The organism is Candidatus Pacearchaeota archaeon (assembly GCA_035404185.1).
GTDB lineage: Bacteria > Patescibacteriota > Minisyncoccia > Minisyncoccales > Minisyncoccaceae > UBA2211.
In genome coordinates this window covers 555,748-612,601 of record DAONGN010000001.1, presented here as the reverse complement: position 1 = coordinate 612,601, position 56,854 = coordinate 555,748, and the positions used below count along the sequence as shown (strand labels likewise).

At 34.3% G+C, this 56,854-nt stretch carries 57 protein-coding genes and 2 rRNA genes (1 of these 59 cut by a window edge); 52 read left to right on the top strand and 7 right to left on the bottom strand.

Features of this window, described 5'->3' with window-relative positions:
• A 23S ribosomal RNA gene (locus tag PLD14_03420) occupies window positions 1–342 on the top strand; the annotation flags it as partial.
• A gap of 61 nt (window positions 343–403) precedes the next feature.
• Window positions 404–511: ribosomal RNA gene (gene rrf / locus PLD14_03415) — 5S ribosomal RNA — on the top strand.
• 46 nt (window positions 512–557) lie between these two features.
• Here rrf and PLD14_03410 read toward each other — a convergent pair.
• Window positions 558–1,232: a hypothetical protein gene (locus PLD14_03410; GenBank protein ID HPR80246.1), complete on the bottom strand. Its 675-nt coding sequence runs from the start codon at window positions 1,230–1,232 to the stop codon at window positions 558–560.
• A 104-nt stretch (window positions 1,233–1,336) separates the two neighbouring features.
• Here PLD14_03410 and mreC point away from each other — a divergent pair, with 104 nt between their 5' ends.
• The 22 genes from mreC (at window position 1,337) to PLD14_03300 (ending at window position 26,092) form a co-directional block, all read left to right on the top strand.
• Window positions 1,337–2,122: a rod shape-determining protein MreC gene (mreC, locus tag PLD14_03405; GenBank protein HPR80245.1), complete on the top strand. Its 786-nt coding sequence runs from the start codon at window positions 1,337–1,339 to the stop codon at window positions 2,120–2,122.
• A complete protein-coding gene (locus PLD14_03400; GenBank protein ID HPR80244.1) occupies window positions 2,115–2,432 on the top strand; it encodes a hypothetical protein in 318 nt (105 codons plus the stop codon). The genes mreC and PLD14_03400 overlap by 8 nt, the downstream gene beginning before the upstream one ends.
• Complete coding sequence (mrdA, locus tag PLD14_03395; GenBank protein ID HPR80243.1) at window positions 2,392–4,317, top strand: penicillin-binding protein 2; 1,926 nt, start codon at window positions 2,392–2,394, stop codon at window positions 4,315–4,317. The genes PLD14_03400 and mrdA overlap by 41 nt, the downstream gene beginning before the upstream one ends.
• A gap of 20 nt (window positions 4,318–4,337) precedes the next feature.
• Window positions 4,338–5,438, top strand: coding sequence for an ankyrin repeat domain-containing protein (locus PLD14_03390; GenBank protein HPR80242.1), 1,101 nt, complete (start codon window positions 4,338–4,340; stop codon window positions 5,436–5,438).
• A 492-nt stretch (window positions 5,439–5,930) separates the two neighbouring features.
• Complete coding sequence (locus tag PLD14_03385) at window positions 5,931–6,209, top strand: hypothetical protein (GenBank protein HPR80241.1); 279 nt, start codon at window positions 5,931–5,933, stop codon at window positions 6,207–6,209.
• A 768-nt stretch (window positions 6,210–6,977) separates the two neighbouring features.
• Window positions 6,978–7,433 (top strand): hypothetical protein, encoded by a 456-nt coding sequence (locus PLD14_03380; protein ID HPR80240.1) that lies wholly within the window; start codon window positions 6,978–6,980, stop codon window positions 7,431–7,433.
• A gap of 1,937 nt (window positions 7,434–9,370) precedes the next feature.
• Window positions 9,371–10,054, top strand: a complete 684-nt coding sequence (locus tag PLD14_03375; GenBank protein HPR80239.1) for a hypothetical protein — start codon at window positions 9,371–9,373, stop codon at window positions 10,052–10,054.
• A 183-nt stretch (window positions 10,055–10,237) separates the two neighbouring features.
• The gene (gene greA / locus PLD14_03370; protein ID HPR80238.1) at window positions 10,238–10,720 is read left to right on the top strand and encodes a transcription elongation factor GreA; all 483 of its coding nucleotides are present in this window, start codon (window positions 10,238–10,240) and stop codon (window positions 10,718–10,720) included.
• Window positions 10,721–10,724: 4 nt separating this feature from the next.
• Window positions 10,725–12,185, top strand: coding sequence for a lysine--tRNA ligase (gene lysS, locus PLD14_03365; protein ID HPR80237.1), 1,461 nt, complete (start codon window positions 10,725–10,727; stop codon window positions 12,183–12,185).
• 91 nt (window positions 12,186–12,276) lie between these two features.
• Complete coding sequence (locus PLD14_03360) at window positions 12,277–12,951, top strand: hypothetical protein (protein HPR80236.1); 675 nt, start codon at window positions 12,277–12,279, stop codon at window positions 12,949–12,951.
• Window positions 12,952–13,023: 72 nt separating this feature from the next.
• Window positions 13,024–13,146 carry a hypothetical protein gene (locus PLD14_03355; GenBank protein ID HPR80235.1) on the top strand — a complete coding sequence of 41 codons (123 nt, stop codon included), beginning with the start codon at window positions 13,024–13,026 and terminating at the stop codon, window positions 13,144–13,146.
• A gap of 71 nt (window positions 13,147–13,217) precedes the next feature.
• The gene (gene serS / locus PLD14_03350; protein ID HPR80234.1) at window positions 13,218–14,486 is read left to right on the top strand and encodes a serine--tRNA ligase; all 1,269 of its coding nucleotides are present in this window, start codon (window positions 13,218–13,220) and stop codon (window positions 14,484–14,486) included.
• Window positions 14,487–14,489: 3 nt separating this feature from the next.
• Window positions 14,490–15,275, top strand: a complete 786-nt coding sequence (locus PLD14_03345) for an alpha/beta hydrolase (GenBank protein HPR80233.1) — start codon at window positions 14,490–14,492, stop codon at window positions 15,273–15,275.
• Between the two features lies 1 nt (window position 15,276).
• On the top strand, window positions 15,277–16,977 hold the full coding sequence (murF, locus tag PLD14_03340) for a UDP-N-acetylmuramoyl-tripeptide--D-alanyl-D-alanine ligase (GenBank protein ID HPR80232.1): 1,701 nt from the start codon (window positions 15,277–15,279) through the stop codon (window positions 16,975–16,977).
• The gene (locus tag PLD14_03335; GenBank protein HPR80231.1) at window positions 16,977–18,209 is read left to right on the top strand and encodes a DegT/DnrJ/EryC1/StrS family aminotransferase; all 1,233 of its coding nucleotides are present in this window, start codon (window positions 16,977–16,979) and stop codon (window positions 18,207–18,209) included. The genes murF and PLD14_03335 overlap by 1 nt, the downstream gene beginning before the upstream one ends.
• A 41-nt stretch (window positions 18,210–18,250) precedes the next feature.
• A complete protein-coding gene (locus PLD14_03330; GenBank protein ID HPR80230.1) occupies window positions 18,251–18,508 on the top strand; it encodes a YbaB/EbfC family nucleoid-associated protein in 258 nt (85 codons plus the stop codon).
• 2 nt (window positions 18,509–18,510) lie between these two features.
• Window positions 18,511–19,236: a hypothetical protein gene (locus PLD14_03325; protein HPR80229.1), complete on the top strand. Its 726-nt coding sequence runs from the start codon at window positions 18,511–18,513 to the stop codon at window positions 19,234–19,236.
• Between the two features lies 1 nt (window position 19,237).
• On the top strand, window positions 19,238–20,317 hold the full coding sequence (locus PLD14_03320; protein HPR80228.1) for a putative glycoside hydrolase: 1,080 nt from the start codon (window positions 19,238–19,240) through the stop codon (window positions 20,315–20,317).
• Window positions 20,318–20,347: 30 nt separating this feature from the next.
• On the top strand, window positions 20,348–21,367 hold the full coding sequence (locus tag PLD14_03315) for a peptidoglycan bridge formation glycyltransferase FemA/FemB family protein (protein HPR80227.1): 1,020 nt from the start codon (window positions 20,348–20,350) through the stop codon (window positions 21,365–21,367).
• On the top strand, window positions 21,367–22,167 hold the full coding sequence (locus PLD14_03310) for an FtsQ-type POTRA domain-containing protein (GenBank protein ID HPR80226.1): 801 nt from the start codon (window positions 21,367–21,369) through the stop codon (window positions 22,165–22,167). Before PLD14_03315 ends, PLD14_03310 begins: the two co-directional genes overlap by 1 nt.
• A gap of 147 nt (window positions 22,168–22,314) precedes the next feature.
• On the top strand, window positions 22,315–23,091 hold the full coding sequence (locus PLD14_03305; protein ID HPR80225.1) for a hypothetical protein: 777 nt from the start codon (window positions 22,315–22,317) through the stop codon (window positions 23,089–23,091).
• 73 nt (window positions 23,092–23,164) lie between these two features.
• Window positions 23,165–26,092, top strand: a complete 2,928-nt coding sequence (locus PLD14_03300) for a PKD domain-containing protein (protein ID HPR80224.1) — start codon at window positions 23,165–23,167, stop codon at window positions 26,090–26,092.
• Window positions 26,093–26,156: 64 nt separating this feature from the next.
• Here PLD14_03300 and PLD14_03295 read toward each other — a convergent pair whose 3' ends face one another.
• A complete protein-coding gene (locus PLD14_03295; GenBank protein HPR80223.1) occupies window positions 26,157–28,499 on the bottom strand; it encodes a valine--tRNA ligase in 2,343 nt (780 codons plus the stop codon).
• A 73-nt stretch (window positions 28,500–28,572) separates the two neighbouring features.
• Between PLD14_03295 and PLD14_03290 the strand changes: the two genes are divergently transcribed.
• The 27 genes from PLD14_03290 (at window position 28,573) to PLD14_03160 (ending at window position 54,688) form a co-directional block, all read left to right on the top strand.
• Window positions 28,573–29,397: a Bro-N domain-containing protein gene (locus PLD14_03290; GenBank protein HPR80222.1), complete on the top strand. Its 825-nt coding sequence runs from the start codon at window positions 28,573–28,575 to the stop codon at window positions 29,395–29,397.
• A complete protein-coding gene (locus PLD14_03285; protein HPR80221.1) occupies window positions 29,384–30,595 on the top strand; it encodes a replication-associated recombination protein A in 1,212 nt (403 codons plus the stop codon). Before PLD14_03290 ends, PLD14_03285 begins: the two co-directional genes overlap by 14 nt.
• A gap of 367 nt (window positions 30,596–30,962) precedes the next feature.
• On the top strand, window positions 30,963–32,753 hold the full coding sequence (locus PLD14_03280) for a SipW-dependent-type signal peptide-containing protein (GenBank protein ID HPR80220.1): 1,791 nt from the start codon (window positions 30,963–30,965) through the stop codon (window positions 32,751–32,753).
• Between the two features lie 81 nt (window positions 32,754–32,834).
• Window positions 32,835–34,040: a SipW-dependent-type signal peptide-containing protein gene (locus tag PLD14_03275; protein ID HPR80219.1), complete on the top strand. Its 1,206-nt coding sequence runs from the start codon at window positions 32,835–32,837 to the stop codon at window positions 34,038–34,040.
• A gap of 97 nt (window positions 34,041–34,137) precedes the next feature.
• Window positions 34,138–34,653: a signal peptidase I gene (locus PLD14_03270; protein ID HPR80218.1), complete on the top strand. Its 516-nt coding sequence runs from the start codon at window positions 34,138–34,140 to the stop codon at window positions 34,651–34,653.
• The gene (locus PLD14_03265) at window positions 34,650–36,143 is read left to right on the top strand and encodes a lamin tail domain-containing protein (protein HPR80217.1); all 1,494 of its coding nucleotides are present in this window, start codon (window positions 34,650–34,652) and stop codon (window positions 36,141–36,143) included. The genes PLD14_03270 and PLD14_03265 overlap by 4 nt, the downstream gene beginning before the upstream one ends.
• Window positions 36,121–37,401, top strand: a complete 1,281-nt coding sequence (locus PLD14_03260; protein ID HPR80216.1) for a fibronectin type III domain-containing protein — start codon at window positions 36,121–36,123, stop codon at window positions 37,399–37,401. Before PLD14_03265 ends, PLD14_03260 begins: the two co-directional genes overlap by 23 nt.
• Window positions 37,402–37,473: 72 nt before the next feature.
• The gene (obgE, locus tag PLD14_03255; protein ID HPR80215.1) at window positions 37,474–38,427 is read left to right on the top strand and encodes a GTPase ObgE; all 954 of its coding nucleotides are present in this window, start codon (window positions 37,474–37,476) and stop codon (window positions 38,425–38,427) included.
• Between the two features lie 80 nt (window positions 38,428–38,507).
• Window positions 38,508–39,215, top strand: coding sequence for a hypothetical protein (locus PLD14_03250; protein HPR80214.1), 708 nt, complete (start codon window positions 38,508–38,510; stop codon window positions 39,213–39,215).
• Window positions 39,216–39,321: 106 nt separating this feature from the next.
• Complete coding sequence (locus tag PLD14_03245) at window positions 39,322–40,308, top strand: phosphoribosylaminoimidazolesuccinocarboxamide synthase (protein HPR80213.1); 987 nt, start codon at window positions 39,322–39,324, stop codon at window positions 40,306–40,308.
• Between the two features lie 46 nt (window positions 40,309–40,354).
• A complete protein-coding gene (locus tag PLD14_03240; protein HPR80212.1) occupies window positions 40,355–41,554 on the top strand; it encodes a U32 family peptidase in 1,200 nt (399 codons plus the stop codon).
• A 13-nt stretch (window positions 41,555–41,567) separates the two neighbouring features.
• Window positions 41,568–42,317 (top strand): DUF3800 domain-containing protein, encoded by a 750-nt coding sequence (locus tag PLD14_03235; protein ID HPR80211.1) that lies wholly within the window; start codon window positions 41,568–41,570, stop codon window positions 42,315–42,317.
• A 213-nt stretch (window positions 42,318–42,530) separates the two neighbouring features.
• Entirely contained in the window at window positions 42,531–43,622 is a 1,092-nt protein-coding gene (locus tag PLD14_03230; GenBank protein HPR80210.1) for a DNA recombination protein RmuC, read from the top strand.
• Window positions 43,619–44,593, top strand: a complete 975-nt coding sequence (gene rlmN / locus PLD14_03225; GenBank protein ID HPR80209.1) for a 23S rRNA (adenine(2503)-C(2))-methyltransferase RlmN — start codon at window positions 43,619–43,621, stop codon at window positions 44,591–44,593. The genes PLD14_03230 and rlmN overlap by 4 nt, the downstream gene beginning before the upstream one ends.
• Window positions 44,594–44,712: 119 nt before the next feature.
• Complete coding sequence (purB, locus tag PLD14_03220; GenBank protein ID HPR80208.1) at window positions 44,713–46,008, top strand: adenylosuccinate lyase; 1,296 nt, start codon at window positions 44,713–44,715, stop codon at window positions 46,006–46,008.
• Between the two features lie 105 nt (window positions 46,009–46,113).
• A complete protein-coding gene (gene pyrH / locus PLD14_03215) occupies window positions 46,114–46,824 on the top strand; it encodes a UMP kinase (protein ID HPR80207.1) in 711 nt (236 codons plus the stop codon).
• An 89-nt stretch (window positions 46,825–46,913) separates the two neighbouring features.
• Window positions 46,914–49,139 (top strand): FISUMP domain-containing protein, encoded by a 2,226-nt coding sequence (locus tag PLD14_03210; protein HPR80206.1) that lies wholly within the window; start codon window positions 46,914–46,916, stop codon window positions 49,137–49,139.
• Window positions 49,140–49,218: 79 nt separating this feature from the next.
• Window positions 49,219–49,362 (top strand): hypothetical protein, encoded by a 144-nt coding sequence (locus PLD14_03205; protein HPR80205.1) that lies wholly within the window; start codon window positions 49,219–49,221, stop codon window positions 49,360–49,362.
• On the top strand, window positions 49,359–49,703 hold the full coding sequence (locus tag PLD14_03200; GenBank protein HPR80204.1) for a hypothetical protein: 345 nt from the start codon (window positions 49,359–49,361) through the stop codon (window positions 49,701–49,703). The genes PLD14_03205 and PLD14_03200 overlap by 4 nt, the downstream gene beginning before the upstream one ends.
• Window positions 49,690–50,247, top strand: coding sequence for an HD domain-containing protein (locus PLD14_03195; protein ID HPR80203.1), 558 nt, complete (start codon window positions 49,690–49,692; stop codon window positions 50,245–50,247). The genes PLD14_03200 and PLD14_03195 overlap by 14 nt, the downstream gene beginning before the upstream one ends.
• Window positions 50,248–50,263: 16 nt before the next feature.
• Window positions 50,264–50,770 carry an NYN domain-containing protein gene (locus tag PLD14_03190; GenBank protein ID HPR80202.1) on the top strand — a complete coding sequence of 169 codons (507 nt, stop codon included), beginning with the start codon at window positions 50,264–50,266 and terminating at the stop codon, window positions 50,768–50,770.
• An 82-nt stretch (window positions 50,771–50,852) separates the two neighbouring features.
• Window positions 50,853–51,614 carry a PD-(D/E)XK nuclease family protein gene (locus PLD14_03185; GenBank protein ID HPR80201.1) on the top strand — a complete coding sequence of 254 codons (762 nt, stop codon included), beginning with the start codon at window positions 50,853–50,855 and terminating at the stop codon, window positions 51,612–51,614.
• 455 nt (window positions 51,615–52,069) lie between these two features.
• On the top strand, window positions 52,070–53,305 hold the full coding sequence (xseA, locus tag PLD14_03180; protein ID HPR80200.1) for an exodeoxyribonuclease VII large subunit: 1,236 nt from the start codon (window positions 52,070–52,072) through the stop codon (window positions 53,303–53,305).
• Window positions 53,286–53,486 carry a hypothetical protein gene (locus tag PLD14_03175; GenBank protein HPR80199.1) on the top strand — a complete coding sequence of 67 codons (201 nt, stop codon included), beginning with the start codon at window positions 53,286–53,288 and terminating at the stop codon, window positions 53,484–53,486. The genes xseA and PLD14_03175 overlap by 20 nt, the downstream gene beginning before the upstream one ends.
• 94 nt (window positions 53,487–53,580) lie before the next feature.
• Entirely contained in the window at window positions 53,581–54,048 is a 468-nt protein-coding gene (locus PLD14_03170; protein ID HPR80198.1) for a hypothetical protein, read from the top strand.
• Window positions 54,049–54,105: 57 nt separating this feature from the next.
• Window positions 54,106–54,417 (top strand): thioredoxin, encoded by a 312-nt coding sequence (trxA, locus tag PLD14_03165; protein HPR80197.1) that lies wholly within the window; start codon window positions 54,106–54,108, stop codon window positions 54,415–54,417.
• Window position 54,418: 1 nt separating this feature from the next.
• Entirely contained in the window at window positions 54,419–54,688 is a 270-nt protein-coding gene (locus PLD14_03160; GenBank protein HPR80196.1) for a ferredoxin-thioredoxin reductase catalytic domain-containing protein, read from the top strand.
• A gap of 31 nt (window positions 54,689–54,719) precedes the next feature.
• Here PLD14_03160 and PLD14_03155 read toward each other — a convergent pair whose 3' ends face one another.
• Genes PLD14_03155 through PLD14_03135 form a run of 5 tightly spaced genes read right to left on the bottom strand, consistent with a single transcriptional unit; the run spans window position 54,720 to window position 56,682 of the window.
• Window positions 54,720–55,280: an elongation factor P gene (locus PLD14_03155; GenBank protein HPR80195.1), complete on the bottom strand. Its 561-nt coding sequence runs from the start codon at window positions 55,278–55,280 to the stop codon at window positions 54,720–54,722.
• Window positions 55,281–55,302: 22 nt separating this feature from the next.
• Complete coding sequence (locus PLD14_03150; GenBank protein HPR80194.1) at window positions 55,303–55,746, bottom strand: hypothetical protein; 444 nt, start codon at window positions 55,744–55,746, stop codon at window positions 55,303–55,305.
• Between the two features lie 3 nt (window positions 55,747–55,749).
• A complete protein-coding gene (locus tag PLD14_03145) occupies window positions 55,750–56,052 on the bottom strand; it encodes a PadR family transcriptional regulator (protein HPR80193.1) in 303 nt (100 codons plus the stop codon).
• Between the two features lie 7 nt (window positions 56,053–56,059).
• Window positions 56,060–56,482 carry a type II toxin-antitoxin system death-on-curing family toxin gene (locus tag PLD14_03140; protein ID HPR80192.1) on the bottom strand — a complete coding sequence of 141 codons (423 nt, stop codon included), beginning with the start codon at window positions 56,480–56,482 and terminating at the stop codon, window positions 56,060–56,062.
• A 26-nt stretch (window positions 56,483–56,508) separates the two neighbouring features.
• On the bottom strand, window positions 56,509–56,682 hold the full coding sequence (locus tag PLD14_03135; GenBank protein ID HPR80191.1) for a hypothetical protein: 174 nt from the start codon (window positions 56,680–56,682) through the stop codon (window positions 56,509–56,511).
• 166 nt (window positions 56,683–56,848) lie between these two features.
• Between PLD14_03135 and PLD14_03130 the strand changes: the two genes are divergently transcribed.
• Window positions 56,849–56,854, top strand: the start of a protein-coding gene (locus PLD14_03130; protein ID HPR80190.1) for an inositol-3-phosphate synthase. It continues 1,140 nt past the right edge of the window; only the first 6 of its 1,146 coding nucleotides appear in the window; the start codon lies at window positions 56,849–56,851; its stop codon lies off the right edge, out of view.

The following is a 56,854-nucleotide window of genomic DNA, read 5'->3' as shown; positions in this document are numbered from 1 at the left end:
CAAGGGTTTGGCTGTTCGCCAATTAAAGTGGTTCGTGAGCTGGGTTCAGACCGTCGTAAGACAGGTTGGTCCATATCTACCACAGGCGTCGAGTTTTGAGGAGAGTTGCCCTTTGTACGAGAGGATCAGGGTGAACTAACCTCTGGTGTATCAGTTGTCCCGCCAGGGGCATAGCTGAGTAGCTAAGTTAGGAAGGGATAAGAGCTGAAAGCATCTAAGCTCGAAGCCCACTCCAAGATTAGAACTCTTATTCAGGTTAAAGACTATGACCTTGATAGGTCGCAGGTGTAAGCCCCGTGAGGGGTTCAGCCGAGCGATACTAATTGAATATTAAAATAACTCTTTGATTAGCAATTATTAGCTTTATTCTATTTTCCTATTATTTACTCCTTTTTGTTTTTAATATGGGGGCTATACTGGAAGTGCTCCACCCGATCCCTTTCCGAACTCGGAAGTGAAATCTTCTAAGGCCGATGATAGTGGTATCCGCGAAAGTAGGTCGCCCCCGTATTAAAGATCGAAAGGAGTTTTTTGTTAAACAAAAAATAACCAAGCAATTAAAAATTATGCTTGGTTTGATATTTGCTGGTTGATCCAGCCCTTTTTATTTCTTTAATTTTCTGTAGTGCAATTGTTTTGAATTTTTTTGGGACAGAAGAGTCAGTAATGTCTTTCCATTTTTCAATTGGCCAGTCAATTTGTTGAAGGCTCATCTTGACTGCGGTTTCCCAGCGAGCTGCTGTGCTGGAATTTAGAAAAGCCTCCAATGAATTGCTCGTGAGTATAGCCTTTTTCATCGTCATTACCTTTAATGGCGGATAGATCATTGCATCTTCTTTCAGATGGTTTTGATAATAATATAGAACTCCGATATAGGCTTCGTGAGCAATTCTATTTTGCTGATTCATTGCTTTGATGATTATGTTGCTGTATTCACCGTGGCCTCGATCAGACCAAATTTTTTCTATTAAAAATATTCTTCTGATCTCTTTTGAGGTTCTGGCGCAACTTACCATTTTTTCGGCGATTATGATGAATGGTTTCTTCCCAACCCACGGAAGGCTGGCCAAGGAAAACCAATCTTTGATGTTGGTATTTGTTTGTTCAAGATTCGATACGATTGCGTGGTCAGTAAGGTCTGATAAACTGTATATCAAGACTAGCTCATCTCCCTTTAATTGTCGCAATAATTCAGCTTTATTTACTGTTAAAGCATAATCCCAATTTCCCATTTTGCACCTCTATGTGAATGTACAAAGATTACAAATCTTTTTTCGCATTTTTAAGGCAGGTTGTCAATTTTGTCTTTTTAAGGGGGATAGTATATAATCAGGGTATGAAGATTTTAACTAAGAAAAGAATAACGGTTTTAATTCTGCTCTTTTTTTGTTTTCTAGTTATTAACTCTTTTTTCAAGGACGCATTAAAGAATTTTGTTTATTCAAAATCGGAGAATTTGATGGCTTCATTGTGGAATAAAGGAAGCGAACAAGCTTTTTCTAATAAGAATCAGGAAGAGTTAAATAAGAAATTAATTGAAGAAAATCAAAAGCTTCTTTCCGATTTAGCTGATTTTCAAAAAATAAAGGAAGAGAATGAGTTTTTAAGAAATAGTTTAGATTTAGGATTAGAAAAAGAGTTTAATTTGATGTTAGGACGAGTGATATCAAAAGATATTTTAGCAGATTCTCTTTTGGTAAATATTGGATCTAATGATGGAGTTAAGAAAGGATTTCCAGTGATTGTTTCTGGTAAGGTTCTTTTAGGAAAAGTAGTCGATGTTTATCCATCTTATTCTCGAGTGATGCTTATTACTCAAAAGAACAATCTTATTGATGTTGAGATACCCGATAGTGGAGTTTTTGCTTTAAGTAAAGGAGAGGGAAATCTAAATTTAACCTTAGATATGGTGGCTCGTGATAAAGAATTAAAAGAGGGAAGTCTGGTGGTGACTTCAGCTATGGGAGGGAATTATCCAGCCGGGCTTTTAATGGGAAAAGTAAAGAATATCAAAAAGATTGATAATGAAACGTATCAGACCGCTGACATTGAAAAAGTTTTTGATTTAAGTACGATTAATAATGTTTTTATAATTAAAATAGCAGAGATATATAATGATTAAGGAGATTTTTAAAACTGTATTTTTGATTGTGGCGATGTATTATTTATTTATTTTTGAAACAAGCTATTTGCTTTTTTTTACTTTTTTTAGCTTTCTTATTTTTCTCGTTTTATTAATTAATTTTTTAGAAGAGCCACAAGGAAGGATAGGATTATTTTCAGCTTTCTTTTTAGGATTAATGCTCGATATATATTCTGCTCATTTTATTGGTTTATTGGCTTTGTCTTTCTTGTTGGGTTCTTTGTTATTAAAATTTATACTATCCAAATATGTTAGGATTCCATCGCTCTCGTGGATGCCAAAAATTTAAAATAAAGAGAAAGAATACGGACATCGAAACTGATGATCTTTTTTTGGATGCCTTAACACACAAAAGAGACAAGAATTCATATATAATAGAAACTGCTTTATCGCAAAGAATATTTCAGATAGTTTTTACTTCTTTTATTTTAATAATTGGAGTGTTATTTTTCCGCTGTTTTTCTTTTCAGGTTCTTCAATATAATACTTATAATGAAAAAGCAGAGAAAAATAAATTTCTTTCTAGTGAAATTGAGGCTCAGAGAGGTATTATCTATGACCGTAACTTTAAGCAATTAGTTATTAATACGCAAGGATTTGACTTGGTTTGTGATTTTTCAAAATTACCAAAAGATGAATTATTGAGGGAAAAACAGATAAGAGAAGTAGCTCGTATTCTAGATACACCTTTTGAAGATTTAAATAAAAATATTGAGGAGATGGAAAAAGCAGGAGAAAGTGAATTTTCTTTAGCGAGAGATGTTGATAAAGACAAGATCATTATTTTGAAAACCAAAGAAGAAGAATTGACCGGATTCGAAATTGTTAAGAAAAAAAATAGGGAATATTTAAGTGGATATGATTTAGCTTCTGTTATAGGGTATGTTTCGGGGGATAGTTCTATGGGAGAATCAGGCATAGAAAAACAATACAACGATGTATTAAAAGAAATACCAGGAGAAATTAATCGAGAGAAAGACGTTCATGGAAATTTAGTTAAAGAAGAGATTATTAAGCCATCTGAATCTGGGAGCAACTTAGTCTTAAATATTGATTATGATTTACAAGAAAAAGCAGCGCAGTTTTTAAAGGAGGCAGTCGATGGATATAATGCCAAAGGGGGGTCAGTCGTAGCAGTAAATCCCAAAACAGGAGAAGTTTTGTCTTTAATTTCCTATCCTTCTTTTGATAATAATATGTTTTCTAAAGATTTAACTAGTAAGGAATTTAACGATTTATTAAAAGATCCTAAAGTTTCTTTTTATAATCGAGCTACTTCGGGAGAATATCCAACTGGTTCAACTTTAAAGCCAATGATTGCTGTCGCAGCCTTAGAGCAGGGCATTGTCACAGCAGACAAAGAAATATATTGTGAAGGAGGAATAGAATTAAAAGATGGAACATTTAAAAAAGACTGGGCGGTTCATGGATGGACTAATTTAAAAAAGGCCATTGCTGAATCTTGCGATACATTCTTTTATATGGTTGGAGGAGGGTATAAGAATTTTAATGGTTTAGGAATAGCCAAAATTTCAAAGTATTTAGAGAAATTTGGATTTGGTTCTAAAACAAATATTGACTTGCCCGAAGAGAGTGTCGGGCTTGTTCCTAATTCAGATTGGAAGGAAAGTACAATAGGAACTCCCTGGTATCCAGGAGATACTTATAATATTTCAATTGGACAGGGTTATTTTAAGGCAACTCCATTACAATTAACCATGGCTATTTCTTCAATTGCCAATCGAGGAAAATTAATGAAACCGCAAGTTGTTAATAGTATTTTAGATAATAATAATCAAACAATTAAAAAGTTTGAACCAGAAGTAGTTAGTGAGAATTTTGTTTCTTTAGCTTCTATTGATTCAGTAAGAGAGGGAATGAGAGAAACCGTTTTGTCTTCTGCTGGAACTGCCCGTTCATTGCAATATTTGCCAGTTTCTTCAGCCGCTAAAACTGGAACTGCCCAAACAGGAAAGAGTGAGGTTTATCATAACTTAATCACTGTTTTTGCTCCCTATGATGACCCAGAGATAGTTTTGACTGTTATTGTGGAAAGTGTTCCTAAAAACACCGGTTTAGCCAACTTAGTGGCAAGGGAAACTTTAGGGTACTACTTTGGAGAGAAACAACTTGAACAGAATGCACAAGATATAGTTAATGAGGGTGGAAATTAAAGTAATATAATAATTAAAATATGAATTATAATTATAAAGGATTTGTTAATAATATTTTAATAATCGTAATCATCATCTTATTTTTAGTTAGTGGAGGAATATATTATTTTTTTAAAGAAAAAAATCAAATGCCATCTACTAATTATAACGTTCTTAATCAAAAAGAGAGAGTTAATTTATTGATGGAATCTGTCGAATCAGGAGACTTGTATAAAGTTCAAGAATTATTAAAGGTTGGCGTCGATATTAACGCAAGAGATACTTTTGGGAATTCGTCATTGTCGATTGCTTCCGAGAAAGGATATCTTGAAATAGTCCAAGAACTTATCAAATCTGGAGCAGATATAAATATCAAGACTGGCGAAGAAATGACTCCGCTAATGCTTGCTTCCGAGAAAGGATATCTTGAAATAGTCCAAGAACTTATCAAATCTGGAGCAGAAATAGATGAAGTGCGGGAATCAGGAGGAACAGCATTAATAGATGCTATTTGTGAGAATCATTTTGAAATAGTCCAAGAACTCATCAAGTCTGGAGCAGACGTGAATAAAAATACGAAAGGAGGTTTTACTCCAATAGCGTCTGTTAAATCGGTTGAAATGGCTAGAGAATTGATAAAAAGTGGTGCCGATGTTAATGCAATGTCTCATACAGATTTTGTTAAAATTGAAAATAATATTGAAACACGGCGATGGTATACAGAAGAAACAGTATTAATGTGCATTGCTACTACCGGAGGGATTGATGATAAAATGCAAAGAGTCAAAATATTACAAGAACTTGTTAATGCGGGTGCGGATGTGAACGCAAAAAACAGTCTAGGGGATACTGCGCTTATGTATGCTCATGACTATCCAGAATCAGTTAATGAACTAATTAAGCTCGGTGCGGATGTGAACGCAAAAAATAACGATGGAAAAACCGCATTGATGTATGCTTCTAGTTGGTTAAATTTAGATTCGGTTAAGATGTTAATTAATGCTGGTGCTGATGTTAATGTGAAAGATAATAATGGATGGACTGCATTAACTTGGGTGGGGAGAATATTTAAGAATGTGACGAGGGAAGATAAATCGGATATTATAAAAGAACTAAAAAATGCTGGAGCTGAGGGAGATTGATGATGTAGGTTTGGTGGTATTGACAAAAATTTGATAATAGTGTACAGTCATAATGTAAGTTGAGATCATTGATTTTTAAGTGTTAGTTTCGTATGTCCGCGAGGTTAAATAATGGACCCGTTATTTCTATTCCGAAAGGAATAAGGAATCAGGTTGAGGTCTGCCTGTGTTCCGTAAGAAATAGCAGATACTAGTTGTTTATTTGAACGGCTGGGAGATCTCTTTTAAGGAAAAGTTCTATCTAGAGCTATAACTTTCAAGAGATATCCTAGCCGTTTTTTTGCGGGAAGATATGCTGAAGATTATAAAATCTTTAGAAATCTTCTTGGAAAATTAAACAATTTCAAGAAGGATAGTTCTTTAATAAAAAAGCTTAATTCATACGTTTTAATTTCCCTATTATTCTCGGTCTCCAATGGAGAGATTGGGGGCCGATAATAGTAGGGAAGTTGAGAATTATGAAATTAAAAGCAATTACGATCGAGGTTTGAAATGAAAATTGAAAGCAAAGAAAGGATTGAAAAGGAAGGAATCAACTTCTTTCCTCTTGTAGAAGTAGAAAAGGAATTAATTAAGGATGGAGAGTTTTTAAGGACACTCTCCTTGAATCTTCACAAGAGGGGATTTGCTGATTTTTTCCTGAAAGAAGGAACTGAAAATAGACCAAACAGTATCGTTATATGGGTGCCTGTAGATTCTGCAAAGCAGATTATAGGGATTTGTTGCTCCAAGGTGTTGCAAGACATTTATTGGAACAATGATATTTTTTAAAACAGGCACTCCTTATTTTAAACAGGGTGTGGATAACTAGGCCTTGACAGAAAATGAATAGTGTTGTATAGTATAGTTGTTAGGATGAAGTTATTAAAAATTAAATAAGTCACGTCAATGCAAGGAGAGAGGCATTGCCAATAAATACTTTTAATTCCGTTGAGGGGTAATAAGTGTTGCGGTACTCTTTTCATGCAGTATCACAACATTTGTTACCCCTTTTTCTTTTGAAAGAAAGTTGTGAAGATGAGCAAAAATAATACAAAGCTCATCTTTCCCACTTTCTTCCAAATTAGGAAGATCGGAGTTGAGGAGATCTCCGTAATAGCGTCTTAACATGGTTCGTTAAGACTCTAAATCTCCTCTCCTATTTTAAAAGAGATTACGAAGGAAAGTTATGGAAATGAGCTAAAATAATACAAGACTCGTCTCCATTACCTTCTTTCGCAAGAAAGGAGAATAGCACATTATATTAAAATCAAAGGAGCGACGTCTGTTATGGTGATAGGCCGAGGTCCTAAAGCAACAGCAACCAACTGTTTGCCTGTCCGATATATTAATTTTAGGCGACAAGAAAGCTCGGAGAGAGTTATGGCCTAAGGTTAAAAAATCGTTTATCGTTCTTCTAGTAAGGAGATCGACTGGAAAAGAGGCCTAACCCACTTCGTTTCTAGGAATGTCCTTACTATACTATTAAGAGTAGGGAAAGTAGTTCATTTTAAAATATTCTAGGCAACAATCTGTAGACTTATATCTCTAGATTGTTGCTTGGAACCAATCAAGTGTTTCATAGCAATAGGCGACTCTTGCCTTTTAAAAGAGAGAGGTTGTGTATTTATGGGAGGCATTGTCATTAATGCAACCCAGCACGTTGCAACTGCCGAACAAAAGGCAGTTGGTGTCTGGGATCTTTCGGATGATATCCGGAAGAAAGTACAGAGGATGATCACCTTCGACGAGATACCCTCGCCGAAGGAGTTGGAGGATGCAGCCCAAGGGGTTGTAGACCTCCTCATTCTTGCTCAGGGGAGTATAATTCCTGGGCAAGAGGTAATGATCGGGGGTGCGCCATTTTTTATGGCGTCCCTTGAGAATGCTATCCGGCGGGCGGGTGCTCGTCCGGTCTATGCTTTCTCCAAAAGGGAGAGCATGGATGAGCCACAAAAAGACGGCTCAATTAAAAAAGTGACGGTCTTCCGCCACGCAGGGTTCGTAAGGGTTTGAACCCTACAGGTATCGGTTCGGAGTTATCAAGGAGAGCTTCGTTAGAATGTGATAGATAAAACATTCAAAATCTCCTTTCTCTTATTGAGTTCATCTTATTAAGGTGAATTCAAACAAGGGAGTAGTTAATTTAAAAGAGGGAGGAAAGTAAATGAGCGAAGAGAATGAGGATTATCGGGGACTAATCCCCGATAAATGTCTCAAGTGTGGAGGGTTTGCCGAAATAATCGGCGACTCTTCCACTTGGGGTCCGCAGATAGGTAATGGAATTATCTGTCTGAGGGAAAGTGGGGACAAGTGTCCCTACTAAGGTTGGTTTGGAGCTTAGGAGTGCTTCGAAAGGATGTAAGATAAGCATCTAAAATCTCCTTCTTTTTTCCGAGTTCATTTTTAATAAAGTGAATTCAGAATTGAGAAATAATCAGTAGCGATCCGTAAAGCAGGAGAGGTATTGGATATATTCTAATCTCTCTCCAGAATATAATACATTCAAACCCCTCGCTAATTGCTTTACGGTTCTCTGCTGGTTAATAGAATTTTTTTTAAAATATTCCAAGTAACAATCTGTAGATTTATATCTCTAGATTGTTGCTTGGAAACAAGCAAGGATATTTCCATGTATCGTAGATCATCGTCGGGTCCGAGTTATCGGACCATTAAACTGGGCTGGGAGCTTCGTCCTTTTCCAGTGTACCGGAAGGATGAAGTAGTTCTCACTCCTCGAGAAGCACTTGAGGAGATAAAAAAAGGAACCCCATTAACGGAGGAATCATTTCCTTCGTATTATATTCCACCCTGTCCAGAAGGGTGGGATGATGTTGAGCCACCGGGACAGAATGAGTGGGTAATGCTTCATGTGCGGGAAATGTTCCCGCCGGACTGTGAGATTACTTTTTCGCAGTCTCCCTATTCCCAAGAGCAGGGGTTTGTGGACGGTCTCCCTCTGGTGCGAGTCTATAGACTCAGCCGGACGGAAAAGACGGAGAATTATCACAAGCCTCCTTCGTCTCGGCACGTCCCATCGGAAGACGAACGTCTTCCATGGAAATATCAAGAGGGATCGGTCCTCTCTTGATAAGGAGTTCGGAGTTATTAGGAGAGCTTCGTTAAAATGTATTATTAAACATTAAAAATCTCCTTTCTATTCTTCAGATGTGTGTCTGAACCGATGAGTCCAAAAGGACGAAAGTAGGTGTGAATAATTAAGGGGTTGACAAAAATAAGATAGTAGTATATAGTTATTTTGTAAGTGAGTTCATTAAATCAGATGTTAGTTTTTCGCTCGTCCGCGAAGTTAAATAAAGGACCCGTTGCTTCTATTCCGAAAGGAAGAAAGAATCAGGTTGAGGTCTGCCTGTAATTCTGTATGAAGCAATAGATACTAGTTGTTTATTCGAACGGCTGGGAGATCTCTTTTAAGGAAGGATTCTATCTTGAGTCTATCCTTTGAAGAGATTTCTCAGCCGTTTTTTTTGCGGGAAGATATGCTGAAGACTAAAGGTCTTTAGAAATCTTCTCGGAAGAGTTTCGAGAAGAATAGTTCTTTGTTAAAGAATATGGGAACGACGTCTGTTATGGTGACAGGCCGAGGTCCTAAAGCAGTAAAACACCAATTACTGCCTGTCCGATATTAACTTTTGGTGAAAACGTTATCATCGTCATTTATACAGGAGAGTGTATAAATGTGAGAGAGATTATTACCTGAGTTTAATATCGTTTGCCGTCTTCTAGTAAGGAGATCGGCTGGAAAGGAAGTTTAACCCGCTTCGTTTCCAGAAACCTCCTTGCTATCCTCTCGGTATCCAAGGGAGAGATTGGAGCCGAGAGAGGCAGGAGGATGTTGTTTGAAAATTTAGTTTAAAGTTTCAGACAACAATCTGGAGATTTGTGTCTCTAGTTTGTTGCCTGAAACAGGGCAATAGTATGGAGAAGTTATCATGAAAGAATACGAATTGGAAAACGGGAAAAGGTTATTTGCCCTTAAAAAGGGTATCTCATTTCTTTTCCCTTCAGAAATCAGTCGAGGATTCGCTTACGGGGGGATTCGGAAAATTGAATGTGGTGGATTCAAAAAAGAGTCCACTAAAAATGGGAGGATCTTATACAGGATTCTTTCAGGTAAAGGCTGGATCGCCTCTCTTTATGAAGGGGGTGGAAGCAGGAATTGGAAAGGGTTTGGTTCAAACCGGATGAACCAGCAAGAATATCTCTGCCAAGAAGCAGGGGGGATCTCTCTTGCTGAGGCAACCTCTAATGGCGGAGGATGCTGGGTAGAGTTTTGGATTTTTCCGGCTGTCTGTCCTTTTGAAAAGGACACGGGGAGGCCTCAATTTCCAATTCCAGAAGAGGTTGCGCTGTCTCCTCTTGCTTATTGCCGGAGTTGTCACCAGTGGATATTAAATCCGGTATGGAGTAAGGAATTCCACTGCTGGACTTGTCCATCTTGCCACAAGTCGCTCTGTGGAGATCCTCTTGAGCCAGCAATTGCCTGCTGGTCTTGTCAGCGGAAAGATGATGGTAAAGGATGCTTTTATGTTTCTGAGGCAAGAAATAAAAGGCAACCGTGCGAACAGTTTTTAGAAAAAGAAGAAGAGCACACATGGAAGGAGTGGATGAGATAGGGTTTCGGAGTTAAAGGAGAAACTTCGTCAACAAAAATCTCCTCTTTTTATTTCTAAAATAACTATTGCTTTCTCAAATATATATGCTATACTAGTTCCAAAAGGATTGATCTAGGCGATTAGGCCTTTTTTCTAAATTAAATAAATAATATCCGCTGTTCGGTTTTTGTCTTTTGACTATAAATGGAATCGTGGAACAATACATATATGGATGGTAAATATTTAACACAAGAAGGTTTAGATAAATTAAAGAAAGAACTTGAATACCTTAAAAAAGAAGGTAGAATTGAGGTAGCTGAACAATTGAAAGAAGCTATTTCTTTTGGTGATTTATCTGAGAATGCAGCCTATGATGAAGCTAAAGATAATCAAGCGGCTATTGAAGGAAAGATTCTTGATTTAGAAAGATTGATTAGCTCGGCTAAAGTAATTCAAGATAATGAGAATACGGGCTGGGTTCAAATCGGTTCATATGTTACAATTAAACAAGGCGAAGACGAAGAAAGATATCATGTTGTTGGAGAGGAAGAAGCTAATCCAATGGAAAACAGAATTTCTTTCAAGTCACCTTTAGGGCAAGCTTTATTAAACAAACCTAAAGGAGCCGAAGTGGAGATTAAAACTCCTAAAGGATCTCTTAAATACAAAATACTAAAAATAGAATAAAAATATGTCTACTTCAGACGAAATAAGACAAAATAGGATTGAAAAATTAAACAAGCTTCAAAAGAGCGGAATCAATGCTTATCCTATTGAAGTCAAAAGAACTCATGAAATCAAGAAGGTTTTAGATGATTTTGCATCTTTATCACAAAAAGAAGAAGAGGTTATTTTAGTTGGAAGAGTAAGGACGATTAGGACTCATGGTGCTTTGACTTTTATTGATTTTGAAGATGGGACAGGAAAAATTCAAGGGCTGTTAGCTAAAGACAAAATGGGTGAAGATAATTATCAATCATTTTTAGATAGTTTTGATATGGGTGATTTTATCGAAGCTCATGGAGTTTTGTTCGAGACCAAGAGGGGAGAGAAAACAATTCAGATAACTGATTACAAGATGATTTGTAAGTCTTTAAGACCATTACCAGAAAAATGGCATGGTTTAAAAGACATTGAAGAAAGGTATAGAAAAAGATATCTTGATTTGATGTTTTCTCCGGAGGTAAAACAGAAGTTTATCATTCGTTCCAATTTTATTAAAGAATTAAGGAATTTCTTAAATGATGATGGATTTTTTGAAGTAGAAACACCAATTCTTCAATCGTTATACGGCGGAGCCAGAGCTAAGCCTTTTAAAACTCATTTGAATGCGATGGATGTAGATGTATTTTTAAGAATATCTCCAGAATTATACTTGAAGAGATTGTTAGTTGGAGGATTTGAAAAGATATATGAAATAGGAAAATGTTTTAGAAATGAAGGAGTAGATAAATTCCACAATCCTGATTTTACCATGATTGAATTCTACTGGGCTTATGCTGATTATAAACAATTAATGAAGATGACCGAAAGAATGCTTGATGTTATCTTAACTAAAGTTTTGGGAACAACAGAGGTTAAATATGGTGATAATGTTTTGAATTTTAAAGGACCGTTTGAAAGAATAGAATTTTTTGCTTTATTAGAAAAGCATACTGGAATTAAATATGAGGAATTAAATGAAAAAGCTTTATTAAAGAAAGCTATAGAAATGGGAATTGATGTTCCTGAAGGAGCTGATAAGCCAAATATTGCTGATGAGATTTACAAGAAATACTGTCGACCAAATATAATTCAACCAACTTTTGTTATTCATCATCCAAAAGGATTCCAGCCCTTAGCTAAGGAATTAGATAAAGAAAAATTAGCTAATTTTCAATTAGTGGTCGCTGGAGCAGAAGTTATCAATGCTTTTTCTGAACAAAATGATTCATTAGATCAAGGAGATGTATTGCGAGGACAAGAGAAATTATTTAAAGGTGGATTCGAAGAAGCTCAAAGATCAGACGAAGAGTTTATTGAGGCCTTAGAGTATGGAATGCCTCCCGCAGCAGGATTTGGAATGGGAATAGATAGGATTGTCTCGATGCTGACCGATTCAGGATCATTGCGAGAGGTAATACTCTTTCCATTAATGAAAGACAAAGAATAAAATAAGCCCGGGGAAACCCGGGTTTTGACATCTTATTGTTTCTTTGTTAATACATTATTAGTCCTTCACATGATTGAGGGGAGTGATTACGATGTTTAGACATGAGACCAAATTGTCGAAAGATCAGATAAATAATATTGTCAAAAGACTAAATGCTGGATGGATTCATGATGGTAATCCTGAAAATCCACATGCAGTTCTAACAAGCGGGTTATGCAGCAATGCATATTTCAACGTTTCCCGGATTGCTTCAAATCCTATCGCAATGGAGGGATTGGCTTACAATCTCATGAGGAAAATCTTACCTAGGATTGGAGGAGAAGATATTGTGGTTGTGGGTTCGGCCTACGCCGGAATCATTCCTTCTTATATGGTGGCTTTGCATCTTGGAGCTAGTCATGTATACACTGAGAAGGGACCAAAGGGAGAAATGGTCTGGACAGGAAGATTTTCTATCCCTGAGGACGCATATGTCCTACAGATTGAAGATCTTATCACAACCTTCAAAACGACCGAAGCAGTAAGGAGAACTATCATTGCTGGAAATAAAAATCCAGTTAAGTTCTGTCCTTTTGTCGGAACAATTGTTCATCGTCCGGCAAAACTGCCTGTTGAATATTTCTTCGATGGAGAGAAAATTGAAATTATTTCTCTTATTGAGAAAGAAGTCTGGGCTGTTCCGCAAGAAGAATGCCCACTATGTAAACAGGGCTCTAAAAGGGTGAAACCAAAAGAGCACTGGTCAGAGTTAACTAATAAAAGTTAACTTTTTTGTTTTTTGACATTATATTATTTTTTAAATATAATATAGCTAGTACAGGAGGTGATTATTATGTGTATGGTTGAAGGTGCGACAGGAGATATGTTTCAACAGTTGTTGAGAGCTCTTAATGAGACTTCACCAGAAGACAAAAAAGAAGCCATTTCTCTTGTAGAGGTTCTATTACTTGAACAAAGTTAGTCCCTCTTTTTTTATTGCTTTTTTTCTCCTAAATTGATATTATGTATATAAAATAATAGAGATTTGAATATATGTTAGATATTAAATTTATTAGAGAAAATCCAGACAAAGTTAAAGAAGCTTGTCGAAAAAAGAAGGTTAATTTTGACGTTGATAATCTTTTATCAGTTGATGCCAAAAGAAGAGAATTAATTATTGCGATTGAGAATAAGAGCGCCATGAAGAATCAAGCGAATAAAAGAATACAAGAAGCTAAAACTAAAGAAGATAGAGAAGCAGTGATTGCTCAAATGAGAGAATTAGATAGGAATTCTGATAACGAAGAAGATGAATTTAAAAAAGTTAATGAAGAATTTGAAAGATTGATGTTGCTTGTTCCTAATATTCCTGACGAATCAGTTTCTGATGGTGATTCTGATGCTGATAACGTTGAAATTAGAAAATGGGGCAAGATTCCAGAATTTAAATTTCCTATTAAGGATCATGTTCAGATAGCTAAAGATTTAGATTTGGTTGATTTTGACAGGGGAGCTAAAGTAGTTGGTTTTAGAGGTTATTTCTTGAAAAGAGAAGCTTTTCTTATCTGTATGGCTATTTGGCAGTATGCGACAGAAATTTTAATTAAGAAAGGATTTATTCCAGTGGGAGCTCCTTCTTTAGTTAGCGAAGCGGCCATGACTGGAACTGGATATTTGCCGCAATCAAAGGATGAAGTTTACAAAACTCACGATGGAAATTATTTAGCTGGGACTTCGGAGGTAGCAATGATGAGTTATCATTCTAATGAAACATTAAAAGAAGAAGATTTGCCGATTAAGTATATGGGTTTTTCTCCCTGTTTTAGAACAGAAGTTGGTAGTTATGGAAAAGATACTCAAGGAATATTTAGGGTTCATGAGTTTATGAAGATAGAACAGGTTGTTTTGTGTAAGAATGATAAAGAAGAATCAGTAAAATTACATGAAGAGATTACTAAGAATGCCGAAGAAATTTTACAGGGATTAAATATTCCTTATCACGTAGTTAGAAATTGTGCTGCTGATTTAGGATTAGGACAAGTTAAAAAATATGATATTGAGGCTTGGGTTCCTTCGCAGAAAAAATACAGAGAAACTCATTCTTCTTCATACTTTTTTGATTTTCAAACAAGAAGATTAGGAATTAAATACAAAACTAAGGACGGAGAGACTAAATACGCTTACTCATTAAATAATACAGGGATTGCTACTCCTAGAATTTTAATGTCTTTATTAGAAAACAATCAACAGAAAGATGGTAGCATTAAGATTCCTAAGGTTTTACATAAGTATTTAGGGTTTAAAGAAATTAAAAGAAAATAGTCAATGGAACTATTTGAATTAAAGGAAAATAAAATCAATATTAATGGTATTGACTTGTATTACAAAACTGCTGGTGAGGGTAAGCCGTTTTTGATTCTTCATGGCTGGGGAGCATCTTCTGTCTCTTGGATGAGGATAATTGATGAAATGGCGGGAAAAGGATTTAGATTGATTATTCCTGACTTGCCAGGTTTTGGAAAAACAGAAATGCCTAAAACTGTTTGGGGAGTAGGAGAGTACGCTGATATTATTATTGCTTTTATTAAAAAACTAGATCTTTCTTATTTTTATCTCCTTGGGCATTCTTTTGGTGGTGGTATTGCCCTGAAGATAGCTACAGAAAAAAATATTAAACCCTTAAAGTTAATATTTTGTGATGCGGCAATAGTTAGAGAAGAAAGATTAAATTTAAGACAAAGGATTTCAAAGTTTTTAGCAAGAATAGGGGCGAAGATTATTTCTGAAGATTCTCGTGTCTATGGTTTTTTTGAGAAGATGGCGTATAAGATATCTGGAACTTACGACTATTATCGTGCCAATCCTTTAATGAAGGAGATTTTTAAAAAAGTTGTGAGCGAAGATTTGACTCATTTATTGCCTAAGGTTGATATGCCGTGCTTGATTATTTGGGGAGAAGAAGATCAAGTGACGCCAATAGAAGATGGAGTTCTTTTTCAACAAGAAATTGATGATTCTGAATTAAAAATAATAAAGGACGCAAGACATAATCCCTACAAAACAAATCCTATTGAAGTTAGTGAAAGTATTGTTAAATTTTTAAATAAATAATATGGACATACAGCCCTGGATGCCAGTTTTAATAGGTTTGATTGTTCTTTTCTTTTGGTTTTTCAAAGAAGTTAAGAGTTTTTTGTTTTGGTCTTATCTCTGGCAATTAAAAAATTATCATATTGGTAGGTTTTTGGCACATTTTGATACATATGCTGGAAAGAAGATAATTAGAAACTGGGGATTATTTTTTAAGTGCTTCGTTTTTTTAGCAATACTATTTGTAATGAGTTCGGCTACTTACTTGTACCCAGATTTTATTAATGAATCTTTAAGTAAAATCACTTTATTTGTAATGGCTTACATTCCAGTGGTTTTTCTTCTTTATATTATTGAAGGATTTTTATCTATTATTGGATTATTGAGGAGAAGGATAAAGGTACCAGAAATGACTTCAAAAATGTCTCTTCTTTTGCCCATTATTTTTATTCCATTAGGAATAATTACGGTTGTCTTGGGAGTAATTTTTTATCAAAACTATATGAATCCGACAGAATGGATGGTGTTTGATCTAATTTATTTCGCTCTCACTATATTAGCTTTTGACATTTTAACTCCTTTAATAGTTTCCCTAACTGTTCTTTTTCTCCAGCCAGCTACTGTTTTTATGAGGAATAGAATAATCAAGAAAGCAACAAAGAAGAGAGAAGCCTTGGAAAATCTTTTAGTTATTGGAATTACAGGAAGTTACGGCAAGAGTTCGACTAAGGAATTTTTAAAAGAAATCCTTTCTGTTGATTTTAAGATTGTCTCAACCGAGAAAAATGAAAATTCAGAAATAGGAATATCTCAATGTATTTTAAATCATGTTAATGATGAGCATGAAATATTTATTTGTGAAATGGGAGCATATAATAGAGGGGGGATAAAATTATTATGTAATATTGCTAAACCGAAGATTGGAATATTAACAGGAATTAATAATCAACACTTAGCTACTTTCGGGTCACAAAAGAACATTGTTAAGGGTAAATTTGAATTGATTGATTCTTTGCCAAGTGAAGGATTGGCAGTATTAAATTGGGACAATGATTTAATTAAAGATAATTTTAATTCAACAGTTAGTAGTGTTAAATATTCAATTTCTGAAAAACAGGATGTTTGGGCAGAAGAAATCAAAGAGGATAAAGAGGGAATATCATTTAGGGTTGTTTTTAAAACTAAAGAAAGTCACTTTTTCAAAACTAATATTCACGGAATTCACAATGTTTATAATCTTTTAGCAGCAATTGCTGTAGCTAAGAAATTAGGTATGGATTTAGAGGTAATTGCAGATAAGGTTAAAGAAATTAAAGGAGGAATTAGCATTAAAAGAGTTGATAATTTTGATGTAATTGATGCAACTTATTCTTCTAATTTTGATGGCATTATTTCTCATCTTGAATATTTGAAGAATTGGAATGGAAGAAAGATATTAGTTATGCCGTGTTTAATTGAATTAGGAAATGAAGGTAAAGAAGCTCATCACAAGATAGGAAGAAAGATTGGAGAGGTTTGTGATTTGGCAATAATTACCTCAAGGGACTACTTTAAAGATTTAAAAAAAGGAGCGATTGAGTCAGGAATGAAAGCTGAAGATATTTTATTTATTCAAAATGGAGATAAAATATTAAAGAAAGTAATTTCAATAGCTAATGAGGGTAGTGTTGTTTTATTAGAAAGTAGAGTTCCGCGTCTTTTAATTGATAAATTAATAAAATAATGAAAACTATTTCTATTTCTTTATCGCCTAATACAGAAAAAGATGATATATCTTTAGCTTTAAGCTTGATTTTTAAACCATGGAAATGGAAGAGAGGAAAAGAAATTAAAGACTTAGAAAGAATGTTCAGGAATTATTTTGGATTTAAGAATGCTTTTAGTTTTAATTCTGGAAGAAGTTCCTTAATTTCCATATTAAAAGCAATGGAAATTGGAAACGGAGATGAAGTAATTATTCAAGCCTTTACTTGTAATGCAGCGGTTAATCCGATTATTTACGTTGGAGCAACTCCTATTTTTGCTGATATTAATGAAAGTTTAAATATTTCAGCTGAAGATGTTATTAAAAAAATTACTAGCAAAACTAAGGCGGTAATGATTCAACATACGTTTGGCTATCCGGCCGATATTGATGAGATTAGAAAAATTTGTGTTGTTAATAATCTTTATTTAATTGAAGATTGTGCTCATGCTTTAGGAGCTAAATATAAAGATTCTTTCTGTGGATCTTTTGGAGACGCCAGTTTCTTTAGTTTTGGCAGAGACAAGATTATATCTTCAGTCTATGGCGGAATGGTTACGGTAAATAATGAAGCTTTACTTGAAAAAGTTTCTCATTTTCAGAAAGAAATTAGTTACCCATCTTTATTCTGGATAAAACAGCAATTATTACATCCAGTATTGATGAATAAAATAGTTTTACCTTTATACAATTCAAAAATAGGAAGAGGGTTTTTGGCAGCACTTCTTAATTTGAATATTTTAAGTAAAGCGGTTACTTCTAAAGAAAATCAAGGAAAACTTCCTTCATATTTTCCAGAAAGAATGCCTAATGCTTTAGCAATTTTAGCAATAAATCAGTTTAAGAAATTAGATAGGTTCAATGAGCATAGGCGTGAAATAGCTCAAGTATATAATTCGTTATTGGTAAATAAAAAAGAATTTAAAGTTGTTTTCAAGAAGGATAAAGATAAAGAAGCAATATTTTTAAAATATCCGATACTAAATGTTAATCCATTGAAGGTGGCAAGGGAAGCTAGAAAAAAGGGAATATATTTAAACGATGGATGGTTTGGCTCCGTAGTGGTGCCTCCTTTAACCTCACTTAATGATGTTTGTTATATTGTTGGTAGTTGTCCTCAAGCAGAAGAAATAGCAAAGAGGATTGTCTGCCTTCCTACTCATATTAATATTTCAAGAGATGATGCTAGGAGGGTGTTTGACTGTTTGTAGTATTTAAGACAGAATAAGAGGGTAATAATAAAAATAAAGGTATGTTTGATAAATTAAAAGATTTAAAAAAGTTAAAAGATTTGGAAAGTTCTTTGGGGGACGAAAGAGTAGAAAAAGAAAAGAATGGAATTATAGTTGTTGTTAATGGAAGAGCAGAAATAGTGAGTATTTCTTTAAATCCTGAATTAGGCAAAGAAAATCAAGAAAAGTATTTAAAAGATTGCATTAATGAAGCTTCTCGTGATGCCAAGATGATTATGGCAAAGAAAGCAGTTGAAATAACAGGTTTTGGATTTTAATTATGAAATTTATTCCTGCGCTAACAACTACAAATGGATCAAATTGGAAAGAAAAGTTCAGAGAAATTCAAGAGTTAAAAATTGAAGAAATAGCTCTTTTTTTGACTGGTCTAACTAAAGAACACAGAAAAACTCTTTATGAAATGATAAAGAAATCTTGCATTAAAACGATACCCTTTGTTCATTTAAGAAGTGATATGGACGTTGAAGAGTTGGAGTTTTTGGCTAAAGAATATGATACGCAAATATTCAACACTCATTCAGAAAGAGAATTTCCAATTGATAATGAGTGGCTTGTAAAATACAAAGAATTAATTTGCATAGAGAATACGGATAAATCTCCCTTAGATGCAAAAGAGATTAAAAAATATGGAGGGATTTGTTTAGACTTTGCCCATTTAGAAAATTTAAGATTATTAGAAAAAGATAAATACAAGGAAGAAGTCGAAGTTTTATCTCAGTTTCCCATCAAATGTAATCATATAAGCGCTATAAAGAAAGAATTTTCTTTCGTGGATGCTAGAAAGAGAAAATTACAATATGACAGTCATCATATGGATGATTTATCAGAACTAGATTATTTAAAAAATTATCCAGTTGGTTATTTTTCTGATTTTTGTGCCTTAGAATTAGATAATAAGATAAAAGAACAGCTGGAGGCAATAAACCATATTAATGAATTCATGGGAGTAAGAAGTAAGTTTATAAATAAGATGCTCGAACACTAAAATGAATAAGTGGTTTTTGTTAATTATTTTTATAATTTTAATATCCCTCGGGGTATTTATTTTTATACCCAAAGAAAAGATAGGAGGTATTAATAGTGTTAAAGAAAATAAGGTTTTACCTGATAAAATTATGGCCGTTTATTTAACTAGTTGGTCAGCTAGTAATTCTGCAAAGATTGACTATATTATTGATTTATCAAAGAAGACAGAGATTAATGCCGTTGTGATTGATGTTAAAGATTGGTCAGGAAAGATTCCTTATAGTACTAATGTTTCTCTTGCTAAAAAGTATGGAGCAGAAAGAGTAATTATCAAAGATATGAAAGGTTTAATTGATAAATTACATAACGAAGGATTATATGTTATTGCTAGAATTACGGTTTTTCAAGATCCTGTCTTGGCTTATAACAGAAGTGATTTGGCGATTAAAAATTTAAGCGGTGGCACTTGGTATGATTATAATGGATTGGCTTGGATAGATCCAACTAAAAAAGAAGGTTGGGATTACAATATTTCCATTGCAAAAGATGCTTTAAGTAATGGGTTTGATGAAGTTAATTTTGATTATATTCGTTTTCCGTCTGATGGAAATTTGAATAATATGAATGTAGATTTTTCAACAGAAAGAGAAGTATTAAAAAGTTTTTATCAATATTTAAGAAGCGAATTAAAAGGAGAAACAATATCGGCTGATTTGTTTGGATTAACTACTGTTAATTTAGATGGATTAGGGATTGGACAGGTAATCGAAGATGCTTATGAATATTTTGATTTTGTTTGTCCAATGGTCTATCCTTCTCATTATGCTAGTGGCTTTATCGGATTTGAAAATCCAGCTGATCATCCTTTTGAGGTAGTAGCATATTCAATGGCTAAAGCGAAGATAAGGATTAGCAATTATAATTCTAAGCTTAGGCCATGGCTTCAAGATTTTAATTTGGGAGCTACATATGATACAGAAAAAGTATATCTTCAGATTAAAGCAGTTAAGGAAATTTTAACTGATAAATATTATGGATATATGATTTGGAGTCCTACTAATTTATATAATGAAGAAGCGATAATAAAAGGTGAAAATTGATTTTTTTGTTATTTAGAATATAATACAATAATGACAATTAAAGAAATTGACGAAAAGAAAATATGGGAAGATTTCCTTTTGAAATGTGTTGAAAAAACTTTTTGCCAGTCTTTTAATTGGGGAGATTTCAATCAATCAATGGGTGATAAGGTATATAGATTTGGAATATTTGATAATGAGAGATTGATTGCTGTTGCACAAACTATTAAGATTAAAGCAAAAAGGGGGACCTTTCTTTTTGTTCCTCATGGGCCAGTTATTTTAGAAGGTAATGATAAAGAAATTATAAAAATATTACTTAACTATCTGAAAGAATTAGGAAAAAAAGAAAAAGCCAGTTTTATTCGTTTTAGTCCCATCTTTGCATTAAACGAAGAAAATGTTAAAATATTTAAAGAGTTGGGATTTATAAACGCTCCTATTCACATGCACCCTGAATTAACTTGGGAATTAAACGTTATTCCTAATGAAGAAGAACTATTGAAGGGAATGAGAAAGACAACGAGATATCTAGTTAAACAAGCTGAAAAGAATTCTGACGTAGAAATAGTTAAAAGTATAGACGAGAAAGACTTGGTTGAATTTGAAAAAATCTATTTAGAGACTGCGGGGAGACATTCTTTTACTCCTTTTCCTCCTAAGTATTTGAAGCGGGAATTAGATGCTTTTAAAAATGATAATGAAATTGTTATTTTTTTAGGAAAATACAAAGGGGAAACGGTTTCGTCAGCAATGATAGTTTATTGGAGTAATAGGGCTTTTTATCACCAAGGAGCTTCGTCTTCAAAATATGCTAAAATTCCTGTTTCGTATTTATTACAGTGGGAAGCTATTAAAGAAGCGAAAAGAAGAGGTTGTGAGATATATAATTTTTGGGGGGTAATTCCTGAATCGGAGAATAATCATCCCTGGGCAGGATTGAGTTTATTCAAAAAAGGATTTGGAGGAAAGGAAAAGCAGTATGTTAAAACTCAAGATTATGTTTTATCTCCAATGTATTGGTTAACCTATATCTTTGAAGAGTTAAGAAAAAGAAAACGTCACCTATAATGAAGAGAAGAATAAAGATTAAAAAAAGAAAAATAGCAAAAAGAAGAAAGAAAAGCATCTTCACTAATTTTTATTTCTCTTTTTTCGTTTTCGCTTCTATTATTGTTCTCTCAGCAGCGGGATTTTTGTTGTTTTCTCCGAGATTCCAAGTTTCACAACTTAATATTAGTGGAAATAACAATATTTCAACTGAAGATTTAGAAAAAGTTGCTGAACAAGAATTAAAAACTTCATTTTCTTTATTAGGAATGGATATCAGTACAGAAAGCATTTTTCTTTCTATGGGTGGCGGAGTTAACAGTTTAATGGAATCATTTCCTGAAATAGAGAAAATCACGATTAAAAAGAATTTTCCTAACGGAATTTCTCTTCAGATAGTCGAAAAAACTCCTTATGCAGTTTGGACTGATGATTTTGATAATTCAAAATGCTATTTAGTTGATAAAAATGGAAGCTATATTAAGGATTTTGAGAATAAGGAAGAGTATTCTTCTTTGATTAAAGTTAATGAAAAAGAGGAATTTAGTAATTTAACCAAGGAAGATATTCTAGAAAGACTTTCTAAGATTGAATTAAAATTAAAAAGTAATTCAATTAATGTTAGTGAATTTGATATTTATCAAGAGAAAATAGTCACTAAAAGTAATTTATCTTGCAAGATTTTCTTTAATATTAATGATGATTTAGATTGGCAGATAGAAAAATTGGGTATTGTTTTGGAAAATAACAAGTATTCTAGCAATTTAGGTAATTTTGAGTATATAGATTTAAGATTTGGCAATCAAGCGATTATAAAGTAGGGGGTCTTGACAAATTTAATAATGGTGTTATTATACAGGAGCTTAGTAAGCTCTTTTAAAATACTCATGGTTTTTGTTTGTCCTTGTATTTATGAGGATAATCACCAGCCATGAGTTATATCATGGGTGGAGAAAGAGGTTATTTGTATGGAAAAAAAAGCACTATTAACTGCAATCGCAGTTGTGACAATCGCAGTGATTGTGGCTATATCTGTGGTCTTTATGCCACATGCTAGTGGAGCCAATGTGTCCACAGGAGAGCAAGAGAACACTACTATTACGCCTTTGGTGGCGACAACAGTAGTAACTACCGCAGTAGATAATATCGTTTGTGTTCCAGAAGAGCCAAAATATACGACTCTTTACTGGAGTACATTGTGGAACCTGGACAAAAACCAGGTAACACAGTTGGACTTTTTTGATGGTTGCGAATATCGCGGTAAGCTTCCAGCTTGGAGGTTTGCTGATTACGAGAAAATAGTGGATGCCAGAATAATGGCATACACGAAGGACCAAAAACAGGAAGCAATCATAAAAAACTGGTCCTTTAGGAAGGTTATTTATCTTGACTCTTCGGTTAAGATAATAAATAATACGGAAATTAATCCCACACGCGACGTTACCCCCTATCTTTTTAAGGTGGACAATCCGATGGAAGAAGGAAATAAGAAGATTTTTCTTTATTATTTCCATGACAATACCAATGGCGGAATTATAGCCGTTGGGTGGGGAGACGAAACCACAGGTGTCCTAAAAAAATTTGACACCAGCGGGGGCGGTGACGGCTTTTCTGGAGGTAGCAGCAGCACAGGAGGAGACTCTGGGAGTGCCATGGATGATGACTCTGGTGAACATACGGGTGGAGATTCTGTAAATGATGACTCTGGTGATTTTCCCAGCGGTCCCACAGATACATCCAGTTAAAAATTTTTCTCCACTATCTATTTTAATCATTCTTTTGGAATAAATAATAAAAAAATAATAAAATAATAAAAATATGAATACATTATATAAAAAGAAAATGTTTTCGAGTTCGATAGTTTTGAGTCTTGTATCTTTAGTCTCGGTGTTGTTTATTGGAGTTGGTAGCGTTGTTGCTACTGGTACTGCTATATTTAATAATGATACTAAGGATTTAGATACTCTAAGAATCATGAACTATGAGGTTAGTGCTGGAACGTATAATTGGTCAAAATCAGTTACTGCTAACGCTGGAGATAGAATTGCTATTGATGTTTACTATCACAATACTGTTACTGGCACAACGGCTACTAACACAAAAATGAGAGTAAGCTTTCCAACAGCAGCTAGTACACAAATGTCTTTTTCTGGATCTTTATGGGCCGATAACGCTGCCCAGGTTTCTGATACGGTAAACCTTAATATTGCTTCTTCTCAAACCATTGTTTTTGAGAATACTGCAAGATGGCGTCCCAATCAGCAAGCAACAGGAGGTGAATTAATTTCAGCTGTTAATAATGGCAATAGTATTGAGGTTAACATCGGAGACGTTACTGGCGGATGGCCATCACAAGGTCACGTAACTTTCTATGCAACTATTTCAAATAATACTACAAACCAAAACCCAGTAGTTGATGCTGGTTCAGATGTTTCTGTTAACGAAGGATCTTCTGTTACCTTATCAGGTTCTGCCAATGATTCTGATGGTGATGCTATGACTTATTCATGGTCATGTACTAATGGAAGCTTGTCTAGTTCTACTTCTTTAAGTACTACTTACAATGCTCCTTCAGTTAGTTCAAATACTACATATGTTTGTACTTTAACTGCAAGAGACAGTAAAGGAGGTACTGGTACTGATACAGTAAATGTTACTGTAATCAATCAAGAGGCTACTAATCACAGTCCAGTAGTTGATGCTGGATCAAATGTCAGCGTTAATGAAAATGATTCTATCACCTTGTCAGGTTCTGCAAATGATTCTGATGGTGATGCCATGACTTATTCATGGTCATGTACTGGTGGTAGTTTATCTAACTCTGCATCTTTATCTACAACCTATTACGCTCCTTCAGTTAGCTACACAACAACATATAACTGTACTCTAACTGCTAGAGACAGCAAGGGATATACTGGTAGCGATACTATTAGTGTTACCGTAATGAATACTAATTATGACAATGAAAACCCAGTAGTTGATGCTGGTTCAAGCTTGAGCGTTAATGAAGGATCTTCTGTTTCCTTATCAGGTTCTGCATATGATCCTCAAGGAGACTCATTGACTTATTCATGGGCATGTTCTGGTGGTAGTTTATCTAATTACTCTTCTTTATACACAACCTATTACGCTCCTTCAGTTAGCTACACAACAACATATAACTGTACTCTAACTGTTAGAGACAGCAAGGGATATACTGGTAGCGATACTGTAAGTGTTACTGTAATAGATAATAGCTATAATTATGATACTTTAACAGTTGATGCTGGTTCAAATAAGGATATTCAAGAAAATCAGTCAACAACATTAAATGGATACGCATATAGTCAAGGGGGATATGTTTCAAGTCAATATTGGTCTTGTAATGGTGGAAGTTTATCTAACTCAAATTCATTAACTCCTACATATTACGCTCCTTCAGTAAGTGTTGATACAACATATACTTGTACTTTATTTGTTACTGACAGTCGTGGAAACAGAAATTCTGATACAGTTAATATTATAGTTAGAAATATTGGATCAAATTATGTCGGTGGATTATCAGTTACAACTGCTACTCCTAATGTTGGAAATAATTATGCAACATTAAAAGGAGTTTTAACCAACGATGGTGGTCAATATACATCAGTAAGATTTAGCTGGGGAAGACTTTCTTCATACAGCAATACTACATCTTGGATTACAAACAAGACTTCTGGACAATCATTTGATTATTATGTTTCTGGATTAGAAAAAGGAAAAGCTTATCACTACAGAGCTGAAGCTTCAAATGGAAGCCAAACTGTATTGGGACAAGATGTTGTCTTTGTAACTAAACCAGACCCTACAACCGGATTTAATGCTGTTGCTGCTGGAAGTGGTCAGATTTCATTAAGTTGGAATAAAGGTGAAGCAGCTTGTTATACAATAGTAACAAGAAAGGCAAAAAGTTATCCAACTAATTCTGCAGACGGTACCGTTGTTTATTTTGGAACAGGATCATCTGTTATTGATAGAAACTTATACAACAATGTTTGGTATTACTACAGAGCATGGTCAGTTGGTTGTGATGAAGGAATGTATTCATATTCTGAAAGTCAATATGCAAGAGCATATACAGTAGGAGAATATGTTCCACCAATTGTTACTCCAGTTAAAGTAGAAACAGGAATTTCTGTTGAGACATTAGTTCGTGATATTACTCAGAATGGAATTGCTTGGCAGAATTTAATTACTGCAAATCCTGGAGATGAAGTAGAATTTAGAATTATAGTTACTCCAACTGGAGAAAAATCATTACAAAATGTTACTCTAAGAACTATTATTTCTGACAAGATTAGTAATATTAGGGATATTAAAGTTAATGAGAGTTCATCATGTGGTAGCTCATTATCTGGTGCTTTCGACTTAGGAACAATTGCCTTAGGAGAATCAAAGATCGTTACCTTTAAGGGAACAGTTGATTCAAAAGAAAGCTTTAGCTATGGTTCTAATGAATTAGTTAATACAGTTGATGTTTCAGCTAAGAATAACACAACAGTCAGTAAAACTATGACGGTAGATGTTATTAGAAGTGCTGAAGGTTCAGCTGGATTGATTTCTTTGCTTGACTTAAGATTCTGGGCTGGATTCCTATTATTGTTATTCTTAATCCTATGTATAATTGTTATTTATCTTTTAATCGAAAGAAAAAGAGATAGAGAATACGTAGCGGAAAGAGAAGCAGAAAATAAGATTGAAAAAAGCAAGTACTTTAATATCAAGTAGAAATTAAAGGAAACAAGACAAACGCTCCCAGTCGGGAGCGTTTTGTTTTATTAAAATATTTTAATTATGATAGGGACTTTACTCTGATCGCTTTTTTGATAAATTCTCCATATTTATCTAGGTCAACCTCAGTTTGAAGTTTGTATTCTTCAATTTCAGCTCCTAAAGATATCTGATTCTCTGATTTGTATTTTCTTATCTCATCAATAGCAGAGATTGCTTTATTAAAATCAGTGTCATCTAGGTTTGTTTTAATTTTTTGAGTCACTGGCCAGCTTGATGTGTGAATACTTTCTTCTTCGCTGAAGTGAGCATATAGTTCATCAGTAATGAAAGGAAGAATCGGAGCAAACATCTTTAAGATAGCAACGAAAACTGTTTTTAGTGTATATTGAGCAGACTTTTTTGATATCTCTTCTTCTCCGTATAATCTGTATTTAATAAATTCAACATAGTAATCGCAGAATTTAGACATGAAGAATTCTTCTATTTCACTCTTGGCCTTAGCATATTGATATAGTTCAAAATATTCAGTCACTTTCTTTATCGTTTCATTCATTTCTTTTAATATCCAAAGATCAGGATATTCGAGATTAATATCTTTTTCTTCGTAGTTATCGAGATTCATGATGATAAATCGAGCAACATTCCAGAGTTTAGTAGTAATTTGTTTTCCTTTCTTGATTTCTTTAGGATTGAATCTTAAGTTTTGTCCCAATCCAGCTCCAGTAGCCCAGTATCTAATAGCATCAGCTCCAAATTCTTCAACTAATTGATCGCTAGGAATATAGTTACCTAATCTTTTTGATATTTTCTTTCCGTGCTCATCTAAACCATGACCAGAAACCATGATATTTTTAAAAGGAATATCATTGAAATGGTAAAAGCTTTTGACAATGGAATAAAAATCCCAGGTTCTAATAATTTCATGAGCGTTGGGTCTTAAATCAACTGGAAACAATTCTTTGTTATTAGCCAATTCTCTTAAAAGGAAGGGAGTACAAGAAGAAGTGGCCCAAGTATCCATTACATCAGTTTCAGGGATAATTTCTTTACTTCCACATTTAGGGCATTCATTTATCGGAGGTTTTTGTTCAGACGGACTTACAGGTAAATCTTTTTCATTAGGTAGAATTACTTCTCCGCAATCTTTACAATACCAAAAGGGAAATGGTACTCCATAGTATCTTTGTCTCGAAACACACCAGTCCCATTTTAGAGAATTAACCCAAAGTTTATAGTTATCAAACATTTCTTTGGGATGCCAGTCTATTTTTTCTCCCATTTCTAGCCATTTTTCTTTTTGGTCTGCAATTTTAATAAACCATTGTTTGCTCAAAATTAATTCAACCGGAGTATCGCATCTTTCATGGACATTGACTGAATGGGTTATATCTTCTTGTCTGATTAAAAATCCTTGCTCTTTTAAATCATTGATTATTTCTTCTCGGGCTTTTTCAATTTTCATTCCTTGGTATTTTTGTCCTAATTCGTTTAATCTTCCGTCAGGGGTTAAAAGACTTTTTGTTTCTAAATTGTCTAATCTCCATTTTTCCAGGTCTTCTTGGTCTCCCCAAGTACAAACCATCATTAAGCCAGTTCCTTTTTCTTTATCTACGGCTTCACTAGTTTTAAATAATACTTCTTGGTTAAAAAGAGGAACAGTTGCTTTCTTTCCAATTAATTCTTTATATCTCTCATCGGTGGGATTGAAATACAAAGCGACACAAGCTGGTAAAAGTTCTGGCCTGGTTGTAGCGATAACAACATCTTCTCCATCTTTAATAGGGAAACTTAGATAATTCATTTTAGAATCCTTTTCTTTGTCCTCTAAGTCTGATTGGGAAATAGCGGTTTGGCAGGTTGGACACCAAAGAATAGGAAGTTCTTGTCTGTATAATAATCCTTTTTTATATAAATCAATTAAAGACCATTGAGAAACTTTGGTTGGTAGAGGAGCAATAGTACTGTATGTCTTAGACCAATCAACCGAAATTCCCAGCATGTTCCAAAGATTTTTGTAGGTTTCAATTCCTTTTTCTGTTTCTTTCAAACAAAGATCAATAAATTCTTTTTTAGTTGTTTTTGATTTATCTATTTTGTATTTTTTTTCTACGAATCTTTCGGTTGGCAAGCCGTTGTCGTCAAAGCCCATGGGATAGAATACCTTGTATCCTTGCATTCTTTTATATCTGACAATAAATTCAGCTTGGGTGTAAGACATGATATGACCGGCGTGCAAATGGTCAGCGGAAACGTAGGGAGGAGGGGTGTCTACCGTAAAAAGTTTGTCTCCTTGATTGTAGGAGAACTTAAAAAGTTCTTTTTTGTCCCAAGTTTTTCTCCACTTGTCTTCAATTGTTTTAAAATCGTAGTTTTTAGGGAATATTTCGTCTATATTTTCCATTTTTCGTTGTTTTTTGATTACTCTTACAGTATAATAAAAGAAAAGGAATATGTCCACTTTTAATGTTTAAAATATGAAAAAGAATAAAATAGCTATTTTTGAAGGAAGTAAAATTAGAAGGGAGTGGGATGATAAAAAAGAAAAATGGTATTTCTCGGTTGTTGATATAATTTCTGTTTTGACTAAAACAGATAGACCAAGAAAATATTGGGCTGATTTGAAAAGAAAACTTAAAAGTGAAGGAAGTGAAGTGTCCGAAAAAATCGGACAGTTGAAAATGATAGCAGAAGACGGCAAATTAAGAGAAACAGATATAGCTGATACCGAAACAACGTTTAGAATAATCCAATCAATTCCTTCTCCCAATGCTGAGCCTTTCAAGCTTTGGTTAGCACGTGTTGGCTATGAAAGAATTGAAGAGGCTGAAGATCCGGAAAAGGCAATTCAAAGAGCTTTGAGGACTTACTTAAAGAAAGGATATTCCAAAGAGTGGGTTGATTTAAGATTAAAGAGTATTGAAATTAGAAAAGATTTAACTAATGAATGGGAGGAGAGAGGAGTTAAGAAATCAGATGAATTTGCTATTTTAACCGATGATATTACATTTGCTTGGGCGGGATTGATTACTAAAGATTACAAGAAACACAAAGATTTGAAGAAAGAAAATCTTCGAGATAATATGACCAATTTAGAATTGGTTTTAAATATGCTTGCTGAAGCTTCAACAGCTGAAATATCTAAAAAAGACAAGCCAGAAACTTTTGTTCAGAATAGAGTTGTTGCTAGAAAAGGAGGAGGCGTTGCTGGTACGGCCCGAAAGCAATTAGAAAAGAAATTAGGCAGATCTATTATTTCCAGAGAAAACCATATTAAAAGATTGCAAAATGGTAAGTATTAATTTTAAAAATCCTTTAGCTGATCGAATGCGTCCGGAAACACTGGAGGAGTTTTTAGGTCAGGATGAGATTGTGGGAGAAAAGAAATTATTAAGGGAAGCAATTAAAACAGACAAAATTCCTTCAATGATTTTTTGGGGTCCTCCTGGTACCGGTAAGACAACCTTAGCTTTCATCATTGCTAAACAAACTAAATCAGAGTTTGTTCGTGTTAGTGCGGTTTCTAGTGGATTAAAGGATTTGCGAGAAATAATCGAAAGAGCAAAGGTTGATCAAAGATTAGGGAAAAGAACCATTCTTTTTATCGATGAAATACACAGATGGAATAAAACACAGCAAGATGGATTATTGCCCCATATTGAAAGTGGATTAATTACTTTAATTGGCGCAACAACAGAAAATCCAAGCTTTGAAGTTCGTGGAGCGTTGTTATCTCGGTCTCGAGTTTTTGTTTTTAAACAATTAAGCAAAGAAAGCATTGCTTTAATTATTAAGAGAGCGATTAAGGACAAGAAGAGGGGACTGGGGGAATTAAAAATTAAAATTGATAAAAAAGCGATTGATTTATTATCTTTAGTTAGCAATGGCGATGCGCGTATTGCTTTAAATATTTTAGAATATTCAGCTTCAGTTTCCAGTAAAATAAATGTTGAATTGATAAAAGAAGCAACACAAAAGGCGGCTTTATTATACGACAAAGATGGGGAAGAGCACTATAATATTATTTCTGCTTTGCACAAATCAATGAGAGGTTCTGATGCTAATGCAGCCTTGTATTGGTTAAGTCGTATGATTGAATCAGGAGAAGATCCTTTGTTTATTGCCCGTCGTTTAGTTCGTTTTGCCTCTGAAGATATTGGATTAGCTAATTCTAGAGCCTTAGAACAGGCCGTAGCAGTTTACCAAGCTTGTCATTTTATCGGTTATCCCGAATGCAATGTAATTTTAGCTCAAGCAGTTGTCTACATGTCTAAATGTAAAAAGTCAAATGAATTATATATGGCTTACGGAAAAGTTTCTGAAGATGTTAAAAAATATGGCAATCTTCCTGTTCCTTTACATTTAAGAAATGCTGTTTCTAAATTAATGGATGAAGTTGGATATGGAAAAGGGTATAAGTATAGTCCTAAGTATGGATATAAAGAAGAGCAAGAATACATGCCGGAAAAATTAAAGGGAAAAAAATATTTGAAGGAATAAATTTTTAATTAATTTAATATTTTGAAATATTTTTTACTAAAAATTGTAATCCCAAATTCAAAAAAGTGTTTGATTTGACAAAATTAGTTATTTGTATTATAAAAGACATGTGCATAACTCGGATTTGACAAAAGTTTTCAAAGTCTTTAATATTTAGGCAGAAGTCATAGATGGGTTTATTATTTATGAATTATAGTCAAAACAACATACAATCTATAAGTTTAGTGTAAAAGAACGGATTCCGCGAAGGGGGTTCGTTTATTTGTTTTATAGGGTTTAGTTTTAAGTTCTTTCCACACTGGAAACGGTGTGTATAAAACCTGAAAGGTCGGTAAATTAAATAAAAAGTATAATAATTTTAATAAATATGAATAAAATATTAGTTAGTTTATGTACTATTGCAGTTGTTGCTGCTATTGGTATTGGTGCAACAACAGCTTATTTTACTAGTACACAAGCTAGTATCGGTAATACAATTACAGCAGGCAATTTATCTTTGCAGGTTGATAGTACTTGCCATTACAATGGCATGATTTGTAATAATGGTTTTTGGGAAGAGGATAATGATGATTCAACTACAGTTGCTGAACCGAGCATGCTTCAAACAGCTTGTTCTTGTACTTGGTTAGCAAGATCACTTACTCCAAATGATTTATTCTTTAATTATAATGATGTCAAACCAGGCGATGTAGGAGAAAACACTGTTAGTCTACATATTGATAATAACCCAGCTTGGGTTTGTGCTTCTATTTCTAATTTAGTAGCTAAAGAAAATGGTTGTGCTAATAACGCGGAATTGAGAGATGATTCTGATTGCGCGACTGAGACAACAGGTGAATTAAAAAACAATTTACTTTTCACGGTTTGGCGAGATTTTGATTGTAACAATATTTTAGACGGTAACGAAACTGCTATTGTTACTGATCAATCGGCTAGTGAATTAAACTGGGCGATTGCTGACAGTCAAAATGGCGGACAGCCGATTCCTGGAAGTAGCGATCCTTCAGTTAAAACTTGTATTGGAGTAAAGTGGACAGTTCCTGCATCAGTAAATAATGTAATTCAAGGAGATAGTATTCAGGGAGACATTACTTTTACCGCAGTTCAATCAAGAAATAATGCAAATTATACCTGTGGACAACCCAACACTCCAGTTGCTGTTGATGGTGTCTGTGGCACGGCTAATAAAGCCTATGCTAGCAGCGACGAAAGTTATGGTGCCGACACATTTTGTGCTGTAGGTGCATCTGATCCAGAGTCTCCAGCTTTCCCAGCTCAAGGTGGTTCAACTTCTTGGGTTTGTAAGGGTACCAATGGTGGCGTTGATGCACAGTGTTCTGCTTCTAGAGGAGCAGCTCCTGTAGCTGGCTCTTGTGGTACTGCTGCAACATCCTATGCTTATGATGCTACCGAATTTAGTGGAACAATGTGTTCTACTGGTAGCGGTATAACCGACCCTGTTTCTCCAGTATTCCCAGCTCAAGGTGGTTCAACTACTTGGACTTGTGGCGGAGCAAACGGTGGTAATTCTAGTGAAACCTGTACTGCAACTAGAGCACTAGCTCCAGTTAATGGTGTTTGTGGTTCTAGCAATCAAGCTAATTTTTACAACAAACCAACAACTAATTTATGTAGTGTTGGTGTAGCTTCTACTGTAGCTGGTTCTGGTCCTTGGACTTGGACTTGCGCTGGTAGCAATGACGGTACAACAGCAAGCTGTTCAGCTAATAAATCTGTAAATGGTACTTGTGGTACTGCTGCAACATCCTATGCTTATGGTGCTACCGTTTTTAGTGGAACAATGTGTTCTGCTGGTAGTGGTACAACCAATCCTGTTTCTCCAGCATTCCCAGCTCAAGGAGGTACAACCACTTGGACTTGTGGCGGTGCGAATGGTGGCAATTCTAGCGGAACCTGTACTGCAACTAGAGCATCTGCTCCAATAAATGCTCAATGTGGTTCAGCAAATAATGACCATTTTAATAATCAGCCGAACAACCATTTATGTTCTCCTATTGCTGCTACTGCCTCATCCCTTATTTACAACAACACAAATGTTTACTATGGTGGTCATTGGTATGATGGGTCATGGACTTGGACATGTGATGGTGTAGGATATATTCCCAGTGGAACTTGTACCGCTTATCATAATTTTTAGAAAAGTTAAGGGAAATTCATAAAAATTTATAATAATATTTTTATGAATTCCTAATTAGAAAAGTTTAAAAAGCCGAAAAATATGAATAAAAAAATTTTAACTAGCGTTTCTTTGATTGCTCTTGTTGCGCTAATTGCTATTGGCGGTACAATTGCTTATTTCAATGATACACAAACTTCTGCTGGTAATATAATTGTGGCCGGAACAATGAATTTAAAAGTTGACCACTTAAAACAGACCTACGATGGTATGGATTGTAAAACCTGTAGTGTTGAAGTTTATAGTTTGAATGGTAATGACATGGTAGTGGAAAAAAATGGCGTGCCAGTAACTTCGTATCCAGCGGTTCACGCTTGGGTGCACCCTGTTTGGTTAACCGAAGCGGCATTTGATTCTACTGGCGAAGCTAAATGGATTTGGGAAAGCAATCCAACTCAACAAGCGGATACTCAAGTTGACACTAGCTACAGCTTCCAGAACACCTTTGAGTGGATGGGAGAAGTTAGTGGGGCTACTCTTAATTTAGCTTTGGCTAGTGATAACGGTTATCAAGTTTATTTAAACGGAAATTCACTTGGTCAGGATCCAGGAGAATTTAATTATTCTTCTGCTGATTCTATTACCGTTAATCCATCTTATTTTGTTCAAGGAACTAATATTTTGAAATTTGTAGTTACAAATAAGGGTGTAGCAGGTAGTAACCCTGAAACAAATCCTGCTGGACTAATCTACAAATTTACAATTAATGGTAATTGTGGTGATGATTATTTTAAAACTCACTGCAAACTTTGGCAAGCTAAAGATTTAGCAACAGGCGATACTTTCTTTGATTTTGACGATGTTAAGCCGGGTGATTACGGAACTAATTTGATCAGCCTACACGTTAATGGCAATGATGCTTGGTCTTGTTTCTATGCTAAAAAGTCAGGCGATAATATAGAATATATTTCCAGAGATTTGAACGTATTTATTTGGGACGATGCTGATCAGGACGGAATTTATCAAGCTGGTGAAACAATTTTGCATAATGGAAAATTGGTTAATACCAGTATTGCATTAGCTCAGGCACCAGGAACACCAATTACAGGTGGAACTACAAAATATATCGGTTTAGCATGGTGTTTTGGCACACAGACGGTAAATGATAGTACTATTAGTTGTGACGGTTCAACTGTTAATAATGATGCACAAGGTAATACTTTGAATGCAACTTTGACAGCCTATGCAGAACAATGGAGAAATAATCCAAGCTTCACTTGTTCTAATACTCCTGTTGCACCTCAATAGTAAGAAATTTCGTAAAAGTTTAAAACTTTTTAGTCCTTCTCATTCTTGAAATGAGAGGGATTATAAAGGTTTTAGAGGGGTAATAAAAATTAACCAAATGAAAATTTTTGAATATCTATATAATACTATTTTAGGAATTATTATTATCGTAGCGATATTATTAATTCTTTCCACATTTTCTTTGGTTGGTGATTTCAAAGTTTTGTCTGTATTATCCGGTTCTATGGAGCCAGCCATTCATACCGGTAGTATAGTAGTTATCAAACCTTTTAGTGATTATAAGATTGGTGATATTATCACTTTTGGGAAAACTGGCAAAAATCAAATACCGACTACGCATAGGATTAAAGAGATGCAAGTCAATTCAGGAGTTCCTTACTATATCACCAAAGGAGACGCTAATGATTCTGCTGATCAAGCATTAGTTTCCAAGAGTACAGTTGAAGGCAAGGTTTTATTTTCCGTTCCGTTTCTTGGTTACGTAGTAGATTTTATTAAAAAACCCATTGGATTTATTTTGATTATCATCGTTCCAGTGTTCCTAATTATTGGAGATCAATTAATGCAAATTAGAAAAGAAATTAAAAAGAAAAAACAAGAAATTACATTATGAAAAGAAAAATAAACAAAATAATAGTTTGTCTGACAATCAGCTTCTTTGCTTGTTTGGTTTCTGTTTTTCCGGCATATGCCCATTATTCTGATACAGAGGCATCGGAATCAAAGATTGTAACCGGAACTTTGAAGATTAATGTAAAGGATTCATCAGATTTTGCTCCACAAGTAAAACCTAGTGTTCCTAGTGTAAGGACAATTGAATTAGAAAAAGCTGGTACAATTGATTTTGTTTACACTGTCAGCGTGGAATATGCTTCTGGTGACTTGTGTAGTAATTTAAACTTGAAGGATGATACAACCAATACGCCCCAATATTTGACAAGTTTTTTGACTGATAAAATAGATTTTTCTGTAAAGCCAAACGAAATATTTTCAGCTGAACTTATTTCTGATGCTGCAGAGTGGCAAAGCAAAAGTTGTTCTTTTGAATTAGTTTTTAAGGCTAGTCAAAAAGGATTAGCTTCTGGTGGCTTTGTCGATGAAAAAAGAATTTCTTCTACTGTAACAAGTGATAGATGGGTTATTAATCCTGGTGATATTGTTATAAACGAATTAATGTGGATGGGTAGTTATTTGAAGAATAAAGATGAATGGATAGAATTAAAGAACACCACATCATATGATTTGAATATTTCAGGATTTCAAATTACTAAATTGATTGGGCATGGGCCTACTAAGCAAGAAGTTTTAATGCTTACAATTCCAGACGGAACAGTAATTCCGGCGAATGGATTTTTCTTGATTTCTCGTTTCAGCGAAAGTGATTCTGGAATTAGCGTTACTCCAAATTTAATTGATACAAACGTTGATTTGCGTGATGCTGATTTACAAATAAAAATATATAAAGCAGACTGGGCTGATTCTTCTAATTTAATTGATACAGCGGATGATGGCAATGGTTTGCCGGCTGCTGGCTATGAAGGTTTATTCTTCCATCTTTCAATGGAGAGAAACGATGTTCCAGGTGATGGTGCAAGTGAATCAAGCTGGCACACCTGTCTTGATTTATTAGGCACAAGACCTTACTGGGATCATTCAGATATATTTAACCTTGGAACTCCAAATGATCGTAATTTATCAGACGAATCGGATGCTGATTTATCATCCTTTATTAATAGAGAACAAGAATTATTAGCTGAAAAAGAATATGTTCCAGATTTAGAAATAGGACAAGATGATGGTTTATTGTTATTGTCTGAGCAATCAGGTAGTTCAATGCCACCAGAAACTCCTTTAATTGAAGAACAGAGCAATGATGAAGGGGGTGACGAAGTTATCACTCCAGAAATTACTGAAATAAAACCAGAAGAGCCAATAGTTTTAGAGGCTCCAGAAGAAAGTGCTGATAATAATTCAGAACAAGAGATAATACCGGAAAATCAAACAACAGATAACGGAGCGCAAGATTCAGGAAGTACAAATACTGATGGCGCTAATACAGATCAAAATAATATTACATCAAATGAAACAGATCAAACTATTTAAAACATTGTTTTCCGCAATTATATTTGGTTTTGTAGTTATGCCTGGCTTAGCATTGTCAGCCGGACTTACGGTTCAGTTTGAACAAACTCCGCTTTTTAAAGAGGCGTCATTTGTTCCAGGTGGTACAGTAACTAGATTTGTAAAAGTAACAAATACAAGTGGTGAAGAACAGAAAGCAATCATTGAAGCTATTAATAAAAGCGATCCTTCTGGATTCTCTCAGAAATTGAATTTAGAGATAAAGCATGGTGCGACTGTAGTTTTTAGTGGCACATTGAATCAATTTTTTGCGGCTGGTGAAGTAAATTTATCTCAAGTAAGTAACGGTTCAACAGAACAGTATGATCTTAAGATATCTTTTGATTCAGATGCAAATAATTCTTTCCAAGATGCGGTAGTTGGATTTGATTTACTCGTTGGATTTAATGGAGAAGGTGCAACCGATAATCCTGGTGGCGGTGATGGCGGTGGTGGCGGCACAGTTATTTATGGCGGTGGTGGCGGAGGTGGATCAGTTGTTCTTCCTCCTGGCTTGATTATAACTGGGGAATTAAGTAAACAAGTTTCAAATGAAGCAAATGAGGTTGAGATAACTTGGCTAACAAATTATGCTTCGACCAGTGCGGTAATCTACGATGACAAACCGAATACTTTTGATTTTTCAAAAGGTGAACCATCTTTTGGCTATGCTTTTTATAAATCAGGTGATGATTCTGGGTTAGAAAAGGTAGTTTCTCATAAAGTAACTTTAACAGGTTTAGTATATGGACAAACTTATTACTATAGGGTTGTTTCACATGCTTCTCCAGCAACGATTGGAAGAGAATATAGTTTTGTCGTGGATCGTTCTAAAATAACAATTGGACAAGAGTCAAATAACGAACCTCAGCCAACAGCAACAAACGGTGTTACAGGAGGAGGATCAGTAAATACAGAAGGAGGACAATCTGGTTCAGGTGCACCGGTGAATGGTGAGGGTGGTAATGGTTCACAAAATTTAACAAGCGAAGAAGGTCAAAAAGAAGTATCGAATAATAATGCTTTTAATATGGCATCTTTAGTATCAATACTTCCTGCTTGGTTTATTGATAATATTTGGCCTATTTTAGCGATAATACTTGCTATCCTTGGTTATATGTCCTGGAAGAAAGGGAAAAAAGAAGGTGGAGTAAAGGGTAGCTATTTTATAAAAGGTGCCTATTGTTTATGGACAATTTCTGCAGTGTTATTTATTATTTATTTTTGGAGATTTTTATAATAAAAATTTACTAATTTTTGCTTCAACCTTTTTTCATTTGATTTATGGGCTTATTTAGGTTAGTGTAAACATATGCTTATAGATGATGTAACAATTAGGGTAAGAGCGGGAAATGGAGGCAAGGGATGCGTTGCATTTCAAAAGAGTAGATTTGCCTTAGGTCCGACAGGAGGCTCCGGAGGAGAAGGAGGCAGTTTTTATTTTGTCGGAGTTTCTGATTTAAGCGCTTTAAAACAATTTCGTTTCAAGAAAGCGGTTCAAGCCGAAGACGGAGGAAATGGAAAAGGTGAGTTTGTTGATGGAGCTAATGGCAAAGATGTTATTTTTAAGGTTCCAGTTGGAACCGTAATTAATAATTTAGATAAAAATGAGAAGATTGAAATAGTTAAAATTGGAGAGCCAGTTTTAATGGCTAAAGGAGGAAAGGGAGGAAGAGGTAATTTTCTTTTTCGTTCTTCAACTAATACGACTCCGATGCAGTGCCAACCAGGAATTAAAGGAGAGGCTTATACCTTAAGGCTTGAATTAAAGATGATTGCTGATGTTGGTTTTATTGGTTTGCCTAATGTTGGTAAATCAAGCTTATTAAAAGAGCTAACCAATGCTAATCCTAAAGTAGCTAACTATCCTTTTACAACATTAGAACCTCATTTAGGAGTTTATTACGATTTGATATTAGCTGATATTCCTGGATTGATTGAAGGAGCTTCAGAAGGAAAAGGCCTAGGAATTAAGTTTTTAAGACATGTTGAAAGAACTAAAATACTATTTCATTTAATTTCAGCTGAATCAGAAGATTTCAAAAGAGACTACGAAACAATTAAAAAAGAATTAGAAGATTATAATCCCGAATTGTTAAACAAAGAAGAATATATTTTTATAACCAAGACTGATATGGTGGATAAAGATGTTTTAAAAGAAAGAATGAGTAAATGGAGAAAGAAAAAGATTCCTATTTCCATTTACGACTATGATAGTATTGAAAAAGTTAAAGAAATACTAAACGAGATAATGAAAAAAAAGTAACGGTGAGTCCGTTGCTTTTTTATTATAATTATTGTATAGATAATACAGTCAGTTCATTGAGAACTGAATAGGAGATTATCATGAAGAACCTTACGCTTATTAAAACGGATGATGTTTGCTGTTACTATCTGCCACACGAAGAGCTTGATGAAGAACTAAGAAAGCTTGTTCTAAAAGCATACGTGAACGGAGACGGAAAAGCTTTGCGAATGCTCAATGTTTTTCCTAAAAACCTTGTCTGGAGGTTTATCAGGAATAACATTGTGGAAATGTATCAACCAAGAATTGTGGCCTTGAACAATATTCCGCTAGATGAAAGGCCAGCTTATTTAGGAAGGCTTCTGATGGTGAGAAGGGTTGATAAGTTTCCCTTTGATTGTATTTTGTCAGGAGAAAACATTGTGTTTTCTAATGGCGATTTGCTTAATTTCGGGCAAGCAGTCGAGACTACCAAAGAGTGGGTTCAAGAGAAAGAACAATACAGTAATATTATTCCTGCCCATTTCGTTTTTGCTTTAAGACAGAATGCCCTTACTGTTTCCGATGTCCTTAGTGCTTATTTTTCACTGAAGGAATTGGAGTTGGTGTCTTTCAGAATTAATCTCGGAATCGAAATCGATGAAGAGAGTGGTAAGGTGATTCCTGTCTGGATAGGCGAGGGAATCAATTTCCAAACTGCCGAGATCAGAGAGAAAGGAGGAGGGTCGATCGAAAAAGATACTTCCTGTCTAGCAGAAAAAATTCTGCCCAAGACAGTATATAAAAAACAAGTCGGGGAATCGGGCTAATGCCTCCCCACTTTTTAATTAATAAGACATTGTCTTGTTTTTTTATACGTTTATGGTATATCTAAGTCAGTCAGTTCTTTGAGAGCTGAAAAAAGGAGAGCATTGTATGATTTTGACAAAAGTTGATGCTAAGTCAGATGATTTTGAAATTGTTTCTGATGGTAAAGTACAGACGCACATCCAACCGCTTCAAGAAAGAAAGAGAAAAGAACGCTTGGCAATTTATACCGACCGGATTTCGGCCGGTGACGAAAGATTGCCTTTTGGAATAGTCAAAAAAGGTAAAATACTCCTTTGGCTGACAGTATTTTTCAAGACAATGTTTTCAAACATTATCGAGAACGATATTATCAGTTATGACCAGGAGTACGCCATGGCCAGCGGTGGGATAAACAAAAACCGGCGCAAGTACAGAAATCGAGTTCTTTTCATTCGAGAAGTTACGCAGATTCCTGTCGAATGTATCGCAAGAGCATATCTTGCAGGATCTTTGTTTAAGGAGTATCAGAAGAGATGTCTCTTTACTCTTGGGTTTTTATTACCCAAAGATATGAAAGAGTACGACAAGCTTGGAACAGCTATCTTTACTCCAAGCATAAAGAATAAAGAAGGGCACGACGAGAACATTACTTACGATCAGCTAGTCGAATTTTTAAGAGCATGGCTGGCCGAAGAAGAGAACAAGTGTTTCAAGATTGATGCTCAAATCCTGGCCCAGCTTCTTCGTTCAACTACCTTGGCAATTTTCCATGCAGGATCCAGATTCCTTAATGAAAAGGATTTGATTCTTGCTGACTGGAAAGGAGAATTCGGACTCTACATCGATAAAAATGGCGAAACCATTCTTGTCTGGTCCGATGAGGGGATTACTCCTGATACTGCTCGCATCTGGCTGAAAGAATCTTATGGCGAAGGAAAGATTCCTGTCGGCCTAGATAAAGATGCAGTCAGAAACTGGATCAATGAACACGGAGGGGACAGAAATGTTCCTACTGAAATTCAAATGAAAACTGCAATAGGCTATATGTCCTTTGCAGAAAAAGTTCTTCCCAAAGAGTTTTTAGATAAAATACATATTGAGCCGAAATATTAATAAATAGGCTCTTTTTTTATTACCTTTAATATGTTAAATTGAGTATATGAAAAAGCCAGAACTAATGAGTCCGATTCGTGATTGGGCCAGTTTAGAAGCCTGCAAATCATATGCCAATGCAGTCTATTTTGGTGTTGATGAATTAAGTATGAGAGCGGCTTCCGGCATTAAAGTTTCTGAACTAGAAGCCTTTATAAAGAAGTGTCATTCTTACGGCATAAAAGGGTATTTAACGGTCAATTCTGTGGTATATAACCATGACATCAAAAAGGCCGAAAAGTTGCTTAAAAAGGCCAAAAAGGGGGGCGTAGACGCGGTTATTGTTTGGGACCCTGCGGTTATTCAGCTAGCTAGGAAAATAAAGATTCCTTTTATTGTTTCAACTCAAGCTAATATCTCTAATTACGAAGCTGCTTTATTTTATAAAAAGTTAGGCGCGAAGAGAATAGTTTTAGCTCGGGAGATGACTTTAAAGCAAATTAAAGAGTTAAAAAAGAAAGTTAAAATAGAGATTGAAGTTTTTGTTCACGGAGCAATGTGTATGGCTATTTCTGGCCGTTGTATTTTATCAGCCTACTTGTATGGCAAATCAGCTAATTGTGGAAGTTGTGCCCAACCTTGCAGAAAAGAGTGGACATTGTCAGATGAAGAAGGTAATGCAGTTTCCAATGAAGGAAAATATTTTATGAGCGCTAAAGATTTATGCATGATTGAATTCGTTCCAGAATTAATCAAGGCGGGAATAGATTCTTTTAAAATTGAAGGCAGAAGAAGAGATCCAAAATATATTGAAGTTGTTTCAAGATGCTATCGAGAAGCAATTGATGCATATTTTGATAAATCATTTACCAGTGAAAAAGTTAAAAAATGGAAAGAAGAATTATCTTCAGTTTACAATCGAGGATTTTCTACTGGTTTCTATTTTGGAACTCCAAGCAAAGAGGGAATCAGTTATGAAAAAGCTGATAATGTTTCTTTGGAAAAGAAAGTATTGGTTGGATATATTACTCATTATTATCCTAAAGTTAAATCAGGTTCGATAACATTAAATCACCTTGATTTAAAGGTGGGAGATAAGATTATTATTGAAGGAACCAATACGTATATTGAACAAAAAGTTGAGTCAATGCAGATTAAAAATAAAAGCATTGAAAAGGGAAAAAAAGGAGAAGAAGTGGCAATTGTTTTCAAAGATGTTGTTCGAAAAAATAATAAAGTATTTCTCTTAGAAAAGAGAAAAGTGTGATATAATAGAAATAATGGAAAAATCTAAAACATATATTTTTATAGATGAATCCGGAAAACCTGAAGTTTTTTCTTTTAAAGGAGTAAATTTAGTTGAAAAAGGGCAGGCAACTAAATTTTTGATTTTAGCTGCCATAAGAGTAGAAGATCAACTACTTCTTCAACAGAAAGTTGTAGATTTTAAAAGTAGCCTTTTAAAAAACAAAGAATTAACAAGGGTTTTTTCTTCAGCCTATGCCTTAGATTCTTTCCATGCTCAAAGTGATTATCCTCAAGTAAGAGAAAGATTCTATAATTTTATTAAAGAATTAAAAGATATCAAAATAGATGTTATTGTTGTTGAAAAATTAAAATGTTATCAACAGTTAAAAGAAAATCCGGGGAAAATGTATGGAGTCATGTCTGGACAATTATTAAAAAATATATGTCATCAAACTGACCAAACAGAAATAGTTTTTTCAAGAAAAGATAGTAAGTTAAAATTAAGAAAGGAACTAGAAATAGAGGTTGAAAGGATAAGATTAGATTATCTTGATAAACATCCACGATTAAATGCTGAATTAAGTCTTTCTTATCAGCACAATCCTCACTATACTCATGGTGGTTTGCAAATAGCAGATTATATAGCCTATGCAGTTTTTCAATTATTTGAAAATAATAACAGTATTTATTACGAAATTATCAAAGAGAAAATCGGAAAAATTCAAGATATTTGTAATAAAAAATACTTCACTCAGAGCAATCCGCTACAACTATCCACTTAAGGAAGTGCGAACTTCGCACGTTTCATTAAGCAGACTGCTCTGAATAAAGTACCTTAAGTATATTTTAATCAATTACAATGACTTGTCAAGGGTTTAAGAGTTTAAGCAAAAATCTAGCCAAAGCTAGATTTACGAATCTCGATCCCGAGTCCTCGGGCAGGACAATCATTTCTGATTGCACGTATATTATACATCACTAATAAAAAAGTCAATATGACAACCGAAACCATCACTTTAATAGCTTCATTATTTATAATCCTTGTTTTTACGTATATTCTTTTTCAGAAGTTAATGAATGAAAACGATAAAAGAAGTAAGATGTTGTTCGAAGAAGAAAGGAAGAGATTATTAGAACAGGTTGATCTTAAAAAAGAACTTATCAGTGAATCAATTCAACACAACAAAGATACGATTAAAGATTTGATTGAAAGAGTTCATCAAGAACTGGATAAGAGCAAAAAGCAGTTAGATGAAGTGGAAAAAGAAAGAATTGGAGAATTTAATACCTTAAGAACAGTATTAGAAGAATACAAGACAGTAACTGGCAGTTTAAAAGATTCAACCGAAGGGTTGAGAAATGTTTTGTCAAATAATCAATTAAGGGGAAAATACGGAGAAGAAATCGCTGAGAACCTGTTAAAGACAATCGGTTTTGTTAGAGGAGAAAACTATGAAGCTAATACAGCCCAAGATAATAATGCTAATAGACCTGATTTTACTATTTTCTTACCCGATAGAACTAAAATAAATATCGATGTTAAATTTCCTTTGAATAATTTCATCAAGTTTAATGATGAAGAAGATAAAGAAAAGAAAAAACAATTCAAAAAAGTTTTTGAGCAGGATGTTAAAAATAGAATAAAAGAAATATCAGGTAGAGAATATATTAATCCCGAAGAAGATACCGTTGATTTTGTTATTTTATTCGTTCCTAACGAAATGATTTTCAGCTTTATCTATGATCAAATGAACGAAACCTGGAACGACGCTATGGCAAAGAAAGTAGTGCTCGCTGGACCATTTAGTTTTACTGCTATCTTACGGATGGTTTTCCAATCATATAAGAGTTTTAAATATCAGGAGAATCTTCATGAAATCATAAAATTAATTAAGAAGTTTGAAATTGAATATAATAAATATAATGAAGAGGTTGATTCTTTGGGAAAGAAAATTAGGGCAGTTTCAACTCAGTTTGACGAAGTATCAATTACTAGAACTAAAAAACTATCAACAATAGTTGATAAAATAAAGAATGAGAATGTTATAACTAAAGAAGAAGTTAAGGTTATAGAAAACAAAGAATGAATTTATCTCTAATTGAAAAAAAATTAGAAAATCAACCTAAGTATAGGATTAAGCAGGTGCACAAACTGATTTTTCAAGACTTAATAGAAGATTGGGACAAGGCAAGTGTCCTGCCTTTATCTTTGCGCGAAGAATTAAAAAAAGATTGTCCTTTAGAAATCGAACACAAAATGTTTGATGAAGGAAATACAATCAAAGCTTTAATTGAATTATCAGATGGATTAAAAATTGAATCAGTTTTAATGAAGCATACTGATAATCGTTCGACGGTTTGTGTTTCTTCTCAGGTTGGTTGTCCCTTGGCGTGTTCTTTTTGTGCGACTGGAACGATGGGGTTAAAGAGAAATTTAACCGTTGAAGAAATAGTTCTTCAAGTTTTGTTGTTTATGAGAATTTGCAAAGTAACTAATATTGTTTTTATGGGAATGGGAGAACCGTTTTTGAACTATGATAATGTAATGTCAGCAATTCGTATTTTAAACAGTCCAGAGTATTTTAATATTGGAAGTCGCAAGATATCTATTTCGACTTCGGGAATAATTGAGGGAATAGAAAGATTTACCAACGAAGATTTGCAAGTAAATCTTTCTATTTCTTTACACGCTCCTAATGATGAATTGAGAAGTAAATTAATGCCAGTGAATAAAAAGTATCCTTTAAAAGATGTTCTAAGAGTTGTTGATGATTATATTTTAAAAAATAAAAGGAAAGTGATGTTTGAGTATTTAATGATAAAGGGAGAGAATGATTCTCTTGAATGTGCTAAAGAATTAGCAAAAATAATGAAAAAATCATTATACATGGTTAATTTAATAGTCTATAATCCAACGGGAAAGTTTAAAGCATCAGATTCTAAAACAATTAAAAAATTCAAAGATTATTTAGAAAAAGAGGGAATTTTTACTACCCAAAGATATGAATTTGGAAGGGGAATTAAGGCAGCTTGCGGACAATTGGCAACTAAAGCATAAAATTAACGGATGAGCGTTTTTGACAATAATTTATTATTTTGTTATTCTTTTCTTGCAAAAAACATAATGTTTTTGCAATAATTTTAATGTTATTTAACAACCTAAAGGAGTGATTTATTGTGATCAGTCGTTATACAAATGAGAGAATGGCAAAAATTTGGTCTGAGAACTACAAATTCACAACTTGGCTTAAAGTGGAGATAGCCGTTTTGAAGGCTCGCAAAGATTTGGGAGAATTTAAGTATAATATTCCTCATGTCGACAAGATAAAAATCAATTCGGATGAAATCAATCGTATTGAAAAAGAAATTACAAAGCACGATGTTGTTGCATTTTTGGAGTACATTTCTCCGCAATTTCCGGAAGAGCTTCGACCCTGGCTTCATCGAGGATTAACCTCTTACGATGTCGTTGATACGGCTCAAAGTCTTCAGCTCCGGGAAAGCATCAATCTTATCCAAGATGCTTTAACGGACTTAATGGAAATTGTTGAAGCGAAAGCCTTGGAAAACATCCATGCCGTACAAATCGGACGTACTCACGGAATTCATGCCGAACCGATAACTTTCGGGGTCAAGCTAATTAACTGGTATGCGGAACTGAAGAGACACAAAGAAAGACTGGAAAGTCTTAAAATCAGAGTTTCAGTCGGCAAAATCAGTGGTGCTGTCGGCATGTATACACTTGACCCAAAAGTCGAAGTGATAACCTGTGAAAAGCTTGGGCTCAAACCCATTATTGCGACACAGATTATTTCTCGCGATATCATTGCTGAATACATGGCGGTCCTTGGCTTAATTGCCGGAACAGTTTCTAAGATATCGGTCAGCATGCGTCTCATGGCTCAAACCGAGATCGGTGAGGTCATGGAATCGTTCAGCAAAGACCAAAAGGGGTCATCGGCCATGCCGCACAAAAAGAACCCTATCGGCTGGGAGAATCTGACCGGATTAATGCGCATTGTCTGCAGCAACGTTCAAGTTTCCTATGGCAATCTTTCTGACTGCTGGAACGAACGAAGCTTGGATAATTCTGGACCAGAGAGAGTGATTCTTCCCGACAGTTCGGCATTGGTCGAATATGGACTAAAAAGACTTGCTTCAATATTCCGGAAGATGAGGGTTTCCAAGGAAAGAATGAAGGAAAATCTCGAGTTGACCAAGGGTTTGATTTTTTCCCAGGAAGTGATGATGCTTGTTTCCGAAAAGAGTGGCCTGCCAAGAGAAAGAGCGCATACTCTTGTGAGGGATATTGCCCTTGAATGCTGGGAAACCAAAGAAGATTTCTACACCGCATTACTTCGGAACGAAGAGATTATGAAATTCATTAATCCCGATGAACTTCATGAGTGTTTCGATATTGAAAAAAAGATTCGATACACTAATCAAATCTTCAATCAGATAATAATTCTTTAATTTTTTTAAATGAGCAGAATATATATTCGGCTCTTTTGTTTTTTAGTTTGCCTAGTTTTAATAAATAGAATATAATATTTGTGATAATAATTCACATTACATTAAATGAAAAAATACAAAAGAATATTATTAAAGATTGGAGGGGAGTCGTTTGGCAAAGAAGATGGCAGAGGAGTTTCTTTGTCTTCGTATATGAAAATAGCCAAAGAGATTGTTGATATTAAAAAAAAGAATAATGTTGACTTATGTATTGTTATTGGAGGAGGAAATATTTTTAGGGGTCGTGAAATAGGAGAAGAACATTTTGACAAGGTGACGGCTGATTATATGGGAATGTTATCCACTATTATCAATGGATTGGGATTAGAAGAGGCCTTAGAGTCTTTGGGTGTTCCATCAAAATTAATGTCATCAATAGAAATGGATAAAGTTTGCGAGTCTTTTTCAAAAAAGAAAGCAATTGAATATTTAAATCAAGGAAAGATAGTTGTTTTTGCTGGAGGAACTGGTAATCCTTTTTTTACCACAGATACTTTAGCTGCTTTAAGATCTTGCGAGATTGATTGTGATTTAATTTTAAAAGCTACTAATGTTGATGGAGTATATAATAAAGACCCTAAAAAGTATTCCGATGCTAAGCTGTATGAAAATTTAACCTTTGAAGAGGCCTTAGAGAAGAAACTAAATGTTATGGATTTAACAGCTTTTGCTTTGTGTTTAGATAATCAAAAGCCGATTATTGTATTTAATATTAAAAAATTTAAAGATATTTCTAAAGCATTAAAAGGAGAAAAATTTGGAACATTTATAGGTTGATTGATAATTCTAAAATATGATTGTCTACTCTTTTTTTAAGTTTAATTCTTGTATAATAATTTTAATACAAAAATTTAAAATAAAATACCATGAAGATATCAAACAAAGCTTTTACTTTAATTGAAATATTAGTAGTCATTTCTATTATTGGAATTCTTTCTGGCATTGTTGTCGTCTCCTTGAATAAAGCAAATGATGCCGCCAATGACGCACTTAAAAAATCAGCTCTAGATCAATTAAGAATGAATTTGGCTTCTTATAAGGCAATGGAGGGATCATATCCAATAGTTGCAGATAGTGATAATTGTTTTATTGGTAGTTGTCCAGTTATTGATGATCAGCTTTCTTATTATCTTACAAAACCACTTCCTAGCGATTCAAATTATAAATACGTTTCAGATGATGGAAACTCTTTCGTTATTTCTTCAGTTCTTTCTACTGATTATGCATATATATATGACAGTGCAACAGATACTTATAGTTCAGCGACTGAAAAGGCAGTCAACGGTGTTTGTGGTTCTTCAAACGGTGCTAATTTAACTTCTGCTCCGATAGCTAATTTTTGTTCTACGGGAAACGCTTCTTCTGTCTCTGGTTCCGGTCCCTGGACTTGGACTTGTGCTGGATTAAATAAGGGATACACTCCTACTTGTACTGCTAACAAAATTGAAGACGGTGTTTGTGGAACTGCCAATGGTTCTAATTATTCTTCTGCTCCAAGTACCGATCTCTGCAACCCTGGAAACGCTTCTTCTGTCTCTGGTTCCGGTCCCTGGACTTGGACTTGTGCATCAACAAACGGAGGAGCAACTAGCGGAACCTGTACCGCTAACAAAATTGAAGACGGTGTTTGTGGAACTGCCAATGGTTCTAATTATTCTTCTGCTCCAAGTACCGATCTCTGCAACCCTGGAAACGCTTCTTCTGTCTCTGGTTCCGGTCCCTGGACTTGGACTTGTGCATCAACAAACGGAGGAGCAACTAGCGGAACCTGTACCGCTAATAAATCCCAAGATGGTGTCTGTGGTTCAGCTAATAGCACTAATTCATATATTGCTCCAAGTACCGATCTCTGCAACCCTGGAACTGCCTCATCTGTCTCTGGCTCTGGTCCCTGGACTTGGACTTGTGCTGGATTAAACGGAGGAACTACTTCTTCTACCTGTACCGCTAACAAAATTGAAGACGGTGTTTGTGGAACTGCCAATGGTTCGTATTACCCCTCTGCTCCGAGCAATAATCTCTGCAACCCTGGAACTGCCTCATCTGTCTCTGGCTCTGGTCCCTGGACTTGGACTTGTGCTGGATTAAACGGAGGAGCAACTAGCGGAACCTGTACTGCTAACAAAAGCGAAGATGGTGTTTGTGGAACTGCCGATGGTTCTAATTACTACACTGCTCCAAGTACCGATCTCTGCAACCCTGGAACTGCCTCATCTGTCTCTGGCTCTGGTCCCTGGACTTGGACTTGTGCATCAACAAACGGAGGAGCAACTAGCGGAACCTGTACCGCTAATAAATCCCAAGATGGTGTCTGTGGTTCAGCTAATAGCACTAATTCATATATTGCTCCAAGTACCGATCTCTGCAACCCTGGAACTGCCTCATCTGTCTCTGGCTCTGGTCCCTGGACTTGGACTTGTGCTGGATTAAACGGAGGAACTACTGCTAGTTGTGCTACAGTTTGGACTTGTACTCAATCGGTAGCCTTTACTTATAAATCTGGTAGTGTTACTTATGGAACAGTTTTATCTCCAACAGGTAAATGTTGGATGGATAGAAATCTTGGAGCCACTCAAGTTGCTACATCTAAGACTGACTCAAGCGCTTATGGAGATTTATTTGAATGGGGAAGATTAGATGATAGTCATCAGACTCGTACGAGTTCTACTACTAGTACCAAATCTTCTAGCAATACGCCTGGTAATAATAAGTTTATTACAAGTAGCGCTACTCCTTATGACTGGAGAAATCCTCAAAATACTAATCTTTGGCAAGGAGTTAGCGGAACTAATAATCCTTGTCCTACTGGTTGGCGCATACCAACGTTAACTGAATGGGGTTCTGAAATTAGTACTATTCCTTTGACGAACTATACTACTGCCTACAGTTCTGTCTTAAAGTTAACCGTAGGGGGCTACAGAAGTTACTCTGGTAGTCTTACTAGTACTGATGTCGGCACCAATGGCTATTATTGGAGCAGTACAACTAATAGCACCAAATCTTCATACGCAAAATTTACTAGCAGTGCTGCAACAACCAGTGGTACTCAATATCGAGGATATGGAATGTCTGTAAGGTGTATTAAGAATTGATCTTAAAAGACTCTAATAAAACGTTTCCGTAAATCTTATCGTTATTGGCACTTTTTGTTTTTAGAAGTATAATAAAAGCATGACATTATTTGTAAGACATCCTGTGAAGAATATAGGAAAGATGAACTCATATGAAAGACAGGTAAGTAAGTATAAAGAAGGCAAGCCTTCTCAGAAACTTAGGCAAGAAAGAAATAATAAGAAAATTAAAAAAATAATATGAATATTAAAAAAATATTAACAATTTGGTTTCCAAGAATATTAATGATTATTTTTGTTTCTTTCCTTGTTCTTTTGTCTTTCGATGTTTTTAGTATGGACGGATCATTGTTGGATAAAATAGGGGGATTTTTTATGCATAACATTCCAACTATTTTTCTTATTATTGTATTGTTTTATTCATGGAAAAAGCCAAGAACAGGAGGAATTATTTTTATCATTATGAGCATTATCTTTACTGTTTATTATGGGACTTATCATAGGTGGGATACTTTTGTTCTGATATCGCTTCCTTTGCTATTATCAGGAGTGCTTTTCTTATTTAACAAAGATGAACATAATTGAAGAGATTAAAAATTTTGTTGAAAAAGAGTCACTAAAATCAAATAGTAAATATGGCTACGAACCTTTTATTTTTCATTTTGTTCCTACAGTTAAATATGCCCTTGAGCTAGCTGAAGAATTGGGAGCTGATAAAGAGGTAGTTGAAATTGCTGCTTGGCTGCATGATATCGGTTCCGTTATTTATGGTAGGAAAGATCACCATATTACTGGAGCAAAGATTGCAGAAGAAAAATTAAAAGAATTAAATTATCCAATTGAAAAGATAGAGATGGTTAAGAATTGTATTTTAAATCATCGCGGTTCACAAAAAAATAATCCAACAAGTGTTGAAGAAAAGATAATTGCCGATGCGGATGCTTTAAGTAATTTTGATAATATTCCAGGAATATTTAAAGCCGCTTTTATCTATGAAAATTTGAATCAGATGGAAGCTAAAGAAGCAGTTAGAAAAAAACTTGAAAATAAATGGAATCAGCTCAATTTTGAGAATTCAAAGAAAATAATTAAGCCTAAATATGAGGCAATGTTGGTTCTTTTAAGTTAAGTAAAACTAATTTATAATGAATAAAGAAAACAATTTTGCTTTTATAGATAGTCAGAATTTAAATATAGGTATAAAAAATCTGGGATGGCTTTTAGATTTTAAAAAATTCAGAGTTTATTTAAAGGAAAAATACGGAGTTTCCGTTGCATATTTATTTATTGGATATGTTCCAGAGAATAGCAACATGTACGCCTCGCTTCAAAAGGCAGGATTTATATTAAAATTTAAGCCAGTTCTTCCAAATAAAGATGGATCACATAAAGGGAATATTGATGCTGATTTAGTTGTTCAGGCTATGATTGATTGTTTTGAAAATAATTTTGATAAGGCCGTCGTTGTTACGAGTGATGGAGATTTTTATTCTTTAGTTGGGTATTTATACGATCATAATCGCTTAAGGACGGTAATGAGCCCTCATTATAATAATTGTTCAACATTACTAAAAAAGACAGCCAAGGAAAAGGTAGTTTTTATGTATGATTTAAGGAAAAAATTAGAGTATAAAAGAAAAAGCACCGCTTAAGGACGAAACCATTAAGAGGTACTTTTTCATAAGAATTCTACAACCATATTATCATAGTTATAATTAAATTGTCAAGTAAAACATGTCAGAATACTACAAAAAATCGAATAATATTTTTAATCCTGAATCGAAAACACCATTTAAACTTAGTCGTTCAAAGATAGATTTGTTTATGGAGTGTCCACAGTGTTTCTATTTAGATAGGCGATTAGGAATAGGTAGACCCCCTGGGTTTCCTTTTACGTTGAACAGTGCGGTTGATTCATTGCTAAAAAAAGAATTTGATTTATATAGGAAAGAACAAACTGTTCATCCTTTTATAGAAGAATTCGGAATAGATGCGATTCCTTATAAACATAAAGATATTGATACTTGGAGGAATACTTTTAAAGGAATTGAATATTTGCATGAACCAACCAATCTTTTAATTACTGGAGCAATTGATGATATTTGGATTAATCCTAAGGGGGAAGTAATAATTGTTGATTACAAGGCAACATCTAAAACCAGCGAGGTTAATTTAGATGCTGAATGGCAGAGAGGATATAAGCGACAGATGGAAATATATCAATGGCTCTTTAGAAAGAATGGATTTGATGTTTCTCCGACGGGATATTTTGTTTATTGCAATGGAGATACGGGCAAGCCTTATTTTGATAAAAAATTAGAGTTTGATATTAAAGTTATTCCATATACCGGAGATGATTCTTGGATAGAGGGAGCGCTAATGGATATTAAAAAATGTTTAATGAGTGATAAGATTCCAGAAATGAATTCTGAGTGTGATTTTTGTAACTATAGAAAGAACGCCGTAATGGCAAAAATTAAGCACGAAAAAAAATAAAGGGAAGCACAATGGTAGGCTTCCCCCTGGGATACACATATTGGCATCCCATTAAATTTAGTTTTGATTGAGCTTTGTGCTCAATCATAGGAGATAATTTGCTACATTATTGCAGGATTTGAACCCGCACCATAGTGTAGCAACTTTTCATGGTGCTGCGATGAACCGGAATCGTGCTGTCCGGCACTGGTATTCGTCTGTCGAAAGAGACTCTTACAGTTCCTCTTATCAGAAGCGAGAGAGGGGACGTCTCACATAACAGAAATAAACCAGAGATCGCAGAGAGTTGGATGATTGCTACATTTAGCATAAGTTCATGCGCCTCTACCTTCTCCTAGGCCTCTTCAAAGAGACATATGTTCTTGAGGGGCCGATTTTTTATTACCATATTCATATAAAAATGTAAATAGCTTTAGTAAATAGCGGATTTTTTGTTTTTTTGATAGAATAGCAATATGGAACAAAAAGGTAAATCAGCAGTAAAGGAACTTTTGGAGAATAACATTCTTTCTATTTCTGCGTATTTGAAATTATTAAACGGAATACTTAATTCTTTTGAAGCAAGAATAGTGGGAGAGGTTTCGGAAGTTAAAATCAGCTCAGTTGGGCATGTTTATTTTTCTTTGAAGGATAAAAAAGACAAAAGTGTTTTATCTTGTGTTGTTTGGAATTATGATTATAAATTATGCGGAGTAGAATTAAAAGAAGGATTAGAAATTATCGCTAAAGGAATCCCCGATGTTTATCCTCCGACAGGAAGATTAAGTTTTAAGGCAAAAACAATACAGTTGATGGGAGAAGGGGAATTGAAAAAGGAATACGAGAAATTAAAAAAGAAATTGGAAGATGAAGGATTATTTGATTTAAATAAAAAAAAGGAAATTCCTTCTTTTGTTAAAAGGGTTGGTATTATTACTTCTAAGCAGGGAGCGGTTATTTCTGACTTTTTAAATAATTTAGGAAGGTTTGGCTTCCAAATCAAGTTTATCGACTCTCGAGTTGAAGGGTTGGAAGCGGTTAGAGACCTCCTAAATAGCGTTAAGACGATGAAGAAACAAGATATCGATGTTCTTGTCATTATGCGAGGAGGTGGCTCTTTGGAGTCGTTTTTAGCCTTTAATAATGAGATATTAATAAGGGAAATTGCTAGTCTTCCTTTTCCGGTAATCGCAGCTATCGGGCATGATAAAGATGTGCCATTATTATCTTTAGTGGCTGATAAAATGGTTTCAACTCCGACTGCAGCGGCTAACCTTTTAAATCAGTCTTGGCAGGAAGCAGAGTTAGAATTAAAAGCAATGGAAAGAGAAATTTTTAATTCTTTTTCTTCTTCTTTAAGAAGTTTAGAATACAAAATTAATAGTTTATTTTTAAAAATTAAAGACAAGTTAGAAAAAGTAATTTCTTTATTTAAAATGATTGAATTTAGAATTAAAACCGTAATTCCAAAAATACTTGAAAATGAGATTAGCAAAATGAAAGATAAATTGGGAAATATTGAAAAGACAATTAATCAAAATGATCCAGAAAGGAATTTAAAGTTAGGATATTGTATTGCGAATAGCAAAAAGGGAGTAATTAAAAACATTAATGATGTTAAAGTCGAAGATATTATTGATTTAAAAGTATATAACGGAATAATAAATACGCAAGTTAAAAAAACACAAAAAAATGAAGGAAAAAAATCTTAACCAAAGTCTTAAAAAATTATCTTTAATTGCCGAATGGTTCGAAAAACAGGAAGAAGTTGATGTTGAGGAAGGATTAGAAAAAGTAAAAGAAGCGGCTCTAATAATCAAAGAAGCTAAGAAACAATTCAAAGAAATTGAAAATGAATTTGAGGAGATTAAAAAAGAGATAGAAAAAGATTAGTTTGACGGATTTTTAAAACAAGAATAAAATGTAGATGGTTCTTCTGGTATAGTTGAACCTTTACATTTATTTATCATTTAATCGAGGTGATTATTTGAATGGTGATAAAAGATCCTTAGCAAAAGGATTTATTCCGAAAAAGTTAGAAAAAAATTTTACCAAAAAAAGGACTACTTATCATGATGGAAGAAGATCTTCAAGAAAAGAACCTCATCCAAGGCATAAAAATGGAAATGGGGTAGATCACGGCAAATGTCCAAGATGCATTATTATTCATGGGGAGAAAGACACGGAAGTAACAGAAATCGAAGAGCATCACGAGATTCCTCGGGAATATGGCGGTAGGAATGGGTCAATAAAGAAAGGATGTCCTGATTGCCATGTAGAAGTTCATCTTCTCTATGATAGATACAAAAGAATACTAATAATGCAAAACCTATTTGGCTTTGTTGAAATAAGCCAGCGTTATTTTAATGGAGAAGCATTGACTGAGGGCGATCTAATGGAGATTGCTTTGAGATCTACAAGAGTGGAAGTGGAAAATAAAAGAGAAAATTTATAATTGTCTCTTTTTTTATTTCCATGTATAATATGATTGTAATAATTAATAAAGAAAAAAATGAATATTCTAACAGATGATACTTTTGAGTCGGCAGTTAAGAATAATAAACCGGTATTGGTAGATATTTTCACTGAATGGTGTCCTCCTTGTAAAATGTTGGGACCAATTATTGAGAAACTTTCAGAAGAATATACAGGTAAGGTAGATTTTTACAAAATGGATTTGGATAAAAATCCTGTAACGGGGAACATGTTCGAGGTTGATCGAATTCCAACAGTTGTTTTGTTTATCAATGGAGAAGTTAAAGACAAGTTTATTGGCTTAAAACAAGAAGAAGAAATTAGAAGCTGGATAAATTTAAATATTTAAAATGGAAGAAAAAGATATTGAAATTTTAATAAAGAAAAGCGATGAATATGCTAAAAGTAAAGGATTTAAGCTTAATCCCAATAAGGCCATAGTTTCAGGAATTGTTAAGGGATTATTAATTCGCAAGGAAGGTTTCGGAGAAATATATTGTCCCTGCAGAAAAATGACAGGGGACAAGAAAGCAGATAAGAGAATAATTTGTCCTTGTATTTATCACGAGGAAGAGATTGAAAAGGATGGGCATTGTTTTTGTAACTTATTTGTAAAATAGAAAAACCACCGATTATTTCGGTGGTTTTGTTTTACTCATTAACTCTTCTAACGTAAGTTGAGCTTTCTGTATTTATTTCTATAATATCGTCTTCATTTACAAACAGTGGGGCATCTATTTTTCTTCCAGTCTCAAGAGTTACTAATTTAGTTCCTGACTGAGCTCGGTCTCCCTTAACGCCTGGTGGAACCTCAGTAACTTTTAATTGAACTTTGATGGGAATAATGACATTGATGATTTTGTCATTAAAGATAATTGTTTTTACTTCTTCGTTAGCTTTAAGGAATCCAGCTTTATCTCCAATTTGTTCTTCGGTTAATTCAAATCTTTTACCTTTAACGTCGCTAAAAGTGTATTTTCCTTTATTTCCAAAAATGAATTTAGCTTCTTGTTCTTCAACATCTGCTTCTTCAAAAGAATCTCTTGGTTGAGCACTTTTTGAAATGACAGCACCACTTATTAGGTTTTTTAATTTCATTTGAAGATAGGAATGGCCTCTTCCTTTGAAAGTGCTTAAGGCTTCTAATATTTCGTAAGGTTGATCATTGATAACAATAATTACACCTCTGTTTAATTCTGCGTATGATAACATTTGTTTTTTTTCTTTTAACTTATTATTTTTCGATTCTCCATTCTATCTTGTTTTCTTTGTCAGCGTATTCAAGCCATTCTCCTCCGTCATCAATGACGTACCATTTTCTTTTGGTTTGAGACCAAATCATTGGTTGGTTTCGATAATATGGTTTTTTAACAATTTCCTTGGGTTTTAATTTTCCCAATTCTAACCATTTTTTGAAAACGGTTTCAATTGAGTAATCAAGGTTACGGGACTTGGCCCAATTGGCAACTGTCGTCATGGCTTCTTTGGCTTTTTCTACTGAACCGGCAAGATCAAGCAATTCTTTGCCTGGCCTAGTAAATCTAGAATAGATTATCTTCTTCTTTTTAGCTGATTCTTTGATTTCGTCAAGAGAGAAGCCTTTGGTATAGAAAAAATGGTTGACGATTTGCTGAATGTCAGTCTCTTTCTCTTCTTTTGTTTTTTTGTTAATTTTCATATCTTAACTTATCTTTTTTAATACTTCAGAATAGAAGTTTTTTACTTTGTTTAATTCCTTTTCGCCCATTTCGGTAATTTTGTAAACCCTTCTTCTTTCTTCTGGTTCACTTTTAACAAAGCCTTGTTCTTCTAAACGATAGAGGACGCGGTAGGGAGTTATGTTTCCTGGTTTAAAGCCAAAGTCCTTTTCAATTGAAGTATGTAAATCCCAAGCATAGTTGGAATGCTTTTTTAGAGTAGCCAAGATATAGATCCAAAGATTTTCTTTGGTGTTTGATTTGGTTAGTCTTTCAAAGGGTGTCATATACTTCTTAAGTATTGTCAGTTTTTTCTTTCAATGGCGATATGTGTTTTGTTATCCATAATTTAATATCGTCCAAAACTTTTTCCATTTCGTTATTTGGAGATTTTGCCACATAAAGAGTCATGTCAACTATTTCTTGCTTGCTAGCATTTATCTGTTTGTCGTTGATATATAGAAAAACTATTAACGATGCTGCCGAGATTCTTTTATTACCATTTCTAAACGGGTGGTTTTTATTGATTCCATAAAATAGTATAGTCGCTTTATCTATTAACGTCGGATACAGTTCGATTCCTTCAAAGGTTTGTCGAGGTAAGTTAATGGCAGATTCAAGCAGATTTGAATGGTCTTCAAAACACGCGATAGGGTCATTCTTCGTATCAAAAACATTTAGAGCCAGTCTGTGGCACATACTTTGCATTAATTCCATATCCAAATATTTTACAGACATAGAGATTAATTTAGAGTTCTATCGTATTCAGCTAATTTTTTAAATACTTCGCCATATTCGCGTACAGCAAAATCGGTACCTTTAATTACCTTTGTTCTAAGTAATTCTTTTTCTTTATTATCTTCGTCTTTTTTAGAAGATTTAATAAAGAGTGTTTTTATTTCTTTGAGTAATTTCACGTTTTTATTATATCAAACAATTATCTTTTAGTGCAATAGATAATCCAATTTATGACATTTTAATGAGAAGTAGTCAATAGTGACTATTAATAATCTTATTGACAAACTATTTTACCAGTGTAAAATAGAATCAAATATAATTAACATAATAGTTTAAGTAATAAATATGGCA

Coding starts and splice junctions, on each gene's coding strand:
- PLD14_03280 (HPR80220.1), top strand. CDS start 30,963: ATGAATAAAATATTAGTTAGTTTATGTACTATTGCAGTTGTTGCTGCT.
- PLD14_03200 (HPR80204.1), top strand. CDS start 49,359: ATGAATATTAAAAAAATATTAACAATTTGGTTTCCAAGAATATTAATG.
- PLD14_03175 (HPR80199.1), top strand. CDS start 53,286: ATGAAGGAAAAAAATCTTAACCAAAGTCTTAAAAAATTATCTTTAATT.
- PLD14_03390 (HPR80242.1), top strand. CDS start 4,338: ATGAATTATAATTATAAAGGATTTGTTAATAATATTTTAATAATCGTA.
- PLD14_03360 (HPR80236.1), top strand. CDS start 12,277: ATGTTTAGACATGAGACCAAATTGTCGAAAGATCAGATAAATAATATT.
- PLD14_03145 (HPR80193.1), bottom strand. CDS start 56,052: ATGACACCCTTTGAAAGACTAACCAAATCAAACACCAAAGAAAATCTT.
- PLD14_03410 (HPR80246.1), bottom strand. CDS start 1,232: ATGGGAAATTGGGATTATGCTTTAACAGTAAATAAAGCTGAATTATTG.
- PLD14_03260 (HPR80216.1), top strand. CDS start 36,121: ATGAAACAGATCAAACTATTTAAAACATTGTTTTCCGCAATTATATTT.
- PLD14_03375 (HPR80239.1), top strand. CDS start 9,371: ATGAAAGAATACGAATTGGAAAACGGGAAAAGGTTATTTGCCCTTAAA.
- PLD14_03245 (HPR80213.1), top strand. CDS start 39,322: ATGATTTTGACAAAAGTTGATGCTAAGTCAGATGATTTTGAAATTGTT.
- mrdA (HPR80243.1), top strand. CDS start 2,392: ATGTTAGGATTCCATCGCTCTCGTGGATGCCAAAAATTTAAAATAAAG.
- PLD14_03345 (HPR80233.1), top strand. CDS start 14,490: ATGGAACTATTTGAATTAAAGGAAAATAAAATCAATATTAATGGTATT.
- lysS (HPR80237.1), top strand. CDS start 10,725: ATGTCTACTTCAGACGAAATAAGACAAAATAGGATTGAAAAATTAAAC.
- PLD14_03195 (HPR80203.1), top strand. CDS start 49,690: ATGAACATAATTGAAGAGATTAAAAATTTTGTTGAAAAAGAGTCACTA.
- mreC (HPR80245.1), top strand. CDS start 1,337: ATGAAGATTTTAACTAAGAAAAGAATAACGGTTTTAATTCTGCTCTTT.
- PLD14_03295 (HPR80223.1), bottom strand. CDS start 28,499: ATGGAAAATATAGACGAAATATTCCCTAAAAACTACGATTTTAAAACA.
- PLD14_03275 (HPR80219.1), top strand. CDS start 32,835: ATGAATAAAAAAATTTTAACTAGCGTTTCTTTGATTGCTCTTGTTGCG.
- pyrH (HPR80207.1), top strand. CDS start 46,114: ATGAAAAAATACAAAAGAATATTATTAAAGATTGGAGGGGAGTCGTTT.
- PLD14_03400 (HPR80244.1), top strand. CDS start 2,115: ATGATTAAGGAGATTTTTAAAACTGTATTTTTGATTGTGGCGATGTAT.
- PLD14_03235 (HPR80211.1), top strand. CDS start 41,568: ATGGAAAAATCTAAAACATATATTTTTATAGATGAATCCGGAAAACCT.
- PLD14_03150 (HPR80194.1), bottom strand. CDS start 55,746: ATGAAAATTAACAAAAAAACAAAAGAAGAGAAAGAGACTGACATTCAG.
- PLD14_03160 (HPR80196.1), top strand. CDS start 54,419: ATGGAAGAAAAAGATATTGAAATTTTAATAAAGAAAAGCGATGAATAT.
- PLD14_03355 (HPR80235.1), top strand. CDS start 13,024: ATGGTTGAAGGTGCGACAGGAGATATGTTTCAACAGTTGTTGAGAGCT.
- PLD14_03190 (HPR80202.1), top strand. CDS start 50,264: ATGAATAAAGAAAACAATTTTGCTTTTATAGATAGTCAGAATTTAAAT.
- PLD14_03155 (HPR80195.1), bottom strand. CDS start 55,280: ATGTTATCATACGCAGAATTAAACAGAGGTGTAATTATTGTTATCAAT.
- obgE (HPR80215.1), top strand. CDS start 37,474: ATGCTTATAGATGATGTAACAATTAGGGTAAGAGCGGGAAATGGAGGC.
- PLD14_03330 (HPR80230.1), top strand. CDS start 18,251: ATGTTTGATAAATTAAAAGATTTAAAAAAGTTAAAAGATTTGGAAAGT.
- murF (HPR80232.1), top strand. CDS start 15,277: ATGGACATACAGCCCTGGATGCCAGTTTTAATAGGTTTGATTGTTCTT.
- PLD14_03310 (HPR80226.1), top strand. CDS start 21,367: ATGAAGAGAAGAATAAAGATTAAAAAAAGAAAAATAGCAAAAAGAAGA.
- PLD14_03300 (HPR80224.1), top strand. CDS start 23,165: ATGAATACATTATATAAAAAGAAAATGTTTTCGAGTTCGATAGTTTTG.
- PLD14_03290 (HPR80222.1), top strand. CDS start 28,573: ATGAAAAAGAATAAAATAGCTATTTTTGAAGGAAGTAAAATTAGAAGG.
- PLD14_03210 (HPR80206.1), top strand. CDS start 46,914: ATGAAGATATCAAACAAAGCTTTTACTTTAATTGAAATATTAGTAGTC.
- PLD14_03315 (HPR80227.1), top strand. CDS start 20,348: ATGACAATTAAAGAAATTGACGAAAAGAAAATATGGGAAGATTTCCTT.
- serS (HPR80234.1), top strand. CDS start 13,218: ATGTTAGATATTAAATTTATTAGAGAAAATCCAGACAAAGTTAAAGAA.
- trxA (HPR80197.1), top strand. CDS start 54,106: ATGAATATTCTAACAGATGATACTTTTGAGTCGGCAGTTAAGAATAAT.
- PLD14_03320 (HPR80228.1), top strand. CDS start 19,238: ATGAATAAGTGGTTTTTGTTAATTATTTTTATAATTTTAATATCCCTC.
- PLD14_03305 (HPR80225.1), top strand. CDS start 22,315: ATGGAAAAAAAAGCACTATTAACTGCAATCGCAGTTGTGACAATCGCA.
- PLD14_03325 (HPR80229.1), top strand. CDS start 18,511: ATGAAATTTATTCCTGCGCTAACAACTACAAATGGATCAAATTGGAAA.
- PLD14_03250 (HPR80214.1), top strand. CDS start 38,508: ATGAAGAACCTTACGCTTATTAAAACGGATGATGTTTGCTGTTACTAT.
- PLD14_03335 (HPR80231.1), top strand. CDS start 16,977: ATGAAAACTATTTCTATTTCTTTATCGCCTAATACAGAAAAAGATGAT.
- PLD14_03185 (HPR80201.1), top strand. CDS start 50,853: ATGTCAGAATACTACAAAAAATCGAATAATATTTTTAATCCTGAATCG.
- PLD14_03140 (HPR80192.1), bottom strand. CDS start 56,482: ATGGAATTAATGCAAAGTATGTGCCACAGACTGGCTCTAAATGTTTTT.
- PLD14_03230 (HPR80210.1), top strand. CDS start 42,531: ATGACAACCGAAACCATCACTTTAATAGCTTCATTATTTATAATCCTT.
- PLD14_03265 (HPR80217.1), top strand. CDS start 34,650: ATGAAAAGAAAAATAAACAAAATAATAGTTTGTCTGACAATCAGCTTC.
- xseA (HPR80200.1), top strand. CDS start 52,070: ATGGAACAAAAAGGTAAATCAGCAGTAAAGGAACTTTTGGAGAATAAC.
- rlmN (HPR80209.1), top strand. CDS start 43,619: ATGAATTTATCTCTAATTGAAAAAAAATTAGAAAATCAACCTAAGTAT.
- PLD14_03385 (HPR80241.1), top strand. CDS start 5,931: ATGAAAATTGAAAGCAAAGAAAGGATTGAAAAGGAAGGAATCAACTTC.
- greA (HPR80238.1), top strand. CDS start 10,238: ATGGAATCGTGGAACAATACATATATGGATGGTAAATATTTAACACAA.
- PLD14_03285 (HPR80221.1), top strand. CDS start 29,384: ATGGTAAGTATTAATTTTAAAAATCCTTTAGCTGATCGAATGCGTCCG.
- PLD14_03205 (HPR80205.1), top strand. CDS start 49,219: ATGACATTATTTGTAAGACATCCTGTGAAGAATATAGGAAAGATGAAC.
- PLD14_03240 (HPR80212.1), top strand. CDS start 40,355: ATGAAAAAGCCAGAACTAATGAGTCCGATTCGTGATTGGGCCAGTTTA.
- PLD14_03270 (HPR80218.1), top strand. CDS start 34,138: ATGAAAATTTTTGAATATCTATATAATACTATTTTAGGAATTATTATT.